Origin of the sequence: Citrobacter sp. JGM124 (genome assembly GCF_018257795.1) — a bacterium.
Classification (GTDB): Bacteria; Pseudomonadota; Gammaproteobacteria; order Enterobacterales; family Enterobacteriaceae; genus JGM124.
This window is the reverse complement of record NZ_JAERJD010000014.1, coordinates 1-46,503: the sequence shown is the minus strand read 5'-3', so window position 1 is coordinate 46,503 and position 46,503 is coordinate 1. Positions and strand designations below refer to the sequence as shown.

Annotated in this window: 43 protein-coding genes, 1 tRNA gene and 4 pseudogenes; 15 read left to right on the top strand and 33 right to left on the bottom strand. The window is 37.9% G+C overall.

The window, feature by feature from the left end:
- Window positions 1–138: 138 nt before the first annotated feature.
- The 7 genes from JK154_RS16710 to JK154_RS16680 all read right to left on the bottom strand — a co-directional run bounded on the left by JK154_RS16710 (window position 139) and on the right by JK154_RS16680 (window position 6,782).
- Window positions 139–384, bottom strand: a complete 246-nt coding sequence (locus tag JK154_RS16710) for a hypothetical protein (protein WP_211993806.1) — start codon at window positions 382–384, stop codon at window positions 139–141.
- Between the two features lie 345 nt (window positions 385–729).
- Window positions 730–1,623, bottom strand: a complete 894-nt coding sequence (locus tag JK154_RS16705) for a DUF6387 family protein (RefSeq protein WP_211993804.1) — start codon at window positions 1,621–1,623, stop codon at window positions 730–732.
- Between the two features lie 232 nt (window positions 1,624–1,855).
- The gene (locus JK154_RS16700; protein ID WP_211993802.1) at window positions 1,856–2,152 is read right to left on the bottom strand and encodes a helix-turn-helix transcriptional regulator; all 297 of its coding nucleotides are present in this window, start codon (window positions 2,150–2,152) and stop codon (window positions 1,856–1,858) included.
- Window positions 2,153–2,162: 10 nt separating this feature from the next.
- Window positions 2,163–2,489, bottom strand: coding sequence for a hypothetical protein (locus JK154_RS16695; RefSeq protein ID WP_211993800.1), 327 nt, complete (start codon window positions 2,487–2,489; stop codon window positions 2,163–2,165).
- A 373-nt stretch (window positions 2,490–2,862) separates the two neighbouring features.
- Window positions 2,863–3,126 (bottom strand): hypothetical protein, encoded by a 264-nt coding sequence (locus JK154_RS16690; protein ID WP_211993798.1) that lies wholly within the window; start codon window positions 3,124–3,126, stop codon window positions 2,863–2,865.
- A gap of 810 nt (window positions 3,127–3,936) precedes the next feature.
- Complete coding sequence (locus tag JK154_RS16685) at window positions 3,937–5,391, bottom strand: DASS family sodium-coupled anion symporter (protein WP_211993794.1); 1,455 nt, start codon at window positions 5,389–5,391, stop codon at window positions 3,937–3,939.
- 605 nt (window positions 5,392–5,996) lie between these two features.
- Window positions 5,997–6,782, bottom strand: a complete 786-nt coding sequence (locus JK154_RS16680; protein WP_211993792.1) for a helix-turn-helix transcriptional regulator — start codon at window positions 6,780–6,782, stop codon at window positions 5,997–5,999.
- Between the two features lie 118 nt (window positions 6,783–6,900).
- Here JK154_RS16680 and JK154_RS16675 point away from each other — a divergent pair, with 118 nt between their 5' ends.
- Genes JK154_RS16675 through JK154_RS16665 form a run of 3 tightly spaced genes read left to right on the top strand, consistent with a single transcriptional unit; the run spans window position 6,901 to window position 9,988 of the window.
- Window positions 6,901–8,898 carry an FUSC family protein gene (locus tag JK154_RS16675; protein ID WP_211993790.1) on the top strand — a complete coding sequence of 666 codons (1,998 nt, stop codon included), beginning with the start codon at window positions 6,901–6,903 and terminating at the stop codon, window positions 8,896–8,898.
- Entirely contained in the window at window positions 8,895–9,110 is a 216-nt protein-coding gene (locus tag JK154_RS16670; RefSeq protein ID WP_211993789.1) for a DUF1656 domain-containing protein, read from the top strand. Before JK154_RS16675 ends, JK154_RS16670 begins: the two co-directional genes overlap by 4 nt.
- On the top strand, window positions 9,107–9,988 hold the full coding sequence (locus tag JK154_RS16665; protein WP_211993788.1) for an HlyD family secretion protein: 882 nt from the start codon (window positions 9,107–9,109) through the stop codon (window positions 9,986–9,988). Before JK154_RS16670 ends, JK154_RS16665 begins: the two co-directional genes overlap by 4 nt.
- Before the next feature lie 229 nt (window positions 9,989–10,217).
- Here JK154_RS16665 and JK154_RS16660 read toward each other — a convergent pair whose 3' ends face one another.
- From JK154_RS16660 to nac, 6 genes are all read right to left on the bottom strand, one after another.
- Entirely contained in the window at window positions 10,218–11,141 is a 924-nt protein-coding gene (locus JK154_RS16660) for a LysR family transcriptional regulator (protein ID WP_211993787.1), read from the bottom strand.
- A gap of 255 nt (window positions 11,142–11,396) precedes the next feature.
- The gene (locus tag JK154_RS16655; protein WP_211993786.1) at window positions 11,397–12,542 is read right to left on the bottom strand and encodes an aminotransferase class I/II-fold pyridoxal phosphate-dependent enzyme; all 1,146 of its coding nucleotides are present in this window, start codon (window positions 12,540–12,542) and stop codon (window positions 11,397–11,399) included.
- A gap of 22 nt (window positions 12,543–12,564) precedes the next feature.
- Window positions 12,565–13,209, bottom strand: coding sequence for an HD domain-containing protein (locus tag JK154_RS16650; protein ID WP_211993785.1), 645 nt, complete (start codon window positions 13,207–13,209; stop codon window positions 12,565–12,567).
- Window positions 13,209–14,216: a carbon starvation induced protein CsiD gene (locus tag JK154_RS16645; RefSeq protein WP_211993783.1), complete on the bottom strand. Its 1,008-nt coding sequence runs from the start codon at window positions 14,214–14,216 to the stop codon at window positions 13,209–13,211. The genes JK154_RS16650 and JK154_RS16645 overlap by 1 nt, the downstream gene beginning before the upstream one ends.
- A gap of 709 nt (window positions 14,217–14,925) precedes the next feature.
- Window positions 14,926–15,870 carry an HTH-type transcriptional regulator Cbl gene (gene cbl / locus JK154_RS16640; RefSeq protein WP_211993781.1) on the bottom strand — a complete coding sequence of 315 codons (945 nt, stop codon included), beginning with the start codon at window positions 15,868–15,870 and terminating at the stop codon, window positions 14,926–14,928.
- Between the two features lie 107 nt (window positions 15,871–15,977).
- Window positions 15,978–16,895 (bottom strand): nitrogen assimilation transcriptional regulator NAC, encoded by a 918-nt coding sequence (gene nac, locus JK154_RS16635; protein WP_211993777.1) that lies wholly within the window; start codon window positions 16,893–16,895, stop codon window positions 15,978–15,980.
- Window positions 16,896–17,434: 539 nt separating this feature from the next.
- On the opposite strand from nac, the gene JK154_RS16630 reads away from it, so the two are divergent.
- Together JK154_RS16630 and JK154_RS16625 are read left to right on the top strand one after the other, a co-directional pair.
- Window positions 17,435–17,510, top strand: a tRNA-Asn gene (locus tag JK154_RS16630).
- A gap of 179 nt (window positions 17,511–17,689) precedes the next feature.
- Window positions 17,690–18,964 (top strand): integrase arm-type DNA-binding domain-containing protein, encoded by a 1,275-nt coding sequence (locus tag JK154_RS16625; RefSeq protein ID WP_211993765.1) that lies wholly within the window; start codon window positions 17,690–17,692, stop codon window positions 18,962–18,964.
- Window positions 18,965–19,016: 52 nt separating this feature from the next.
- Here the strand turns inward: JK154_RS16625 and pilV are convergent, their stop codons facing one another.
- The 3 genes from pilV to JK154_RS16610 all read right to left on the bottom strand — a co-directional run bounded on the left by pilV (window position 19,017) and on the right by JK154_RS16610 (window position 21,169).
- On the bottom strand, window positions 19,017–20,459 hold the full coding sequence (gene pilV, locus JK154_RS16620; RefSeq protein ID WP_211993764.1) for a shufflon system plasmid conjugative transfer pilus tip adhesin PilV: 1,443 nt from the start codon (window positions 20,457–20,459) through the stop codon (window positions 19,017–19,019).
- 180 nt (window positions 20,460–20,639) lie between these two features.
- Entirely contained in the window at window positions 20,640–20,915 is a 276-nt protein-coding gene (locus JK154_RS16615) for a conjugal transfer protein TraD (RefSeq protein ID WP_211993762.1), read from the bottom strand.
- Between the two features lie 2 nt (window positions 20,916–20,917).
- Window positions 20,918–21,169, bottom strand: coding sequence for a hypothetical protein (locus JK154_RS16610; protein ID WP_211993760.1), 252 nt, complete (start codon window positions 21,167–21,169; stop codon window positions 20,918–20,920).
- Window positions 21,170–21,380: 211 nt separating this feature from the next.
- Between JK154_RS16610 and JK154_RS16605 the strand changes: the two genes are divergently transcribed.
- The 3 genes from JK154_RS16605 to JK154_RS16595 are packed head-to-tail and all read left to right on the top strand — an operon-like array spanning window position 21,381 to window position 26,472.
- Window positions 21,381–21,662 carry a hypothetical protein gene (locus JK154_RS16605; RefSeq protein ID WP_249215978.1) on the top strand — a complete coding sequence of 94 codons (282 nt, stop codon included), beginning with the start codon at window positions 21,381–21,383 and terminating at the stop codon, window positions 21,660–21,662.
- An 11-nt stretch (window positions 21,663–21,673) separates the two neighbouring features.
- Window positions 21,674–23,557 carry a site-specific DNA-methyltransferase gene (locus tag JK154_RS16600; protein WP_249215977.1) on the top strand — a complete coding sequence of 628 codons (1,884 nt, stop codon included), beginning with the start codon at window positions 21,674–21,676 and terminating at the stop codon, window positions 23,555–23,557.
- 2 nt (window positions 23,558–23,559) lie between these two features.
- Window positions 23,560–26,472 carry a type III restriction-modification system endonuclease gene (locus JK154_RS16595; protein ID WP_211993758.1) on the top strand — a complete coding sequence of 971 codons (2,913 nt, stop codon included), beginning with the start codon at window positions 23,560–23,562 and terminating at the stop codon, window positions 26,470–26,472.
- A gap of 68 nt (window positions 26,473–26,540) precedes the next feature.
- Here JK154_RS16595 and JK154_RS16590 read toward each other — a convergent pair whose 3' ends face one another.
- The 3 genes from JK154_RS16590 to JK154_RS16580 all read right to left on the bottom strand — a co-directional run bounded on the left by JK154_RS16590 (window position 26,541) and on the right by JK154_RS16580 (window position 28,500).
- Complete coding sequence (locus JK154_RS16590; RefSeq protein ID WP_211993756.1) at window positions 26,541–27,110, bottom strand: type 4 pilus major pilin; 570 nt, start codon at window positions 27,108–27,110, stop codon at window positions 26,541–26,543.
- Between the two features lie 290 nt (window positions 27,111–27,400).
- A complete protein-coding gene (locus JK154_RS16585) occupies window positions 27,401–27,907 on the bottom strand; it encodes a hypothetical protein (protein WP_211993754.1) in 507 nt (168 codons plus the stop codon).
- A 26-nt stretch (window positions 27,908–27,933) separates the two neighbouring features.
- On the bottom strand, window positions 27,934–28,500 hold the full coding sequence (locus tag JK154_RS16580) for a hypothetical protein (RefSeq protein ID WP_211993752.1): 567 nt from the start codon (window positions 28,498–28,500) through the stop codon (window positions 27,934–27,936).
- Between the two features lie 1,461 nt (window positions 28,501–29,961).
- Between JK154_RS16580 and JK154_RS16575 the strand changes: the two genes are divergently transcribed.
- Window positions 29,962–30,186: a hypothetical protein gene (locus JK154_RS16575; protein WP_211993751.1), complete on the top strand. Its 225-nt coding sequence runs from the start codon at window positions 29,962–29,964 to the stop codon at window positions 30,184–30,186.
- A gap of 32 nt (window positions 30,187–30,218) precedes the next feature.
- On the opposite strand, the gene JK154_RS16570 is transcribed toward JK154_RS16575, so the two are convergent.
- On the bottom strand, window positions 30,219–30,884 hold the full coding sequence (locus tag JK154_RS16570; protein ID WP_211993750.1) for a hypothetical protein: 666 nt from the start codon (window positions 30,882–30,884) through the stop codon (window positions 30,219–30,221).
- A gap of 920 nt (window positions 30,885–31,804) precedes the next feature.
- Here JK154_RS16570 and mobQ point away from each other — a divergent pair.
- On the top strand, window positions 31,805–33,211 hold the full coding sequence (gene mobQ / locus JK154_RS16565) for a MobQ family relaxase (RefSeq protein WP_211993749.1): 1,407 nt from the start codon (window positions 31,805–31,807) through the stop codon (window positions 33,209–33,211).
- A 67-nt stretch (window positions 33,212–33,278) separates the two neighbouring features.
- Here the strand turns inward: mobQ and JK154_RS16560 are convergent, their stop codons facing one another.
- Together JK154_RS16560 and JK154_RS16555 are read right to left on the bottom strand one after the other, a co-directional pair.
- Window positions 33,279–34,655: an FRG domain-containing protein gene (locus JK154_RS16560; RefSeq protein WP_211993744.1), complete on the bottom strand. Its 1,377-nt coding sequence runs from the start codon at window positions 34,653–34,655 to the stop codon at window positions 33,279–33,281.
- Window positions 34,656–34,902: 247 nt separating this feature from the next.
- Window positions 34,903–35,457 carry a membrane lipoprotein lipid attachment site-containing protein gene (locus JK154_RS16555; protein ID WP_211993742.1) on the bottom strand — a complete coding sequence of 185 codons (555 nt, stop codon included), beginning with the start codon at window positions 35,455–35,457 and terminating at the stop codon, window positions 34,903–34,905.
- Window positions 35,458–35,925: 468 nt separating this feature from the next.
- Between JK154_RS16555 and JK154_RS16550 the strand changes: the two genes are divergently transcribed.
- The gene (locus tag JK154_RS16550; protein WP_211993740.1) at window positions 35,926–36,303 is read left to right on the top strand and encodes a hypothetical protein; all 378 of its coding nucleotides are present in this window, start codon (window positions 35,926–35,928) and stop codon (window positions 36,301–36,303) included.
- A gap of 549 nt (window positions 36,304–36,852) precedes the next feature.
- Here the strand turns inward: JK154_RS16550 and JK154_RS16545 are convergent.
- Entirely contained in the window at window positions 36,853–37,305 is a 453-nt protein-coding gene (locus JK154_RS16545) for a hypothetical protein (protein WP_211993738.1), read from the bottom strand.
- Window positions 37,306–37,556: 251 nt separating this feature from the next.
- Window positions 37,557–37,823, bottom strand: a complete 267-nt coding sequence (locus JK154_RS16540) for a hypothetical protein (protein ID WP_211993732.1) — start codon at window positions 37,821–37,823, stop codon at window positions 37,557–37,559.
- Between the two features lie 1,566 nt (window positions 37,824–39,389).
- Here JK154_RS16540 and JK154_RS16535 point away from each other — a divergent pair.
- Both JK154_RS16535 and JK154_RS16530 read left to right on the top strand, forming a co-directional pair.
- Entirely contained in the window at window positions 39,390–40,124 is a 735-nt protein-coding gene (locus JK154_RS16535) for a replication/maintenance protein RepL (RefSeq protein WP_211993729.1), read from the top strand.
- A gap of 22 nt (window positions 40,125–40,146) precedes the next feature.
- A complete protein-coding gene (locus JK154_RS16530) occupies window positions 40,147–40,947 on the top strand; it encodes a hypothetical protein (RefSeq protein WP_211993727.1) in 801 nt (266 codons plus the stop codon).
- A 97-nt stretch (window positions 40,948–41,044) separates the two neighbouring features.
- Here the strand turns inward: JK154_RS16530 and JK154_RS16525 are convergent, their stop codons facing one another.
- A complete protein-coding gene (locus JK154_RS16525; protein ID WP_211993726.1) occupies window positions 41,045–41,449 on the bottom strand; it encodes a hypothetical protein in 405 nt (134 codons plus the stop codon).
- 203 nt (window positions 41,450–41,652) lie between these two features.
- Between JK154_RS16525 and JK154_RS16520 the strand changes: the two genes are divergently transcribed.
- Window positions 41,653–42,135, top strand: a complete 483-nt coding sequence (locus JK154_RS16520) for a DUF4756 family protein (RefSeq protein WP_211993725.1) — start codon at window positions 41,653–41,655, stop codon at window positions 42,133–42,135.
- 147 nt (window positions 42,136–42,282) lie between these two features.
- Here the strand turns inward: JK154_RS16520 and JK154_RS16515 are convergent.
- The 3 genes and pseudogenes from JK154_RS16515 to JK154_RS16505 form a co-directional block, all read right to left on the bottom strand.
- Window positions 42,283–42,487: pseudogene (locus tag JK154_RS16515) on the bottom strand (bacteriocin immunity protein).
- 89 nt (window positions 42,488–42,576) lie between these two features.
- Window positions 42,577–42,774 carry a CPCC family cysteine-rich protein gene (locus JK154_RS16510; RefSeq protein WP_211993724.1) on the bottom strand — a complete coding sequence of 66 codons (198 nt, stop codon included), beginning with the start codon at window positions 42,772–42,774 and terminating at the stop codon, window positions 42,577–42,579.
- Window positions 42,771–43,283 (bottom strand): annotated as a pseudogene (locus JK154_RS16505) (S-type pyocin domain-containing protein); the annotation flags it as partial. The gene JK154_RS16510 and the pseudogene JK154_RS16505, both read right to left, overlap by 4 nt.
- Before the next feature lie 36 nt (window positions 43,284–43,319).
- On the opposite strand from JK154_RS16505, the pseudogene JK154_RS16500 reads away from it, so the two are divergent.
- A pseudogene (locus tag JK154_RS16500) lies at window positions 43,320–43,696 on the top strand (transposase); the annotation flags it as partial.
- 16 nt (window positions 43,697–43,712) lie between these two features.
- On the opposite strand, the gene JK154_RS16495 reads toward JK154_RS16500, so the two are convergent.
- The 5 genes and pseudogenes from JK154_RS16495 to JK154_RS16475 form a co-directional block, all read right to left on the bottom strand.
- Window positions 43,713–43,958, bottom strand: a complete 246-nt coding sequence (locus tag JK154_RS16495) for a colicin E3-like toxin immunity protein (protein ID WP_211993723.1) — start codon at window positions 43,956–43,958, stop codon at window positions 43,713–43,715.
- Window positions 43,959–43,965: 7 nt separating this feature from the next.
- Window positions 43,966–44,412, bottom strand: a pseudogene (locus JK154_RS16490) (colicin E3/pyocin S6 family cytotoxin); the annotation flags it as partial.
- A gap of 36 nt (window positions 44,413–44,448) precedes the next feature.
- A protein-coding gene (locus JK154_RS16485; protein WP_211993721.1) for an IS3 family transposase occupies window positions 44,449–45,536 on the bottom strand; the annotation gives its coding sequence in 2 pieces (ribosomal slippage) (window positions 44,449–45,284 and window positions 45,284–45,536; 1,089 coding nt in all).
- Between the two features lie 177 nt (window positions 45,537–45,713).
- A complete protein-coding gene (locus JK154_RS16480) occupies window positions 45,714–45,968 on the bottom strand; it encodes a hypothetical protein (protein ID WP_211993720.1) in 255 nt (84 codons plus the stop codon).
- The coding region (locus JK154_RS16475; RefSeq protein ID WP_211993719.1) for a colicin E3/pyocin S6 family cytotoxin at window positions 45,965–46,503 on the bottom strand (539 nt) is incomplete at its 5' end. The genes JK154_RS16475 and JK154_RS16480, both read right to left, overlap by 4 nt.

The following is a 46,503-nucleotide window of genomic DNA, read 5'->3' as shown; positions in this document are numbered from 1 at the left end:
GGACAGGTGGTGGTGTGATCCCCCTTACGCACTATCCCCAGACCAAAATTAGAGGTACCCTGCCCCAGTGAACTGATGCAACTGGCACCCGTGGTTGTTTTATCTCCATGCAGGGCAAGTCCCCGCCCGTAACAGTTCTCACGATATCCCATCATTTACCTCTCCATTGACAAGACCACTGCCAGTCAGTATCCCCGACACAGCCTTACGCCAGAGCACTGTCACAGGATGCAGCCTGATGTATTCATCCTGCTCTTCGCTCAGTACTCGTCCTTCATCATCCATCTCTGCCAGTTGTTCCGCCGTAAATGATGATTGATCCATTGCTGCCAACAGTTCCGGGGTCACTTTATTGTTATATTGACGATCCATTTCCTTTTCCATGTCATGCCTGTCACTGCGTGGCGGCAATACTAACTGATTTGTGATTTAACTTAAATATCATATTTATCATGTGATTATTGACATAAAGGCGACATGGAAGTAACGATGGAGCGGTCTTGACGTATGGATCACTTTAATTACGTATCTATTAATTCGGCTGCATTCGGGAATAGATCCGCTATTATATTCAGCTTCAGTAAATAGGATCTTCAGCGTCATTCTAATTTATACGTTTCAACGCCTATTCGAATAGTTTTTTATTTACTACGATTTTAAAATATTTATTACTGTGCGTTAGATTGAATAATTTTATGGAGATCGTTTGTGAAAAACGAAATTAGTCCATCAGCCCAAGTGAATATCGGAGATGTTCAGACTTAGTGACTGTTGCTTCTTGTCTTTAGATTTGCCACTCATGATAATAGGTATATCTGAACTCTTCACATGCATGTTTTTTATGAAAAAATCATTTAACGATTTGAAATAATTATCATTGTTCAAAAACTCATAGGCCAGAGGGTAATCCGTATCTTTGATTTGTTCGCTGCCTCTGGCATAGCGCATATCGGTATGGAGGATACCAGCCAACACAGGATAAGGGATTTTCTGATTGTTGAGTTGTTCCCAACCAATGAGATCCATAAGAGGGATGATTTTGTAATCGAGTATCTTCTGGAAGGTTTTATGACCAAAGCGGAAATCTTTTTCTGGGAGCTTAGATACCTTGAGGTGCTTCTGCCACTGATTGATAAGCACTTTTAGGTGTTCAGCCAGATCATCACTGCTAGCTTCATCTAAATCAATCTCAATCAACATCTTGTTAGCAGGATTCAATCCACCCTGCTTCAAGTATTCAGAGATGTATTCTGAACTCACTGAAACATTATCTTTAGGCGTGTTGTTTTCCAGACGATACATCGCCCTTCCATAGTTGAACAGTGAAGTCCTTGTCATTGGCCTGACGGCATAACTGTGTGCCAGCATATGGCTATCAGAAAGCCATTTAGTCTCACGTATAACCTGACCAGAACGGATCAAGGCATCATGATGTATCGCCAGCAATTGGTTCTCTTGGCCTGCTGTTTCCCACTGCTGCCGAGCTTTATAGGCAAAGATCCGTCTTTCTAGCTCAGCATAAATTTTTTCTAGCGTTAAATCTTTCAGCACATCATATCGGCTTACATCAAACCATTCGCTTAGTGCTTCTACAATCTCCGCTTTAGACATCTTTTTGGTCATAATTTTCTTTGTCAGTGTTTTTATTATAAATAATAATTAATTGATTACATTCTGTATGAAAAATAAAACCCGATAATTATTTCATTTTTAAAAAGACAAATCAGTATCATAGTCCATTAAAATAAAAATCATTGATTATAATGAATGATAAGAAAATAAGTTCATATTGTTTACTTCTAGTAAATTAATAGACATACTCAAAAGTATATATTTCACCATGTCATTTAATATATCATTCTTTCTTTGATAATATTTCAAATGCAACGATTAAGTCAGAAAGATCAATTTCATCCGCTACTTTTGCCAAGTCTTGTAAAAAAGATGAACTTTCAACCAATGAGTTTTCAGGAACTGAAAAATAATGTGCGGCTTTATATATAATTTTTTTTGAAGGTTTCTTTTTACCATTCTCAATTAATGAAAGATATGTTTTTGTAATGCCTAATCCTTCTGATACTTCTTGCAGATTTTTATTCTCCTTAAGTCGTAATGCTTTTATTTTAAATCCAGAAAAATACGATAAATTCATAAGAACCTCATTATATTTGATAGTATGATTTATTAATTAACTTCTTCCTCCCTCTTGAATTATAATGAGTCATCTCCAACCAAATTAGAGCAAAACTGAAAGTTTCTACTGACAGATCCTTTAAGTATAATGTATAAAAATCACAAACGGGGTAAAAACATATTCGGGCATAGCTCTTTTTCGCCACCATTGACATAGTTGTCAATGGCTCAGTAATTGAAAGAACTGATAAATGTTCATCAATAATAGTACGAAGCACTTCCTCCAAATAGCGCTTATCAGATGCCATCTGGTTACATCTTTTTACCACAACAGCATTACCATTAAAGAAAGACATATATTCCACCTTCATTTATTGACTTCTATGATATTTTGTCATTTAAATCTAATTCAGGCAAAGGTCAGTCGACGCACTGAATGAAACCAAAAAAGTGACTGTCTGCACTTTTTTGTTTTACTGTCAATGAGATCAGAAATAACTTAAATTTGTTATATTCATATCTCGCACCTTAAATAAATAACATATTCAATATAAAAATCAATCTATAATTTTAACTTACACTCAATACCTCAATATGAATGTAGAAAAGGTTTCAGATAAGACTTCAGTTATTAGCAGCGACTGACCGCGTGTTTTATTGTATCACCTCACATGTATTGCAGATTAGTAGGCTGCATTTACGAAGATATTAAGTGTTTACTGACAAAGCTCACTTAGAGGAACCATCAAAAAAATGAGTATAAATATCTTGAATCAATTTAAGAAAAGCAAGCACTCGTGCCCAATTGGCTATCATAGCACCCGAACTCTTAATTTTTTGATCATGATCTTCATTAAGAATTGTCTTTAATTCTTCTTTGATAGAAGACAATTCCGCTGAAATTATATGCTCATTATTTTTTTTACAAACCTCCATTAATATCTCAAGACTGATTATGGTTTTTTCAATTGTGTGAACAATCTGTTTTTTCATGTGAATAATCTCCGTGAAAAACAGACAGCCACATCATTGACTGTAGATACAAATAACAAGACCCGTTGCGTCTGCAAAACATATTACCCGCAATAATTTTTGGGTCAACACTTTTTTAAAAAAGTTTAACTAATAAAAAAAACAAAAACAAATTCAATTAGTTATATTTTTTATCGTTTTTCACACTCAAGTACCGTCGATGCTTCTACTTCAGCCGCTAACTCGCTGAGAATTGAAATCAGCGTCTTACTTAAAACAATACCATGCATAGTAGATAAACATCGTAACGTCAGGATATGGCCCAATAGAATGGTTTCTTTATTGGGTATCCATATACCAAAAGATGTGCTTTAAACTGAAAATCCTCAAGAGTGGACAAAGTGAAAAATCGAGTTATAACTTCACAATGACATGTTTTTATTGCATTAAAATCATAGTAATAGTGACAATATGGCATTGAAATCGATAATACCATCAGATAGAAAATGACAATAATATGTTGTTATAACCAATTGTTTTTAATTGATATTTTATATAGGTGCATTAAATAATGTTGGTAGAAGTGTTGGTATAAAAAACACCAAAACAAACAAACCCAATATTAATAGGAGTCATAGATGAGGTTCGAGTCCAGTCAGAGGAGCCATATTAAAGAAAGCAGACGCTTAATAACGTCTGCTTTTTTGCTTTCTGGCAGTAAAGTAAATAGCCTTCCCTTTTCTCTCCCCTTCCTGCCATATGATATGTTGACTGTCACAGCTGGAGTCCGGCAGAGCACCATTAAATGACACACTGCCGGGAGGACTCTCATTACCAAAAACCAATGAGTTTCATCCAGGCTCCACCCAGTATCAGCCAAATCAGGATCGAGACAATAGAGACAATGAAACTGACGCCCCACCATTGTCCTGTGGTGTTATAACCAGAACCAAATAGCGCAGGTCCAGGGCCTCCTGAGTATTGTGTTAACCCCATAGAGAGATTGGAGGTATAGCCAAGTACTAATGCTGCAAATAATGGTGGTGTTCCTACCGATATAGCTACTGCCAGAAAAGCGAGGTACATAGCGGAGATGTGGGCCATCGCTGAGGCAAAGAAATAACGGGTATAAAAATAAACTAACACTAAAATAAGAAAAACAGTCAGCCAGTCAAAATGCCCCACGTAAATGACAATATTTTTGGAAATCCAGTTAATCATTCCGTATTTATTAAGGGCATTGGCCATCATGACTAATACCGCAAACCAGAACATGGTATCCCAGGCTGTTTTCTCTTCCGTAATGTTTTTCCATGACATGATGTTTGATATCAGCAAAATACCTAAACCGATAAATGCTGATAATGTGGCAGGAATAGAGAAAAAGATATCCCCCACCGTCCATAACAGGATTAGCAAAATAAAATCAAAGGCCAGTATTTTTTCTGCTAATGACATAGGGCCTAATTTTTTAAGCTCTTCAACGGCAATATGGGGGATTTCCGGTGTTTTCTTCAATTCAGGGGGATAGATCCAGTATAAAACAACCGGCAGGATAATCAGTGATGCGATACCAGGAACGACAGCCCCCAGAAACCACGTGGTCCAGCTGATCTCAACCCCCTGGCTAAAGGCTAATTCCGCGATTAATGGATTGCCTGCCATCGCGGTTAAAAACATAGTACAAACAATGGCATCAATCTGTGACACGCTGAGCATTAAAAATGCCCCGGCCTTTCTGGCCGTTTTTCCTGGGCTGGATTGATACGATGTCGCAATGGATTGTGTTATAGGGTACATGATTCCACCCCCCCTGGCTGAGGCAGAGGGAATACCAGGCCCCAGTACTAAATCAGCCAGTGCCAGCCCATACGCAACACCTAACATACTGGAACCACACTTAGAGATAAACCACAGCGCGACTCGTTTGCCTAAACCCGTTTTGATGACAGCACGGGAAATAAACATAGCAATACCGATTAGCCAAATAGTGCCATTGGCAAACCCCGACAATGCGGAAACCTGATCCCCTTTACCGTTAATTGGGGTGACACCTGTCAATGCAGAGACAATTAAGGCAATCATTGTCACTGCACCCATCGGCATTAATTTAATTATTATTGCAAATATTGTTGTCGCAAAGATGGCAAACATGTGCCATGCATTTATAGCCAAAGCATCCGGAGGTGGAATAAACCATAAAATAGCGCCAAAAAGGAAAGTAAGGATACCTTTCCATAATGAAAATGATAATTTCACTTCTACTTCATTATTCAATGCACTCATATATCCTCGTCCCTAAGCAATTGTGTGCTACTAAAATTATAATACACTCAACTGCTTTATGAATATGAATCATTTTACACAACGATGATTAACCTCAATCACCTTCATAAACAACAAAGCCCTGGCAATTTAATGTCAGGGCTTCTCAGGTACCATATTTTTTTACATTTAACATAAATAGTTACTTATGAAATATTTAATTAAATAACGATTAAAACACAGGAGGTTACCATTGTCAGGTTTTATCACACCCTCTCTTTCACTGGAAAATAAGCTCACAAGTGCATTCCCCCGTACGGCATCGATTCCGGATATGCTGCTTTATTTCTGTTATTAACAATATCATAAAGGTAAGTATTACTTACCTGCCTTTATTTCACCAGGAAATAATTACTGCCGATAACAATATATACCTGTCAATTAGAATCTATCAAAAATAAAAACCATGTCAACAGTGTTCTTACTCAGATGACAAATAAAATAGCGAATGAAAATAAAATGTAAAAATTACGTTAATTAAATTAGATCCATGCAATGGAAAAAAAATAGTCAGTTTACACTCCCGCCAGATGCACTTCAGGCATTGTCCGGCAGGCTACAGGGAACTATTTTCGCTGACTGAAGTAGAGTGCCGGGGTACAACCAACAGACTTCTTAAACATGGTAATGAATGCATTAACAGACTCATAGCCCAGTTCCGTTGCCACATTTTGTACTGACATACCGCTGGCCAGCCCGCGTAACGCAATAATGAGATGTAACTGTTGACGCCAGCGACCAAAAGAAAGACCAGTCTCTTTTACCATGAGCCGGGCCAGGGATCGTTCACTTAGTGCCAGGCGTTTAGCCCAGTCTTTTAGTGTTCCACGATCTTCCGGATGGCTGACCAGTGACTCGGCCATTTGCCGAATTTTAACGTGTGAGGAAACCGGCAAGTTAAAGTTCTGCTGCGGCATCGTAGCCAATTCATCCAGCGTCACTTGGGCAAGCCTGCCAGCATGGCTCCCTGGCAGGTAATCAGTATTCTCATTCACTAAACGACCGATCAATTCTCGTATTAGTGGTGAAATCGCAAAAGTACAGCAGTGGTCTGGCAAAGTCACCGCCCCCGGCTCAATGAAAAGATAATTAAGATGCGCATTCCAGGTGGCTTTAGCACTATGAGGCGTTCCGCCAGGGATCCAGACACCGCAGTGTGGCGGAACAATCCATAGATCATTTTCAGCCTGGCAAGTCACCGCCCCGAAAAGCGCCAGGATAAGCTGCCCCTTACGATGGCTGTGCACGGGGACTTCTTCCTGGTATTCCGTAAAATCAAGTTGACGGGCAACCACCGCACAGGCGGTCAGGTCTGGGTCAAAAACTGAAACAGCATCACGAGAATGTAGCATATTGGCATGATTTAGATATTTTTTGGCAGTATATAGCATTTAAACAACTCTGTGTTCCAACAATAATGATCTTCGTCGTCAGTGACGCTACTGCTTATTGCCAGGAACCTGTACAACCATGCTCAACTCGTGTCGCAACATCTTTGCCTCAGCGCCTTTGGTGGCAGATATGAATGCCCTGATCTATTCTGCCAAAAGTTTTACTGCGGCGATGCTGGCCTATTACTTCGCGCTATCCCTTGGGCTCAATAACCCTTCCTGGTCAATTATCACTGTTTATATTGTTTCCCAAAGTTCAGCAGGTGCCTCCCTCAGTCGCTGTGTCTATCGCCTGGCGGGAACACTGGCGGGGGCGGCAATGACCGTCGCTATTGTGCCGAACTTTGTTAATGACCCTGTTATTTGCAGCCTGGTACTGACTGGGTGGATAACCGGGTGTCTCTATTTATCCCAGCTGGACAGAACACCCCGTGCTTATGCTTTTGTGCTCGCAGGTTATACCGCCAGTCTGATCGGTTTTCCCGCCGTGTTCGAGCCCGGCACCATTTTTGATACCGCCATCATCCGGGTACAGGAAATAACCATCGGGGTGGTCTGCGCCAGTTTGATTCATCGCTATATCATGCCTGAACGCCTGTCGGGCCTGTTTAATAGCAAGCTCGACGCCACCCTGAAGTTAGCCCGACACATGGTAACCTCACTGCTAACAGATGCCCCCCTTGAACGGGGGGAATACCTGAAACTGGCCGAAGCACTACAGGCTTTGGAGGGGGTCGGGCATCACCTCCCCTATGATGCATCCCTTATAAAATCATCACGCCGGGCACGGTGGCTCATTCATGACAGGCTGGCCAGGCTACTGGTCGTGTGTAGCCAGTTGCACGATAGCCTGCGGGAGGCTGAAACGTTCGCCGGGCAGAATACCTGGCTGGTGGAGGGGATCACGCAATGGCTTTCTGGGGAGCACACATCAGGGGGACAGACACCCCAATGCCTGTTTGAACGCTATTTCGCCTTGTCCCCTTCTTCGACGCGTCCTCTAAGTATGAAAGACGTCATGCAAGCCAAATCTATCAAGGAATTACAAGAGGCAGTCAGGTTATTGCAACAATGTGACCTGCTGGCTGAGACACTCCGTTCAGGTAAGCCGTTACCGCCACTGGATGAAGGTAAAACGCCGCAGGGCTATGTGTATCATAAGGATCACTTGGCCGCCGCACGCGCCGCACTGGGTGCTTTTGTCATCATATTCACCGGCTGCCTGATTTGGATCTATTCCGCCTGGTCTGATGGGGCCGTTGCCGTGTCTATTCTCGGAGTCTGTTGCACGCTCTTTGGGAATTTCGATACTCCAGCGCCACATATTGTTAAGTATATTGTGGGCTCAGTTTATGGGGTGGCCATCAGCCTGGGCTACAGCTTTGTCATCCTGCCTCAGGTAACTGAATTTACGGTACTGGTTGCGGTTCTCGCCCCGATCTATCTGCTGGCAGGCTCGCTACAAGTACGGCCTGCGACAACATTTATGGCGATGGGCATCACACTGACACTCCCCATTCTTTCAGAGCTGGGTGCTCACTATTCAGGCCATTTTTCCGTGGCCATCAATACAGCTATCGCTTTATTTGCAGCAACAGGTTTTGCGGTGATCGGCATGACTTTTCTCCAGACTGTGGAGGCCGGCAGAGCGATTAATCGCCTGTTATATCGCTGCCGCCGGGATATCAGACACCGGGCAATGGGGCTCCCCTGGCATGACGTGCGCTGGACAAATGTGATGATAGATCGCACCGCTTTACTGCTTCCTCGACTGCATCGGAGTCATCACTCCCGCGAGCAAGTGCTTAATCGCGTTATTAACTATTTACGCATCGGGCTCGCCATTAGCCAGCTACAACGCTCACAAAAGAAACTGCCCCGTGAAATGGCATTACCAATTAAAGCGCTGCTATCGCGGTTCACTGGAAATACGGAACCTGATGTACTTTTACCGCACATTGAGGCTTTGCTGTTCGCCCAAATGCGCATCACAAATTCCCATACCGCTGCCCTTATTGCGTCACTGATTGACTTGCGGACAGTATTGAACATAACAGACAGGAAAGCAGATATATGATTGCTGATATTAACCTTGGTGGCGTATTGCTACCGGGCCTATTGGTCATTGCGCTGGTGGCATTTTTCTGCACGCTGGTCGTGATAAAAATAGTGAGCTCCACCTCGTTTTACGCCGCACTGCCTTGTGGGGCGCTCATTGAGTTTGCCACTTTCATCGCTATTTTTACCCTGTTAATACCGGGCATGAATCTGCTGGGGTGGTATCTATGAAGCCATTTTTGGTTCTGTCAGGTCGCTATGCTCTGACACTGATCGCTGTCACTGTCGCCATTATTTTTGCTTTTATCGCCTGGAAACACTATGCCGGGGTGCCCTGGACTCGGGATGGCCGAGTCCGTGCTGATGTAGTACAAATAGCGCCAGATGTTTCCGGGCCAGTCAGCCATGTCATGGTAAAGGATAATCAGTGGGTTAATCGTGGTGATATTCTCTATGCTATCGACCCTCATTGGTTGCAACTGGCGGTAACCCAGGCCCAAACAGCAGTGGATGCTAAACGTCATGAAATGGTCATGCGCCAGGACTCAGCAAAGCGGCGAAATCAAATCAGGGAGGTTATCTCAGGCGAAGATTTACAGCAGACATCCCGTGTTGCCAGTATTGCGATAGCGAATTACCAGAGTGCTCTGGCAGCCCTGGAACTGGCCAAGTTAAATCTCGCTCGTGCCACGGTTCGTTCCCCTGTCGACGGCTATGTGACACATCTGCGACTTCGTCCAGGGGATTATGCCAGTGCTGGAGTGACAAAGGTTGCCGTTATTGATGCTCATAGCTTCTGGGTAGTGGGTTATTTTGAAGAGACCAAGATTGGTCATATTCACCCCGGTGACGCAGCCCTGGTGACCCTGATGGGGTATGCTCCTCAAATAACCGGACATGTTGAGAGTATTGGGCGAGGAATAGATGACAGTAATGACATGACTGGCAGTCTGGGTTTGCCTGACATAGAAGCCACTTTCAGCTGGGTCAGGCTAGCGCAGCGCATTCCGGTACATATTCATATTGATGACTTGCCAAAAGAGATCGCGCTGGTGGCAGGGATGACGGCCAGTGTCGCCATTACCCCGTCGCAGGCAGCGAGACAATAGTGTGTATTAGCCGGATAGTGCAGGTGAAAGACAATAAACGACTGTCAGCCAGAATCACCTGGGGGACAGAAACAAAGATCATACTCAAAATAAAAAAGGGGCAATACCCAGAGCAGACTATTATTTCATTAAAAAGACAATAATACTCTGCGCTGGCAATATCATGTTCAGATCATTAACTTTGCAGATAACTAATTCATTTTACTATATTAGTTACCTTGATTATTAGCTATAAACTGTGCCGAACCTGAAGTACATTAATGGTGTCTTTTATTTCATCCATCAGGTTTCTGACATGCTCATCAACATAACATTTTGAATGAAAAATAATATAAACGGGTATCGGGTATGTCCACTCGTTCAGGATAGACTGTAAGGTATTATTCTTGAGTTTTTCATGACAAAGAAAACTTAATCCAGAACCAATACCCATGCCTTTCTCAGCAAAAGAAATTACAGTACGTTCACTGGATACCTTTAGAGTGGGGCCCAATGCATAAGACTCTAATACACCTTTAGTCTTATTACGGAAGAGCCATTTATTACCAGTAAGACAATGCTCAAAGTTAATACATTTATAATCAACCAGGTTTTGTGGGTGCATGGGTTCGCCATACGTACGTAGATATTCCGGGGATGCCAGAATATGTGATTTAAAATTAGTGATCATTTTTGAGTAGTAACTACAATTTGGTAACTCACCGATATGTACCGCAAAATCGACTTCTTCTTCTATAAGATTACCCAAACGATCATCGTATCTCGTATGAACAACCACTTCCGGGTTTTTATTCATAAAAGAGGACAGAGCATAATGCACATCAGGAATGTCAAAAATGACCGGGAGTTTAATTGATACCTCCTTTCTTGAAAAAGACGATACATTTTCTAGCGACTTAACTGTTTCTTCCAGTAACGCATCTATCTTAAGGCTCTGCTCATACAAGTATTTCCCTTCAAAAGTTAATGAGAAAAAACGCGTATTACGATTGATAAAACGGATATTAAATCGTTCCTCAAGATTCTTGATATTTGACATCACTGATGAACGTGAAACATTCATTTTTTTAGCTGCGGTAGAGAAACTTCGATGTTTCGCAACATGGAAGAAAAATAAAAAGTGCGACAAATCCTGTTTCTTTTTCATTTTCATGAAAATCAGTCCCTATACATACATACCAAATGATTCAGTGGTACATGATAGCAAAATGAATAAAAACATCACAAACACTTCATTTATTATCACAGATGAAAACTGTAATAATAAATTAATATATTACGTTATTACCTGACGTCATAAATCATGGCGATAAGTATAAATGAGATACAGTACACTTACCTTTAGTATAAAGCAGGATTAGTAATGTTTTTTGGTATTATTCTAAAATAAACATGTAGCAAATAAAATTCAGGCATCCTGAATGAACTGCATGATGCTTTGCGAAGCCTTATGAATAGCTTCAACGCTGACCCGTTCATGACAAGGTAAGACGAGCATTTTCTTCACCATTTCTGTTGCATTAGGAAAATCAATATTGTTATCCCTGGTATATTTCGGGTGCTTGTAATACTCTTTATAGTAAGGATAATTACTCACTATAGTATTTTTATAGCGAAATGTGTCCGTGTTCACGCCTACATTGTATAATTTTCTGGCCAGCTCGATACCTGATTGTTTAGCGTTATCATTTAATAAACAAACTAAAGAATAACAATTATGCCGACTCATAACATCTGAGTTAAGAAAACTGATCCCTTCAGCGGACTGTAATAAACTCTTCCACTTTACCTTACGCTTTTCACGCCCCTGTATTTTGGCATCAAGGCTGGTGAGCTGCACAATACCTACAGCAGCCTGAAATGCCGATAATTTATAATTCAGACCATCTGCATAGCCAAACCCACCGTGCCGTTCACTAAAGCCAATATGTGTAAATGACCGAATTTTTTCCGCATACGTGTCCGAATTAGTCAATATAAATCCCCCCTCCCCAGTACTGATTAATTTGAACTCATGAGTACTGAAACAGCCAATATCCCCTATCGTGCCTTCATATCCCAGCAATGAATCTGTCCCTGCCGACTGTGCTGCATCTTCGATAATCATAATGTTACGCTGACGACAGAAAGTCACCGTATCGTTGTCAATCGCACGGTATCCCCACATCGAAACGGTGACTAATACACGCGTTGCTGGTGTTATTTTTTTGTCCAGATCGTTGAGTTCTGGTTTAAAGGAATTAACACTGCAATCATAAAAAACTGGTACGCCTCCTGCCTGTAAAATGGCGGATATCGTCATTGGAACACAAATAGCAGGTACCAGTACCTCATCGCCAGGTCTGATAACTGTCAGTAAACTGGCATGCAAAGCTGCCGTTCCTGATGATACGGCAATCGCATGTTTGGTATTAAAATAATAACTCAGTTTTTGCTCATACAACTGGATGACGGATGAGTCTCCCGACAGCATATCTGCCTCAGTCAATATTTCTAAGGTTTGTTGTGTTTCTTTTGGGGTTCTTAATGCTTTATATACACAATCAATAAACATTATTTTCTCTCTATAATTTCTATTAGTGTACTAGTATAATTTCTTCTTTAAGCTTTTCGATATACTCAGATAAATAAGCGACTCTTTCTTCAGCCATAATCCTCCCTTCATTCGTATTTATTGTTTCAGGCAGCCTGAGTAATTTGGTATAAAAATGATCCAGAGCATACATTTTGTCATTTAACGGACGTTCAGATGCAAAGGGATCATCATGGTTATATAATTTCTGTCCCAATTTACCCGCAATATAAAAAACTCTGGCTAAACCTATAGCACCCAAAGCATCAAGGCGATCTGCATCCTGAATAATTTTAGCCTCAATAGTATTAGGTTTAATATTCGCACTGTAACTATGAGAACGGATAACATCCGCAATATGTCCATATAAACTCGTAGGTATCTCTTTAAAATGATCCTTGAGGATTTTTATTGTTTTCTGTGCCGCAAAATTAGAAGAGTGATGACGAATAAGTGAATCTTTTGGCAAAGAGACAATATCATGAAAATAACTGGCTATGATTATTACATCTAAGTTACCCCCTTCATGTTTATGTATATGTTTACTTTTTTCAGCCACACGTTTTAAATGACCTAAATCATGTGCAGCATCTTTATTTTCACTAATTTGTTTTTTTAAAAAATTAAAGATCTTAGTTTCTAACGCCATTAAATATCCACCATAATGACATGCTTTTTTTCTGGCAATGTTTTCAGCATGGGTAATGTAGCGAATTTATATCCATAAATTCTTATTAGCCATCTATCCATGCCATCAAATTTTTGTGTTCCGGTAATACTTCCGCGCCCATGAACACAAGTACGATTATTTAGAATAAGCGCATCACCCGGATTCAATACTACCTGCTCAATATGTTCCGAATGATTTATTGCATCAGTCAGCTGGTGTAACGCTTCTGACGCTTCAGTATTGTTTGCCATTACTTTACTACGGCTATAACGCAACCCCATACCTCCCCCGTGTAGCTTTTTCAGTACAGGAACATCTTTAATAATGATCTCTCTGTCAAAGGATGACTGACTAATTGCACAAAAATTTGGTTTCATGAGAGCACTGATGACATCAGGTGTCAGACTTTTTAGTACCCGCTCTAATGGAATTAACGTTGTGGCAATACCATCAGGATTGCGTAGTCCTAACAGGCCAAAAACCTCTGGTGATACAGGCTTACCGATACAGGGGCTCTCCTCATAAAAATAGCCATTTACCACCTCAGTGTGAAACCCCAATTTTTTAGTCGATCGTAAAAAACTTTTTTCATTATTCCTGGCCGGCATCACCATGTGGCAAAGGCGACCATTCATTTCATCCATAAATGAACGAGCTGAATGCCCCGTCAGCCTGAGTAACCCTAATAATGCCGAAGCTGGTGTTCGCCAGCTAACGCTGTCAGGCGAACAGTCATCGGTTGGAGTATAGGGTAACGACTGTATCGCAAGAAAATTCCTGATGATAATATGTGACGACATCTCGTTATTGGCTATTTCCTGAATTTTTTTTAACATCGAATCATCGATTATTTTTTTTAATAGATCATGTGCGATATTTTCCAATTCAATCGGGTTTTTCTCCTGATCATAGTTATGGGCTATACTATCAAGTGTATTCCACACTTTGCGTCCCTGGCTGGATGAAAAAATAATTTCATTCTGCATAGTTTTATCCCAATAATGTTCAAACACGAGTCTGGTTATTAACATTCAGTGACATACTCTAGCAAAACAACATTGAGTATAACTAAACATCACATGTCAAAAACATGCACATCACTTCATGGCAAACAGTTTGATATCATTGATAAAATGGATATTTCAGTGTATGAAATAGCATGAATATATTAAAATCCATTAATCTATTCCTCTGCGCCCGGTTGATATATGATGCATTGAATAAAAAAATGACTTCAGTATTATTCTTATCACTCGACGGGATTTTTTTCATGTATAATAAAAATAACCTATTGATATAACGATGAGATAATGAAAAAACTCAGGCAGTAAACCTTCAGGATAATAGAAAAATATTAAAATAATTAATACATCAATAGTTACAATGACAATGCTCTGTCTGTAAACAGAGAATTCCAACCCCAGAATAATATTTCTCCATCAATTTTCACCCAAGTAAAAAAAATGAACCATTATGGGTATAAATTATTACATTTCTTCATTGTACCAGTTACTTATGAAGAGAATTATTATTCGGATAAAGGCAGGCGAAAAACAGGCGGGATCAATAACGACAAAAACGATCAAGATCGCAGTTTGTTTGAAATGCGACCAACAGTGAATTAAATATCCGGGTTCAGGATATCAGCCTGAATCCGGATATTTTTACAGCAAAATGATTATCAATTCTTAAGCATCAGATTTGATAATCAATAGCAGCCTCTTCCGGTTCCAGCGCCAGGCGTTTAATTTCCTCTACTGAGAGTGCCGAATTACAGAGTTCAATAAAACGCCAGACATAATTACGTTGTAGCTGCCCACGGCGGATCCCCAACCATACGGTATTGGTATCGAATAAGTGTTGAGTATTCAGGCGAACCAGCTCTCCTTCATCACCACAGGCCTGATCAGCAACCAGACCTATCCCGAGCCCTAATTCCACATAGGTTTTTACTACGTCAGAGTCTTGAGCACTGAGGACGATATCCGGTGTCAGCCCTCGGCGCGCAAATGCCTCATCAATACGCGAGCGCCCAGTGATCCCCTGGCGGTAAGTAATCAGCGGCCAGCGGCTAATATCATCGAGCGTGAGTGGATTACTTTGAATCAGCGGGTGATCTTGCGGCACCAGCAGGCTATGGTGCCAGCGGAACCAAGGATAGGCCACCAGAGAGGGGTCAGTACTTAAACGTTCACTCGCAATACCAATATCTGCCGCCCCGCTGTGTAGTAAGGATTCAATCTCCTGAGGTGTCCCCTGGATCAGCTCAAGGCGGACTTCCGGAAATAAATCACGAAACTCTTTAATCACCACAGGAAGGCTATAGCGAGCCTGAGTATGTGTGGTAGCAATGGTCAGCACGCCACTGTCTTCATTGGTAAACAAGTCGGCCAGGCGCCGCACACTGCTGGCCTCATTTAAAATTCTTTCCGCTATGACCAGTAATGCTTTCCCTGGTTCGGTCATCCCTAATAATCGCTTACCGCGACGGATAAAAATTTCAATCCCCAGCTCTTCTTCCAGCTCGCGGATATGGCGGCTCACACCAGACTGGGAAGTAAACAACATATTGGCTACTTCAGTCAGATTATAATCCTGGCGTGCAGCCTCGCGAATAATTTTAAGTTGCTGGAAATTCATAGTGCCTCCGGGGTCATGCTTTTTCTTTACACTATTGTTAAAGTCATAACCCCGTAAGAACAAATAACAAATACCCTCATCTTATGTCTTTTTGTACTAAAGAAAGTTTAGCCTGCCATCATCCATAATGAATTTTCTGGCAAAGGACGAGAAACCAGTGACAGCAAAGAATCCTTTACTGCTTCAGATTGCGCCGTGAGAGGCTGCCGGGAGGAAAGATTCAGTGTCAGGGGTAAACTTAACGAAGGTTGAGTAATATGGGCCATCCATCCATGTGTTGCCGCGACTAAAGAACAGGCTGCTGACTCGGGTAAAATAGTCACCCCCATACCACTCGCCACAACGGCGGTGAGCGTCGCTGTTGATTCAATTTCGCCCATCACTTCAGTATGTAAACTCCGCAGGGCAAAAGCGTTATCAATACGTTTGCGTAATGCACTGTAGCCACAGGGCAAAAAGAGATTCATCTCCGCAATGGTATTTAAATCAACAGTTTTTCCTGGGCATGATCCACTCCCCACAAGAAATAGATTTTCTTTTAATAGCGGCTCACTGACTAACCCTTCCTGGGCTGAACTATCATAGACAATGGCCATATCCAGCTCACCATTTAATAGTTTATCGTTAAGTACCGCATTGCTATTTTCATGCAGATGAATCATCACATCCGGCAGACCGGCACGCATCGATTTCAGCATCGGGAGGATAACCACCGAAGAGGCTGCACCGGGTGCAAGCCCGATTGACACCGCCCCTTTGAGTGCCTTTCCGACACTGTTTACCGCGATTTGGGCCTGTTCACACTGGCGCAGAATGGCTTTGGCATGAACATACAGCACTTTTCCTGCTTCTGTCGGTGTAACACCCCGTTTAGTACGAATAAGTAACTTCTGATCCAGTTCAGCTTCAAGATTTGCAACCTGCTGGCTTAATGCCGGCTGGGCTATATAGAGCACTTCCGCGGCTTGGGTGAGACTACCGATATCAACGATTTTTACGAAATACTTCAGTCGTTTTAAGTTCATACATTCCCCTTTACGCAACCGCGTCAACCCAAAATAGTGATGTCGCATAAGAGGATGCAAGATGCTTGCCAAGTTATGGCAAACACATAAAAAATACTAATAATATGAATTATAAGAAAATACTATAGATAGAAAGGTGGCAACATACCTGGAATTTTACTAGCGGACCCACTGTATCGGTGCAGTTGCACAACATTGGTGCAATTCGGGTGGGTAAAGCGGGAAAAATAACAGACAGCATGGCACTGTTATCAGGCAATATCTGCCCGATACCTGCGCAATAGTATCGCGAACCTTCGGCCTCACCATTCATCAGACTCCCTGTCCCATAGTCAGGGCTATAAAAAACGAGAATCGCAGTTTTTTTAATACATCCCACCCTGTAACCCGCCTGTTGACATAGTTAACCTGTTGTAATTTCGCTCTATCAGATGAAAATTGCTCTTTTTGTCTGTTTTATCAGCAAACAAACCATTAAATACAACGGAGCCTTTGACAAGCCTCCCCGCCCTCGGTACTATGCGCCCCGTTCAAACGATTCCTCTGTAGTTCAGTCGGTAGAACGGCGGACTGTTAATCCGTATGTCACTGGTTCGAGTCCAGTCAGAGGAGCCATATTAAAGAAAGCAGACGTTCATTGACGTCTGCTTTTTTTCTTTTTATCAATTGCTTACCCTCTGTTTTACGTTCACCCTCTTCCACCAAAAAACACTACTACCCACTACTTTTGTTGGTAGAATCGTTGGTATCTCTGGTTCGATTTAGCTTATACCAACAACTCAAGGGGGTGAATCATGTCACTCACTGATTCCAAAGTAAAAAATGCCAAGTCTCTTGAGAAAGAATATAAGCTGACTGATGGCTTTGGTATGCATCTGTTGGTGCATCCTAATGGGTCTAAATACTGGCGCTTGTCTTACCGTTTTGAAAAGAAGCAAAGAATACTCGCTCTTGGTGTCTACCCTTCTGTTTCACTTTCTAAAGCAAGAGAACGCCGGGATGAAGCCCGTAAGCTGATTGCTGAAGGTATCGACCCTAACGCCAAGAAAAAATCTGAAGCTACAGAGCTAAAAGCAAAACGTGATAACACTCGTGCTTTTAAGGTCGTTGCCAATTCATGGTTTTCCACCAAAAAGAAATGGTCTGAGGATTACCAGAACACGGTAAAAACTCGGCTGGAAACCTATGTCTTTCCCGCTATTGGGGATAAAGACGTAACTGAGCTTTCAACAGGTGATCTGTTAGTCCCACTTAAAAAAGTGGAGGCGCTTGGTTATCTGGAAGTGGCGACAAGGCTTAAACAATACATTACGTCTATTCTCCGCTACGCCGTTCAGCAACAGCTTATTCGTTATAACCCGGCCTACGACCTTCAAGATTCTGTACAGAAGCCTGAAACCGAACACCGCCCTGCACTTGAGCTGGAAGAAATTCCCTTACTGCTTGAACGTGTGGATAGTTATAAAGGCCGCAGACTCACTACCCTTGCCATAAAACTTAACTTACTGGTATTTGTTCGATCCAGTGAGCTGCGTTTTGCCAGATGGTCAGAAATCGACTTCAACAGCAAGCTCTGGGTCATTCCAGAACAGCGTGAAGTTATTGAAGGTGTGAAGTATTCAAGCCGTGGTACCAAGATGAAACGCCAACATATTGTTCCCTTGTGCCGTCAGGCCATAGAAATTTTAAGTGAGATAAAACACCTCACCTATGAAGATGGTAATGATGACGGGTTAATTTTCACTGGCAGCTATGACAGCTTTAAACCCATGAGTGAGAACACCATCAATAAAGCCCTTCGCAATATGGGCTATGACACCAAACAGGATATTTGTGGGCATGGTTTCCGCACATTAGCTTGTAGTGCTCTCATTGAGTCTGGTCTGTGGTCAGAAGACGCTGTAGAGCTACAGATGAGCCATAAGGAAAGCAACAGTGTTCGCGCTGCCTATACCCATAAGGCTAAGCATTTAGACCAGAGGCGTTTGATGCTGCAATGGTGGGGTGACTTTCTGGATGCCAACACTAACAATATGGTCAGACCGTTTGAGTTTGCTCAACAAATATGAAAAATAAAGACCACGGATGGTCTTTACATAAATAATATTAATAAAGATATCTTTAATATCCAACTGCATACACATAAGGTGTGATACAGGAACCATATGTATTACCATTAGGCACAATAGTTGCAGAGATTTTATTGACATTATAAATCTGGAAGAAAAAATCACCTGCTTGTTTATCACCTATAATAGGAGATACTTGGACATTAAAAATCCCATTAGGAAACGCCATTGGGAATTTTACAACTTTATTCTGATTTTCACTACAGACCTGTTCTCCTTTTAACCATTGATAGATAATTCCTGTATTATCATCTTTCCACCAACCATTTTGAGCTAATAAAGCAGAGCTATTGCCTTCTGATGATTTCCAGAAGCCTGACTGACAGGTCAATATTTTCCCATTGATATCCCTGCTAATATCACCCACCCCGGAACAGGGACTTCCATTAACATTAACTTTACTTAAATGTAAAACACCACCTACTGAAATATTCCCGGATGAAGTTATATTACCAATCGAATTAATATTACCTGAACTAATGGCTCCCGCTACCTTAAGCAACGTATTCGATTTATTCGTATCAGTAGCAGTGCCACCTGTTGGAGATGACCATAACGATAACGGCTTGTTGGCGCTTAGATAGAGTTCATAGTCATTACCAGCCGCATCACCACCTAACTTAATAGTATCCCCATAACCGTTATGCGCTATGACTTCTTTTTTAGCGGTAATATTACCATCTGAGGAAATATCTCCGCCAAAATCACCTATACCACTTGCTGTGATGTTTTTCGCATTACCAATATTTTTACCACCCATATTCAAATCGCCCGTCATAGGCAATGTTCCATCGCGACGAAGATAAACTGTATACATCGCACTGTTAAACCCTGTTCGGTAAGCTAATAAACCCTCACTCGTGATATTACGGAAGTCAGAGGTTTTTTCAGACCATTGCCCTTCATAGCCAGAAGCAACGGTTGCACTCTTAGTCATACCACTGTCAACACCTGCCGATACCATTGCTTTACCTAACAAGTCATAGCGAATTTTTGATCCTTCAGACCAAGGGAGTGTTGTCGTAATGAGTCCATTAACCACATAGTTAGGGCTGATGCCATCACGTTTTAACAGTATCTTATAGGCAGATTTTTGCGCATTGATGCCTGAAAAGGTGGAAGGCAATAAGCCTTCATTAATTAAAGTGATATATGTAATTTCACATACACTACCACTACAGGCTCTTGGACCCGGATCAGATCCATTCCCGGCAGCATTCGATAATGTTGAAAGTTTATCGTAGCGAATATTAATATATCCATTCACTGCCTCACCCATCTGTTTCATTTGCTGACCTACAGCAGAAGCCAGAATATTTTCTTGCTCTGCTTTCATATCCTGAAACTTGATCAACCCCATCGTTGCCCCGACACCCAGTACTAATACAAGCTCTAACAGTGAGAACCCCTTTTTAAATTGTTTTTTCATTTTCATCGTCCTTTTTTATTTACATATATTTTAATTAGCAAAAATAAAAAAGTGGTCAATAGAGACAGGATATATAGTGAGAGAAATGATGAATTAAATTAACTACCGCGCCCTCTGGGGCTTGCTCCACAGTTCACCGACCTAAAAGCGAGTTTTAAGTCGGTTCACCGTTCGGACGTGAAAGAGTTATTTATTGATGTAGGTATTAATGTAGGCATTACCATTTTTTCTGTATTTTTCAATATCACTATCATCAAGACTAGGGATCTCAAGCAAAATACCATACACCAATTCCTTATCTACATAACCAATATCACATCCCAAGACTTTGGCAACCTCTGCACCAAAAATTATTTTCTGACGTGTATTCTCTTTTTTTGTTTGCTGTTTCTTTTTAGCTTCCAAGAAAAATAAACGTTCCTGAGCTGCTGCTATTTGTTGCTTTATCGTTTTTGTTGTCATACTTAATCCTCCCAATATTTTTTATTTTTAGCATAAGGGATATGAGCATAATCTTTACCACTGTTAATTTTGTGTTTGATTGTTCTTATTTTCAATTTAAACTGATGTTTAATCTGACGCTGTTTTGCTTGTTCCCTTATATGGATAACTATCTTTTCTGCTTCTAAATAGGCTTGTTCTGTATCAGTATAGATACCTTCATCAAGAAGTTTTTTCGTTTCCCAAGCGATGACTTCATCATTGTTCTTATACATAAAACCTCCTTGTATTAACTGCCTATTATTCCTTAACATATTTTGGATAATAATCAATATGAAAACTAAATTTATTAAACAGAAATATACATAAGAAATAATATTTCCACGTATTTATTCTTGATAACAGGTTATAGTTAACGTTTTGATTTGGATTTTTGTTTCAATATTTGATATTGTTTCGCTATCACATAATGAGGTCATAACGATAATGTCAGGTCTTGATGGTGGATATTTCATCCTTAGCTCAATGGCTAAGGAAAGAGTCAAATCAGGTCTACTTGATAGAGCAACAATAGAAGGCTCTAAAGGCGAGTATACTGTGATTTTTGATGGTTCTGAGTGGGAAGGTAAGCCATTAGTCTTATGCAGCTCCAGACAGCCTTACGAAGCACGAGTCTTCAAAAGCATAGACGGTGCTGCTGCAGAACTACTACGCATAGGTCTAAGTGAAGCTTCAATCAAAAACACTACTAAATCGAACAATAAATAATCAGGTTTAAAATGGATATGCAAAAAGAAACGATTTTTTCAGAAGTTGAAACTGCTAACAGTAAGCAGATTGCTGTTTTGAAGGCTAACTTCCCACAGTGTTTTGATAAAAACGGTGCTTTCATTCAAGAAAAGTTGCTTGAGATCGTCAAATCATCGGATGTTGAACTCTCTAAAGAATCATACAGCTTAAACTGGCTGGGTAAGTCCTATGCCCGGCTGTTGGCTAACCTACCACCTAAAACGTTGCTGACAGAAGATAAAGACCATAACCAACGTGAAGAGAACAAAAACAGTCAGAATCTGTTGATCAAAGGGGATAACCTCGAAGTATTAAAGCACATGGTTAATGCTTATTCTGAAAAGGTGAAAATGATTTATATTGATCCACCATATAATACGGGTTCTGATGGGTTCGCCTATAACGATGATCGCAAGTTTACACCTGAACAACTTTCTGATCTGGCTGGTATCGATCTTGATGAGGCTATACGCATTCTTGAATTTACTACAAAAGGTTCAAGTAGCCATAGTGCATGGCTGACTTTTATGTATCCCCGCTTATATGTAGCTAAAGAATTGATGCTTGATGAAGGTGTTATATGCATTTCGATTGACGAAAGTGAACATTCCCAATTAAAAATATTGTGTGATGAAGTTTTTGGTGAGCATAATTTTATCACTGACTTCGTGTGGAAGAAAAAGAAAGGTGGTGGAAATGATTCGGTTCATGTAGCAATTGAACATGAGTACATATTAATGTACTCAAAGAATAAAAATAGTCTTGAACACTTATTTGAAACATATAAACCTGAGTATTTGTCAAGATACAATCAAGAGGATAGCGAATCAAAATATTATTGGGACACATTTAAAAGAAAATCAGGAAAACAGTATTATCCAATAACTTGTCCTGATGGTACAGTGCTTGAATATGATGATAACGGTAATAAGATTAGCTGGCTTCGTTCAAGAAATAGATTTGAAAGCGATTTAGAAAAAGGAGACGTCAGATTAATCCAAAAGGAAGATGGAGGTTGGTCTGTACAATTTAAACAACGATTACCAAAAGGGAAAAAACCGAGATCAATTCTAATAAATGAAACTTTACTTGATAAATCTGGTACAACTAGTGATGGAAGTAGTGATTTATTAGATTTGTTTGATTTTCATCCGTTCGAAAATCCAAAACCTTTAAATCTACTATCTGATTTAATTAATATAGTGGTTTCTGATAATGACTATGTTCTTGACTTTTTCGGTGGTTCAGGTTCAACAGCTCATGCAATTTTAGAATTGAACAAAAATGACAATGCTAATAGAAAGTTTATGTTGGTACAAATTGATGAAAAATTGAAAAATGATAATTTTGCTTACGTCAAAGGATATAAATCAATCTTCGATATTACAAAAGATAGAATCATCAAGGCAGGAGAAAAGTTAAAAAATACAAATCCAGATTACAGAGGAGATGTTGGTTTCAAAATCTTTGAAACATCCAATGATTTCCGAGCAAAAGATGAATCTGAACTGACACTTTCTAACCATACATTTTTTGATGATGCTGTATTGACACCTGAACAGTATGACACTCTGCTGACTACATGGTGTATATATGATGGTAGCTTGTTAACAACGCCAATTATAGATGTTGATCTTGATGGTTATAAAGCACACTTGTGTGATGGTCGTCTTTATCTGATTGCGCCTAATTTCACCAGTGAAGCCCTGAAAGCTTTACTTCAAAAGCTGGATTCAGACAAAGACTTTGCCCCTAACAAAGTAGTGTTTTATGGCAGCAACTTCGAAAGTGCCAAACAGATGGAACTTAATGAAGCATTAAAAAGTTATGCCAATAAAAAATCAATTGATTTGGATTTGGTGGTGAGGAACTAATCATGTCTAAAGGGTTCACATTCGAAAAGAACTTACCTCATCAAAAAGCTGGCGTTGATGCGGTCATGAATGTTTTTGTTTCCGCCATACCTCACCAGACGGATCATGTTGCTATTCGCCTATTAGCTAATCCAGAACTGAATCTATCTGAACAACAATACTACAACAACATAAAAAATGTTCAGGAGTTCAATGGTATTGATCACTCGAAAGATAATTACGATGCTAAAAGCAATGTAATTGATGTTTCTATGGAGACAGGTACAGGTAAAACTTATACTTACACCAAAACAATTTTTGACCTGAACAAATCCTTTGGAGTTAATAAATTCATTATTATTGTTCCTACTCTTTCAATCAAAGCTGGAACAGTTAACTTTTTAAAAAGCGATGCGTTAAAAGAACACTTTAGAGATGATTACGAGCGTGAACTAAAGACTTACGTTGTTGAAAGTCAGAAAAGTTCGGGTAAAAATACAAAATCGTATATGCCTCAAGCCATTCATGATTTTGTTGAAGCAAGTAATTTCAATAAGAAATATATACACGTCCTTGTGATTAACTCAGGGATGATTAACTCTAAGTCTTTAACTGACACTTATGATGTTGGTTTGCTTGATAATCAGTTTGATACACCATTTTCTGCCCTGAGTGCGGTTAATCCATTCATTATTATTGATGAACCTCATAAGTTCCCTACAGGTAAAAAAACATGGGAAAATATTGAGAAATTTAATGCTCAATATATTATTCGATATGGCGCAACCTTTAGTGAAGGCTATAAAAACTTAGTTTATCGTCTGACAGCCGTAGATGCATTCAATGAAGACCTTGTTAAAGGTATTGATGCATATATTGAAGATATTATTGGTGATGGCAATGCTAATCTCAAATTTGTTAAATCTGACGGAAAAGAAGCCACTTTTGAACTGCATGAACATGGCAACACAAAAACATTCAAATTAGCGAAAGATGAATCATTATCGAAAACACATAGTGCAATTCATGATTTAACACTTGATGCTTTAAACAAAAGTACAGCGGTGTTGAGTAATGGTATTGAGCTAAAAATTGGTAGTTCAATCAATCCTTACTCTTACGATCAGACGCTTGCTGATAATATGATGCTTAAAGCTGTCAAAGAGCACTTTAAGTTAGAAAAAGAGTATCTGACACAAAGGCCACGCATAAAGCCTCTTACTCTTTTCTTTATTGATGATATTGAAGGCTATCGTGATGGCAATGATATTGCCGGAAGCCTTAAAACTAAGTTCGAAGAATACGTTTTAGCAGAAGCTAATGAACTGTTAAAAACAGAGAAAGACGAGTTTTATAGAAACTACCTTGAAAAAACTGTTAAAGATATATCTTCTGTTCATGGTGGATATTTTTCAAAAGATAACAGTGATAAAGATGATAAAATTGAGCAGGAAATCAATGAAATCCTTCATGATAAAGAGCTTCTATTATCTTTAGATAATCCTCGCCGTTTCATTTTCTCTAAATGGACGTTACGTGAGGGGTGGGATAACCCAAATGTCTTTCAGATTTGTAAGCTCCGTTCAAGCGGTAGCACCACATCTAAACTTCAAGAGGTAGGACGTGGTTTACGTCTTCCCGTGAATGAATACATGTGCCGGGTGAAAGACCGCAATTTCACTCTCAACTACTATGTTGATTTTACAGAAAAAGATTTTGTCGATTCTCTTGTCAAAGAGGTCAATGATAGCTCTTTCAAAGAAACTGTTCCGAGCAAGTTTACTCAAGAACTTAAGGATAAAATCCTATCTCAGTATCCTGAGCTTTCATCCAGAACACTCATGAATGAAGTTTTTGATGATGAAATCATTGATGACAATGACAACTTCAAAGATTCTGATGCCTATAGTCGCTTAAAAGCCAAATATCCAGCTGCATTCCCTACCGGGTTAAAACCAAGCAAAATCAAAAAAGCCACTGATGGTAAAAAACGTACTAAAATGCGTGTTGGCAAGTTTAGTGAACTGAAAGAGCTTTGGGATCTGATCAATCAAAAAGCAGTAATTGAGTATAAGATAAATAGCGAGAATGAATTCTTATCTATATTCAAGTCATTTATGCTCGAAGAATCAGATAGATTTACTAAATCAGGCGTTCATACTCGTATTGATAGAATTTATATCCATAATGATACGGCTATGTCAAAAAGTATCATTTCTGCCGATGATAACTTTGTAAAGCTAAATACCATGAGCTATCGTGAATTCCTCGATAACCTGTCACAAACTATTTTCGCTAAACACGATACCTTACATAAGGTTTTTTGTGATATAAAAGACAATATCAATATCACTGACTACTTGAATATTCAGACAATCAGAAAAATTAAATCTGGGTTTAGTAAATATCTGCTTAACAATTCGTTTAACAAATTCAGTCTTGGATATAATATTATTTCAGGATCGATTCATCCCACAAAGTTCACTAATGAAGAAGGAAATCCTCTAAACGAGGTTTTGTCGAGTGATCTTGGCGTGTTGCAGGATAATACAAAGCCACCATTGGATTCTTATCTTTTTGAAGAGGTTTTTTACGACTCAGAGCTTGAAAGACTCAACATAACAGATGGAGAGATCCAGTCCGTAGCCGTTTTTACAAAAATTCCGAAAAACTCCATTAAAATCCCGGTAGCAGGCGGTTATACGTATTCTCCTGACTTTGCTTATGTTGTTAAAACGACAAGCGGTGATTACTTAAATTTTATCATTGAAACAAAAAATGTAGATGGTAAGGATAGTTTGCGGCTTGAAGAACAACGCAAAATTGAACATGCTCAAGCATTGTTCAATCAAATAAGTAAAAAAATCAAAGTTGAATTTAAAACACAATTTTCAGATGACAGTATTATTAATTTAATAAAAAGTAGCATTCATTAAATTAATCCCCTCACTCTTACTTAACGAGTGAGGGGATTTACATGGACCTAAAAGCAAATCGTATTTTCTTAAATAGATGTAAAGATAAGAGTATTGCTATTCCCACCTGCTGAACACTGTGTCGCTGTTTTAGAAACATCCAATACATCACCTGCGGCTTTCACATTCGCTTCTGTTCCTACGCCAACCTCATAGAAATTACCCGCTGCTGCGGTAATGATTTTGGTGCATTCCGCTGCCGGGACGTTAGAGTAAGTAATCGTAAAAGAAGACGCTGGGGCTTTCGATGGCCCTGTTGCCGCTACAGCCAATGTCACATCACCTTTGAAAACATTGACAGGTTTAGCCGCTGTTCCTGAGCCATTCAGCATGTTATCAGGGAAAATCTTAGCCTGAACAGCCACTGTATTGGTAAGCCCCGTAAAACTTGAAGCTGATGTGTATAGTGCTTTAACTCCTGCCTGAATAGTTGCTATATTATTACTCTCAGCCTGCGAACGTTGCGAAGCCTGTACTTTAGGATAAACGATAAATGCTGCAACCACCAATGCTGCGATAATACCGAGAACTAACAAAAGCTCTAAGAGTGAGAAACCTTTCTTACTTTTTCTGTTTTTAATTAATACTGTTTTCTTCATTTCCTTATATCTCCTTAGTTAACTGGAAAGATATAAAAGGAATAAATCATATAAAACATAAAACAACTCTTCTTTGTTTCTTTATATTCTGTTATCTGATAGACGGGCTACCTAATATCAAACAAAAAAAGACCAGAATAATCTGGCCTTTTTTTTGCTGCGAGCTTATTTGACTTTATTAAAACCATCACAGAACACAAGATTGAATATGGAGGTATTCATCTGCGATGATGACTAAAGAGTATAATTATATTTTTTACCTGTCAATTTTAATTAAGAAATAAATAGAATTATTTTTTATATGATGGGAGTTGTGCTTTAAGAGAATTAAAACAATTAACAACATTTTTATGTTCTACTGAAAAAGAATCTATACTCCTTTTTAGAAGATCATTAGCAACATCAACAACAACCTTACTTCCTTCGCTATGATTATAGTGAGTAAATACATCAGCGATCCAATGATAGCAGCAAAGCGTTAACAGGATATAATAGTCCTGATGCTCTTTGACACCTGATAAGAAGGTATATCCATTATAATCAACCTGCCTTGTTCTTTTATAAAAAGGCTTAAGTGTAGGCTTCATGACAATCAAATTATTTTTAGCGATATCGTAATGAATATCATCCATAACATAGTCGTTTTTAAGAAAGAATTTATTACTGTTAACATATAAGGCATAAGCAATCGTTTCAGTAGAGATCCCATGCTTTTCGCATAGAGCCGTTGAGACAACAGGATTATTTTCTATATATCTTATAACCTCACTTTCTTTCAAGTTTTTTGTTTTATTCATATATTTCTCACTATTATTATATCCGATTAACGACGGAAGGTTTCTGGTCTTTTCCACTCAAACACTTCAGAATTTTTTTCTTTAGTTCTTACACTGTTAATTTGATTAGCTTTACGCTGAGAACGAATTTGCTCACGCGCCACACACAACACTTTTCTTCGTTCTTCGACAGTTAAGTTCGACCCTTTTACTTTCTTTGCTTCTGATAATGCATCATTTAAAAAAGACCTTTCTGATAATGAAATTTTTCTCAATCGACCATAGTTATCTATATTTCTAACTCTTGGTCTTCTTTCTTTTTTGACTTTAATAACATCAGATGCAGCAACATCCACTTCACTAACTATTTTTTGTTCTGATACAACATTGTCGTTATTGTCGTTATTGTCGTTAATCCTATTTGCTTCTCTTAGCGCATTGACAATTTCACGAAATCTATTTGTGACCTCAAGTCTCTCTTTTTTTGTCACCCATCTTCTTTTCTTCATTGCAGCTTCATTTAGCATATTAACGAAAATGGACTTTTCATACTCAGTAAGATATTTTATCCATCCTTTTTTTTGTTTTGTCTTTTTCTCAATTTTGTTTTTCACTTTTTTATCCTTTTTATTTATACTTCTTACTTAATACAATTAAAAACCAAAAAACTCAAATTAATCCATGCACTATATTTAAGTTATAAGTCTACTTACTTTCCATTAGCTCCTTAATAAAACGTTACCTACCTACTAATTTTTTAAAATTATTTTTTGTACTAGTAGTACTAGAATTTTATCAGCTTAGGTACTGGGGGTTTAGATGGCGACTTTCAGTCGTAGTAGTTTTCCGTCAGGAAAACTTAGTTTTTCTTTAAGCATTCCCCCCTACCCCCCATGCTAAAATGGAAAGATAGAAGATGCTCATTGCGTCTTGAAAATATTCAGAACGTTTCCATTCTGATACTTCCCCCACGACCCACGCAAACAATACCATTATTATTTTAAAACACTTCTCGTTTTACTAAAGAAGTTATACTAATGTTCTAAAAAACTTTAGGTATTGCGATTCAGGTTGGCAGCTACGTATCACCCGGCACTGCCGCAATAACATAAGAACCGCCATCACTTTAGGGACCTTCATTCTTATACCTGATACAATCAGGTTTAACGTTATTGCTTTTGAGGACTAAAATGTTTTTGGAAATGGTATTTGAAAGACTTATAAAAAGTTGAGATTTAGATTTGACAAATATGAAAAGATTATTTAATACTTTATTATATTTGTAATCACGTTGTCTCTTAACTGATTACAAGGCTTCAAAAGTCGGCAAAACTTTTTTAGTCCTTAAAAAGTCAACTTCTATAAGTTGGCTTTTTTTGTATCTTCATTTTATTTACAATACCAGATTTAGTTTGTCAAATAAAACAACCTTATTTAATTAAAAATGAGAAGGCCAGATAATAATCCAGTTCTTTTATTTTCTTTGTTATATTTCATTATAGCCCTTAAAACGCACTGTATGCGATTTTAAGACACTTATATTGCGTCTGTGGTTTATGCTATATATGTTAGAGAAATGCCGTTAACACTTGCCACAGTCTTATTTCAACATTTAGTATGTATTACTTTATAATATGGCATTCAGAAACAGAGTTATTGGCTATTTACTGAATTATATTTTTCAATATATCTTTTCATCAGCAGTGAGTGGCGTAGGTGCGGCATACATATTATTAGAAAAAAATAAAATGGCAGCAAAAAATATTTTTATTCATATTGTAATATCCTCTATTGATTATTCATTAAGTAATATCAAATACTCATAGAACATTAATAGAGGAAATAAAAATAATTTCAAAGGTTTTATGGCATGATTATAAACAGTTAATATATCATAGCATTAAATTTAATTAAAATTAATGTGGTTTTATCCAGTTCACCAAGCATCATGTTATCCTCCTTTTATTTCACGTATTTTATTGTTTACTTTATTTTTATTGAAATGACAAATTGAAAAAACAGAGTTAAAGTAGTATGTTTTTCATGCTATCATCATTCATCTAGAAGGATATTCTATGACAACGAGCAAGCGTTATGAACCCGTCAAAAAAATCACCGTTAATCAAGAAGGGAAAACTCTCAAAGAAACTTATGAGATTTTTGATCATGATGCAGGTCATTTTGTTCTTGGCGAAGACCATGATGAGTTTACTGAAGCCAAGTCGAGAGCAAGCGCCCTTGAAAATGCGCACTTAGAAAATCTAAAATTGAAGTCTACACCTAAAAGGCCGAGACCTTAGAAAGTATTCCCCTGATGACTCAGGGGAAATAATTACATACTTTCAATGAGTTCACGAAAGTCTCTATAGCTAAACAGCTTCACTTTATCATTGCCATATACTCTACAAATGAAATCCTGATGAAGCTGATGGAAAGTAGATAAATAGCAGTATTCTTTTAATGCATCCAAAACAGCAATATATCTTGCTTTATATTGAATAAAATTATCTGGCTTTTCTTTTTCAGGGTCATGTTCAATCTCAACAAATCTACACAGTGTTATCCTAAATCCATTATCATGCAATGATTTTAATGCCGATGGTATATTTTCCAGTTGATTACAGTATAGAGAATCAATGATAATATGCTTTTCTTCAAATCTATCCGCATATCTCATAAAAATATCGTGACATTTAAAGAATCCATAAGTCGCTAAAACATGACGACCTTCATTGTCTTTTCTGTCTACATCTATTCCATGTTCAACTAAGGCATTAATCACATCTTCTGAACTGACATGAAATAGCGCAGTATGCCCAAGTTTATCCTGATGATTAATATCAACACCAAGATCTATTAATTGTTCTACATCGTCTTGTGTTCTTGCATAGAACAGTAATGTTCGGTCGAGCGAGTCTCTTATTTCATATGCCGATACATTATGCTTTTTGAGAACATTCATTAAAGATCTAAAAATATCATTGGTAAATGGCATCATGTTGTTATCTCCTTTTTATTTTATATATTAAATTCTATTATTCTATAAATTTGTTTTTGTCAAAGCTGGAGATCACAAAAGAATTAATGATATTTAATCACTCATCTCATTTTCAATCTTTATCATGTAATCATGAATATTCTGAATTATATTCATTCATTGCGCATCTCATTATTTTAATAAATAATTTTGGATATTTTATATCTTGTCAAAAGCAGCACTTCGTGATTATCGGAAATAATCACCGGGCTGATAACAGGTATCCCCTGTTATAGATTGGATTTATCCAAAAATAGTGTTTACAAGAGTCTGCACAAAAATGCAACAAGCCCTATATGTAATCATGCAACATATGTAAAAGTAATCACTAACATAAAACATCTAATATTCCCCACGTTACTTAATTCTTTTTCATTGTGATTTATTTTTCATCTATTGCTTTCTCACTCTCATTTTAAGCCTTAACCTACTTCATACACTTTTAAACGAAACCTCTGTCATACATCTGTTTTCATGAATTTTGTCTTTCCCGCCTTACGGCGGGAGGGTAATTAACTCTTTTTGCCCTTACGGGCGCTCTCTAAAACCAAAAAAAACAATATTATTACTCTACCTCAGCCGTTCATCCGATTTAAAGCCCATTAATTTCACAGTCAGTAAAACTCGTGTTATTAATTAATACATGGAAAACTTTTACATTGTCTTTATTTTTTAGCTCCGAGAGGAGATATAAAAATAAAACAATGCCCACTTATACACTCTTCGAGTGTGTGGGGTCTACCGACGGTTGCCTGCCGCAGGCTAAAAGCAAAACCAAGTTCAACGTCAACCCCTGAGTTTTTCTTACGAAAAACTAAAACCAGCATAGTGGGCTTTGATGTTTATTTGTTAGTTTTATTATATTTAAGGTTATTTATTATATGGCAATATTTCATCTGGAGTTTAAAATTGTGAAACGCTCGGAGGGCATGTCTTCCTGTAGGAAGGCTGCTTATCACGCGCGTTGCAAAATAACAGATGATCGCACTGGTAATACCTATGATTTCAGCCATCGTTCTGATTTATTCCATCATCAGATATTAGCGCCTGCTTCTGCTCCTTCTCATATTATCGAAAGCTCAACAGCCCTATGGAATGAAGTTGAAAGGGTTGAGCGCCAAAAAGATGGTCAAACAGCCCGTTATTTTGACGTAGCTATCCCCTGTGAACTTAGCAATGAAGACAAGATAAAATTAGTAGTCGATTACTGTCAGAAGAACTTTGTGGATGAAGGTATGATTGCTGATATCGCCTTCCATGATCTGGATAGTCAAAATCCCCATGCACATGTGATGTTGACATTAAAACCTATCACTGCTGAAGGCTTTGGTAAAAAAGACCGTAGCTGGAATGATAAGAAAAATGTGATTAAGTGGCGTGAATCATGGGCAACATTTTCAAATCGCTATCTGGCTGCCGCTGGCAGTGATGCGCGTATTGACCATCGTTCTATTGAGATCCAGCATGATGAAGCAATTGAGAATGCCACCATAACATTGGACACTGAAGAGAAAGCACTATGGATTGCCAAAGCAGCATTAACCAGCCGCCCGGCAATGCAGCGTATTCCGCGTGCTAAATGGAACAGCCAGACAGCTCAACAACAACGTGCTGCTGAACAGGCTGTTCGTGATGAAATGAAGCAGGAAGCTGTTGCCACATATGGTGTCTTTAAAGATTTAGATCTGCAGATTGTAGTAGATCTTAATAGTTTCACTGTCTCACATCTGCCTGAGCCAGTAGAAATCATCCTGACCGATACGGGTTCACAATCATCATCAGAGGCACAAAAACCTATTCTGGTTGCTCCTGTGCCTCATACACGCACTAAACTGAAAACCACCTCAGCTTCAACACCCGGAGCAATTAAACGCGCTCCTGTTAAATCTAAGAGGGAACAGGTTCCGCTTAAGAAGGAAAGCATCTTTAAGCGCTTTACCGTGCTGGTAGCTGAATTCTTCAAGGAAAGGTTTATTTGGGCCAAGAAGAAGAAACCTGCACCTGTTTCCGTGGATGCTGAACATGATAAGCATATTGCTGAAAACTATGTCTTTGACGAGGTTCAGGGTATCTATGTTTCACGTTCTGAACATGAAAAACGTGTCAGGTTTAACAGTGATAATTACAAACCTTCACCTGCTGAGATAAGACGCTTCCCTAGCCGTCCTAAAGAAGAACAGCACAAGGCCGATAAAGCTCTGGATTACACTCCTGCTCCACCACCAGTATCAAGGAGAAACAGGAATCATCCATCAACCAAACCATCTGGATTTAATAAAAACAGATAGATTAAAATATATACAAAGAGATATATAAATAGATAATGAGTACAATCCCTACACATTTAGTTATAACTCATTCTGATACGGAGAATCTACTAGCAATTAGCTTCATTGTTCTTTCCATTCCTTGATAAACTGTAGCTTCCGTAATATTTAGCTTCGCCAAGTCATTAAGGATTTGTTTTTTATTCTTAATTATTAATTTTTCCACTTTAAAATCTTGAGCAATCTCTGGAATTTCATTCGAAACCAAATCAGGAAAAACAGCATTATTCCCAAATAATAAAAAGGCACCTGACTGTGATGATATACGTTCGTTACTAACTCTTCCCTTTACAAAGAGAATTCGTTCCAAATCCGATGGGATAATTATATTTTCAAAATATGGCTTTTCATCTTTAATATAGTGAATGAGCTTTCCACATGCATTAGTTTCATTAAATTCTTTTTTTTCTTTTTTAGAATCCAAAGCTTCTTTAAAAGAATGACTTAGCATAGATAAGTTTGCAATACAGCTCACTGTATCCGAATCAAAAAACTTAATCTTATATCTGTCTATTTTAAAAATAATTACATGCCCATCAACTTCATTGTTATCTTGATCATATTTGATACTGCTACATGCGAAATACAATGCTATTAGCGGATTAGATGTAATATCGAGTAGTCGAGTTGGCAAACCGTAATGCTGCATTCTAACGAGTTTGTCCAGCATAGTTCTATCATCAATAAATTCTAATGGCCTTGCTGTTAATGCCTCACGAACTAGACTAGATTCATTTTGTAAATATTTATAATTACCTTGTTTGTTTCGTCTAAATAATGAAGGGGCTAGTTCATACGATGCATCCGAATGTCCACGATAAAAAACCTCTTCATTTTCATTACAATCCTTATCAAGGACATGAGCTAAAAAATCTTTTATATCAACAACCTCAATATATTTATTTTGCTCGATCGGAGGCAACACATTAACAACTTGAGGTTTCTTATGAAAAACAAACCCCAGAGAGGTCAATGTATGCTGCAAATCCTTATCTTTTACTCCCCAATGAGTTCTATTTAAACCAAAACTACCTAACTCAAGAACTGTTTCATATAATTTTTTATTAGTAACAAGTACTCTTTCAAATTTTTGAGATATTATAAACCGAAAATAAATATATTTACCATCAATTCTAAGATTAGAGACTTTTCCAATTCTTATCTCAATATAATCAGGATAACTTTCATCTTCCAAATCAGTATATCTTTCGGTCATAAAAAGAGCAGGGATATCTTCAAGAATTGAAAGTGTTTTTTCATTCAATGGTGTCAGTTTATGCCGAATTTCATCTGAGGTACTTTCTAGCATCCTTGAAACAGGAAAATCACAAACACCTGTATCTTCAATAAACATTGGCCAATGCTCAAAAGCATCTGGATTTCCCCCCATAATCAAACTAAACATACATAATTACCCTTCTAATATGACACAACTGAACTGTTTAAAAGGATAACGCAAATAACTTACTTCCGCTATAATTGATGACATACCAATCAGGGACTAAAGGCTGGAAAGATAATCGCTAGACCAATATTGTTCCGAATAGATTTTATAGAATACTTATGCTTGGCTGTCAGTACAGGCGTGAATCCCCTTCTAACTTTTTCAGACAGAAAGGGGAGCGAAGGATTTGGTTTTTTATAATAGCTTCTTAGTTAGCTTTCCAGCCATCACTAGTCTTAACCAGAACAATTTTCGTTTCAACAGGTTCATCCATTCCCTTCACACCAGAGAAAGCTTTTTTATCGACCCAGCTTGGAACACCTGCCAGTTTCCATGTAAAAGTCACTTGCGTCATTTTAACGCCATTACCTTCACTTGGCTCAGTCCAGCTTTTAATTTCAGCAACCGCACGATGACCAACACATGCACCCTTCTCACGGTTCCAAAAATCAACATCTTGGCCTTTGTCCGTGACTTCTAAAACAGTCATGCTGCCAAAGCCATTAGGCTGCTGTGAAACAGTGAGCAGACCCTGTTCAGCTAACCCATTTAAAATCTCATCGCTGGCGTTGTAGCCAGAAGAACGATACCCGTTGTTGACCTTGATCGGGAAACCTTTATTAAAAGCAAAGTCATTATCCTGTAGTGAGTAGCAGAGTTCTGATGTTGAGAGCTTTGCATTAATCGCTTTCTCAAAATCGCCCTTCTCACCACATCCAGCCAGAACAAAAGCCGTACCAGCAACCAGTAAAATTTTCTTCATATACATCCATCCTAATAATATAAATACTGTTTTTTTGTTTGGTTGGTCAGCGTATGTGGCTGTTTTATCTTGTATAGGAACAGGTATCACATAGCTAAACCTTCAGATTAACTAATTGATAGCATTCAATTATTTTTGACTTTCGTCATATCGTTTGTACCGATCAAAAACCCAATAACAATAGATTAAAGCTATCAATAATGATTTATCGATCGATTAAAGTAATTAAACACCGATCAAAAACGCATTATTAATAGATGAATCCTATCAAATATAGGATATTGATCTATTTTGTCGATCAATTGATTGATGCATGAAGTGTTAATCGATAGAGTAAACAGCAAAATCGTATGAGCTTGAGCGCGGGTTTCTTACCACTGATTAGCAGCATTTATTGGTAGTGAGAAGCAAAGCTGGTTTAAGTCCCCGCTCACTTTTCTGATGTTTATCACCTTCTATGGAGTTAGCATGAAAAAGCTGTTTATCGTGGCGCTGGTTATCCTTCCTCTTACTGCCTGCACTACCTATGGCAACAAATCCCTGAAAGACGAATCCCAACAAACCGTCAAAAGCAAAATCGTTAAAGGGAAAACAACCCAGCAGGAAGTATTAGCTGCATTCGGTGAGCCACAGACACGAGCAAGTAATGATGGTCAAGAGATGTGGTCTTATTCCAGTATGTCAGGGGAAACACAGCTATCTAACTACATTCCCGGTCTGGCGCTGTTAAAGAACAGCAGCACAGCCCATATGAATTCTCTTGAGATTTGGTTTAAAGGGGATGTTGTAGATCGTTATAATTTCAGTCAGACAGCAAGTAAGGTTTCTAAAGGGCTGTTGGATTGAATCGTGTATTACTGACATCTAATCCTTTCATCTACGCTTAAATAACAATGCCAACAATGAGCCTCAACACTGTTGGGGTTCAGTTCAGTGATACTGTAGGCACATTCCGTTCTTTATTATTCCCCTGCTTGTGATAGCTCTGATTGTTTCTAAATGCTATGGTAAATACATCATATACAATACTGAAGGTTGATAATCCCCATGTCTCGATATCGTGCTGTTATTGTTAAACTTGAAGAGCTGGACGGGGTACTGTTATCGAAAATAAATGGGCTGTATATGACTCCGAAAGCGGTGTAATACTCGCCAAACGTTATGATCTACCTGTTGATGCAGAAAAAGAAGCTATAGCATTGAATAAAGAGATTAAAGCCGCTGATGAAGAACTCCTTGAGAATCTCAAGGGATTTACCGATGAACCTGAGCATCCGGGCTGTAAGCCGTAAATTACATCATACCTGCTACAGATTAATGTCTGTTATGAAAATCTTTGCATTAGTTTTGCCAAAAATGTGAAGTCTTATTCTTGCCGACAAACTCACTACCGGATTAGCACGGAATATTGATTTTCGTGTTAAATATTTCCATTATTTTAAACGAAAGGGATTTCAAGTCCGATTCGGTTTTACTCTTATCTATTCGCCCTATATAGGTGATAACAGCATTACACCAATCTCTTTTTTCTTTATCATCCCAACATGCTACTTCTGTGATAAAACACATTTCATGAGTATTTCTTAAAATATCTAAACTTACAGATTCAGGAAGAGAAGAGAACATTTTAATAAAGTTAAACTGCGCATGTCTTTTTCTCCAGTTCATAGACATAGCAAAGGAAATAACATGTTGCATGTATATATCATCTCGAATCTCTTCTAGGGTTAAACCATGCCCATGATGAATAAATATCAATACTTTTTTCAGTATTTCATTAAAATCATAGATATTATTATTTTCATAACTAAATTTAGATTCAAACTCTTCACTATAATTCATTTTCATACTCACCTCTCCCTTTTACTTAAATATTAATAATCGAGTTTAAATCCTTCGTCAATTGACAGTTTATGATTTGTACTATTAGGATAAAAATATTAATCTATCTTTACTGTGATTTAATAGTCTGTATTCAGGTCAAGTATGTTTGCTCGTAAATTTGTTTTGATGTGTTATTTTTTAGCTTTACTACAGTAATCAGTATCCAAAAGACTAACAGACAAGTTAATATGATGACTATTGTAAGTTTAGGTTTATTACATCAGTGATCTTACTGTTTCCTCACTAACTTGACTAAGTTTAGATATTAACCTCCTATATACATTAATCATTCTTTCCTTATCGCAATCATCTATTGATTCTGACAAGAAATAGGAATCATAATCTTTAACATAGATGTTATTACCATTCTCTAGGGTAAGCTTCATCCCCTGTTTATTTTCTTCAACATTTTTAACTATACAAGTCATAAATGGAATATTTTGGCTGTGCTGAAATAGTGTTATTGTTTTAATGTTATTCATCTTTTTATTTTCCTTTTTGCTTTTTGCTTTTTGCTTTTTGCTTTTTGCTTTTTTTTAATACCATATTTATTTCAGCCAAATCAAATTTATATCTTATACAATTACGTTTAACTTATATTTTTAATCATCTTTTTGAAAAAATATTTATCTCATGTGCTATCGAAAACAATAAACCTGTTTTCATAAGCACGGCTACGCCTTAACTCTGAAATGTGTATGTTGTCTTAATGAGATGATCGATTAATACTGATAACAAAAGGATAAGTGATCTTATTCAGATCGTTTTATAAAAGATAACAAATTTTATCCTTTTTTGAATATAGTATTACCGTGATAACATATAGCATTTACTCTTAAACATATAGAAAAACTATATTTAAAGAAGCAGCACTTCGTGATTGCTCAAGACAATCACATTGCTGAAACAGGGTTCACCCCTGTTAGTGATGAATTCATACAAAAAATCGGCAAAAGCCGATAAAGCAAAAAGGGCATGATTCATCTTATCACTGCATATGCGGTTTAGTTTTTAAGGTTTTTTATACACTAGCTTTACCTTAAACTTAATTAAAATTTCATATTGAAAACAAATCTTTTCTTATGAGCTTTCGCTCATGGCTCCGCCCCTCATCTATATATTAACGAGGAATTCATCAAGGCTATAGCATTTGCTCTTAAACACATAGTAAAACTATATCCCCCATAGCAGCACTGAGTGATTGTCCAAAACAATCACATTGCTGAAACAGGGCTTGCCCCTGTTAATGATGGATTTATCCATAAAGAATTGCGGCAGTAGCCGCCAGTAAATAGGAGGAAAACAATAACAAGATTTCCGTGTCATCGGCAGCACTTCGTGATTGTATGAAACAATCACTTTGCTGCATATAAAACACAAAGAAAACGCTGCTAAATAACAAGGTGCTATTTATTTGGCACAAGTATCCCTTTTACTATATTAGTACTAGATATTACGAACTGTTTTTAACTTTATTATCATATAGTTATAAGGTGAAAGGTTATTAAAAATAAGAACTATTGAATATCAAAGGTTATTGATTTTACAAACTAGAGTTATCAAATCTAATAACCTTACTTTCACCTAGAAATAGTAACGTACTAAATCAATATAGCATTCTCTCTTAAACACATAGTAAAACTATATTCCCAATAGCAGCACTGAGTGATTGCTCAAAACAATCACTTCGCCGAAATAAGTATCAAGGAAAATACATACTCCTATGAAAAACACCTCATATATAACACAAAAGAAAAACTGGACTCTCTTAACTTCTTACTAATTATTTAATTATAAGCACCCTCCCAGCCCAATAAAATCAAGGCTTCACACCTTTTTTTGCTATGTTTAAACATAGCATATACCTATGTTTAAACATAGATCCGTCCTATGTTTAAACATAGCAAGACTTATGTTTAAACATAGTTTTTTTAACATATAACAATATCATAATAATAAAATACTTATTTTATTTATAGTTTTACTATTGACTTTTGATTTTGTGCATAGTATTTAAAACATATAATAAAAACTATAAGAGAGAAAATATGAATACTAATGATACTGAACTACTTCGCTTATTTGATACATTAACCACAGAACAAAAGATTGATATCGCCAGACACTTACTGCAAAACAAAGATATAAAATCAACTACAGTTATCGCCAAAGAAGAAGATAAAGCGATCTCATTTTCCCAGCCTTATGTTTTTGCTTTCACATCTAACTTTCGTGTTTTTTCTGATCTGGACATATCTAAGAATGAATTCCGTGTATTAACTTACATCTTAGAATACATGGAGTTTGGAAACCTAATTAATCTTTCTCAGGCATCATTGTGTAAAGCGTTAAACATCGCATCTAGTAATATGTCAACCATATTCAAAAAACTAAAACAGAAAGGCATTCTCGTTGATCATCATGGACATCTTTATATTAACTCAAACATCTTTGCCAAAGGTATGAGTCATCAACTTGATGAAAAGCGTAAAGAGCATTTAAGTAATGCAAGAAATGTTCAGGCTGAGATTGAACAATACCCTGATGGGTATGAAAATCTTTCTCAACAGGAAAGACGAGGATTAGCCCTAGAAACAGTAAATCAAAATATTTATACAGATGCTTTTATTTTTAGTAAGAAGAAAAAGAACAATGCAGTTCCTAATGCTAAAAACAGTATCAAGATCGATAAACCACGCAAGGTATATAAACGGACAAAAGAAAATGAAGCAGTCAGACAAGATTTAGTTAATATCACTAAACTTTTGAAAGCTGCTTCCTAAAGAATAATAATAAGGAATGAAAATGAAAAAACTACCCGGTTCACTTGAAATAAAACTGTATGAAAGACTATCAAAAAACGATATTCTTAATGTATTAGCTGAACAAATGACTATGCTTGAAGAAACATTCGGTATAGAAGAGTTTAAACTCTATTCATATCTGGAGTGCTATATTGATAGTAAAAAGCAATCTTTATACTATGAGCAGAACAATACTGTTATAAGTTCATTTAACTTTCAACACCATGAGAGGCTTGAGAATACGGCTAAATCAATATCAAAAGAAGGTAATAAACGTATCATCTCTTTTGATCGTAAGCTTGATGCAGACAAAATACTTGCCTCTGTTGAAAACATACAGATAAATAACCCATACATATATTGGTCTAATGATATTCAAGTCATCCCCGCATCACTAGTTAAGAATATCATTCAAGACGAGGATAATCGTCAACAATCTGAAAGAGACAGGCTTTACCTTATTAGCCAACAACATAAGAAGGAAGAAAAAGAACGTAAGGCCAGAGAGAAAGAAGCGTATGAACGGCCTCTAAATGACTTTATAGCCACCAAGATAAAAGAAAGTGGTTTGTCTGAAAAAGAGTTTAAAAGACAAATTTGTTCCAGTTATAACTATTTAACAAATAAAACTATAAAATCAAAATACTTTATTAACCACCCAGAACTAATAGAAAAATACTCTGGCGCTAGATTAATTCGTTATTCAATAAAAGGAAATGATGGTAAGGTTATAAAAATAGAAATTTACACCGATACCGGAGAACTAATTTTCGAGTTATATAAAACACTACATCTTGTTTAAATTGAAATTTTCAATTATTAAAAAATAGAAGCCTTTCATAGCTTCTATTGGAATGTATATATAAACTCTGCAGAATAGACTACTAATGATCTCCCCTTCATTTCAAGGTCATTTTCCCTTTGATATTTTTAGTGTCTGGTAATGATGCTGATAGATGCTTTTTAACTTGGCTTATTTTATTTTTAAATGAACCTTTTTGATTAACGATATCTTCCTTCTGAATAACAGAGATGATTTTTTTACAATCGTCATTGTCATTCAGATAATTATTGTCTGCACAGTTTTTTTGACTGGTTTCTTTTGTAATTATATTGGGTTCTTTTTTGTTCATTATTTTTCCTTTGTTATATATTTTTTCTGTTTCTTGTCGTCTTATTTCAAAAGAATGATTGTTATTTTTTTGTTCAACAAGTTCTTCACGCAGGCGTGTTAAGAAATCATTATTAACTTCTGTTTTTGTGGATGACATTGTATCTAACTTTTCTTTTCTGCTTTTTCCCATATTTCTCTCCCCAGCATAATTACATTAATATAAATATTATATTCCATATTTAAAACTAGTAAACATATTAAACTAATATTTATTACTTCCTCAATAAAAATAAAATACATAGTAGATATTATTTTATTTTGCCACGCCGAATTTGACACTTTGCTTATATTTAATAAAATAGATTATGACAAGTATTATTAATGAGGTGATGTATGAGAAAAATAAAATTAGATAACAGCGATTTATTAACCTATTTTGAAACTGTAGAAAAGCTAAAAAAACAACCATCAATGGATGAATATTTAGAAGGTTATCGTAAAGTGCGTGAGGCCACTCCTTTTGACACTGAAGTAGATAAATATAGATCTGCTCATAGTGAACTGCGTAGACTGGATAAGAAGAGACAATCACTCATAGATAGCTTTATTGATGAGCTTAATCCTATAAGCAGCTCAACGGCACGAACAGCCGCTAAATCAGGTAATATTAACATATTGCATGAGCGCATGATCTACCAGAAAGCTATCTCAGAAAAGACAGATGCTGAGATTGTTGCTCTGATAGTAAAACAACGCACAGAAGCAGCTCTGGCGTTTCAGCGTTCTGTTGAACAAAGTCTTGAGCAGCTTTTGGTTCTTTCATCAGATAGTGAAAAATCAAACAAGATACGTAATAAGATATCTACTTTAAAATAATAAAAAATCAATAAATTAGTTTAGACTAAAAAACAGGTCTATATTTCATATCAATATAGATAATGTAAATATTATAGTAATTAATAATATTTAGAAAAACATTTATTAAAATGCCGCGCTGATGTACGACAATGTATCTAATTTTTATCAGCATTGATTTTTAAAACCCGACTTACCATTAGCATGACGCCATTCTTTGCCCCCCTTCAGGGCTATCATCGCGGCCTTCTCTTGGATAATAAATAAGGTCGTAACCATCAGGATGCTCATATAAACGTTCAAATTCCAGAAGATTATATCGATCTTTTATATCAATTGATTGATGGTGGTGGTCAGCAATGGAACGACACAGTTGGGAGCTTTGGCTGGATGTTCGAAGGGATAAGGAACGAAGCAGCACTCATGATATGTTGTGCTGCCTAATTAAATCAGCGTAAATTGTTATTTGACTTTACGTCCTTCAGCATAGGCTTTACGGGCTTCGTTCAAACTCATGACGTTAGCCCCACCACCATAACTTGGTTCTTCTTCTTGAGCAGGATCATCTTCCCAATTGCAAACCGGACAAATTTCATAGCTCCCAATTTCCGAAAATTCATATTTATGGCAACAAGGGCATAAATGCAGTGAACTACTCATTTTTGTTTCTCCCAATAACCTATTCCATCTTTAGGTTTAAACATAGTTTTCGGAACACCATCTTTCGTTTTTACAGAAAAAGTATTTGTCGCTGGGTCATAAAAAAGAACATCACCATTCGAATGTGTTTTTGTTAAGATTCCATTTGCTGGTGTCCGAACAAAATAATGAGTAGCATCTACATAATCCTTCGCATTCTTAAATGATTTATCACTAAACTCCCGTCCATGTTTTACCCAATGCTCATATGCATTTTTAACTGGCTCTAATGTTTTAGTCTTGGTCCAAATAGGATCTTCAGGTCTTTTACTTAAATAAACATAAATCGGTGGAATATTCAGTAATGGCAAAACAAGAATATAATCCGCAAACGTCTTCTCTTCCGGAAGCGGAGTGGTCGTTGCCTCAATACGGGTATCTTCCGGCAACGGATCAACAACTACCGGGTTCTGGTTGCCTGTATTTGAAGACGCATTGACACCTGAACTGTCGGGTATCCAGATAATCGTTATACGTGGATCTTACTCTGTAGTAAACGTATCAGGGACGATAAATACCCGCAGATCATTAAAAATTGGCGTGCGCATTGAGAAAACCTCAACACCTTTTTCGGTTACCCGCCCGATATCCGTAAGGCCATTTATACGACAAATGCCATCGAGTCACTAAACAGCGTGATCCGACAGGCGATAAAAAAGCGGAAAGTATTCCCAACAGATGACTCAGTGCGGAAAGTGATTTATCTGGCGATTAAAGGTGCTTAAAAAAATGGAGTATACCGATCCAGAACTGGTGGCTGGCGATAAGTCGTTTTATTATCGAGTTCGGTGACCACCTGAGCGATCGCCTTTACTACGGTGGCAGTTACGCAGAATTATTTATGGGATCAGTCAACGTCAATAATATGCTCTACCATAAATGATAGAGCAATAATTTAATTAAACAGGTCGAAACGCTAGCTGATAATCATATCGCTGCAAATTTATTTGATGCTGAAAATATGGTTGTATATATGGCAACCATTCGACTACCACATCATATGCACCATCATAGATTTGAGGATCATCAGATAAACCAATCTTATCCAAAAAATAAATACTGCTATCTAAAACACCTGAGAATTCCTTTCCTTCACCCTCAGATGTTTGTTTGTTAAACCACTGTAATCGTATTTTATAAGACATATCGACCTCACAAATAACGTTTGATATTTCTATCTTTAACGGCAGATTTTAATCTAGAGCCAGTTAAATGATCCAAGGATCCAAGATGCTCTCCATCACTCACCCGGTATTCTTCCAATTCACCATGTTGCGAATCCCATTCGTACACCCTTCGGCCTTTAGCATCAACCCAGCGCTCTCTAAGCCCACCACCACCTTGTTTAGGTGTTTTTTTCTTAGCCTGCTTGAGACCTGAAATACCAATTTCATTCGTTTCCGGGGCTGGGTGATAATCATGATCCTTATCAGGAATACCTGAACGTCCCTGACTAAGATATGCATAAATCGGTGGAATATTCAGTAAAGGCAGAACAAGAATATAATCCACAAACGTCTTCTCTTCCGGGGGCTGAGTGGTCGTTGCCTCAATACGGGTATCTTCCGGCAACGGATCAACAACTACCGGGTTCAGTGGTAATCCCCCCATTTTTAACGGAGGCGATAAGTAGAATCAATTCATACGATGAATATGCTGCATCGGTGTAAAACCATTCAGTGCCATATTCGGTCGTTCGTGATTATAAAACCACTGCCATTTTGTCGCATATTCCTGCAAAGCATTCAATGATGAAAACAGTGTCTGACTCAGCCAGTCATAACGTACTGTCCGGTTATAACGCTCAATATAAGTATTCTGCTGAGGTTTTCCGGGCTGAATAAAATTGAGTATAATATTTTGCTTTTTAGCCCATTCTGTCAGTGTATTACCTGTATATTCCGGACCGTTATCACAACGAATTGATACCGGCTTCCCTTTCCATTCAATGATCTGCTCCAGTGTTCTGACGACCCGTATTGCCGGAAGTGAAAAATCAACCTCAATTGCCAGTGTTTCGCGATTAAAGTCATCAATCACATTGAGTAAACGGACAGAACGACCATCTGACAGCTGATCGTGCATAAAATCCATAGACCAGCTCACGTTGTGGCTGGCGGGTACAGCCAGTGGTTCAGGTTTTTCACGTTTTAACCGTTTATTAGGTTTTATGCGCATGTTAAGTGATAATTCACAGTAGATACGATAAATCCGTTTGTGGTTCCATTTAAATCCTTTCACATTGCGTAAATACAGGTAACACAAGCCAACCCCCCAGTTTTTCTGACTGTCGGTTACTCGAATAAGCCAGTCAGCAATCAGTTGATTTTCAATATGAAGGGTGGGTCTGTAGCGATAACAGCACTCGCTGATGACAAAAATCTGACACGCCTGACGAACACTGATCCCCTGAATGGTGACTGCATGCTGTGCCATCTGCTTCCGTTCTGACGGCTTCACCACTTTTTTGCCATCGCTTCCTGAATGATTTCAGACTTCAGTCGCTCTTCGGCATACATCTTTTTAAGGCGACGGTTTTCCTCTTCCAGCTCTTTCAGTCGGGACATAAGGGCAGCATCCATACCCCCAAATTTTGAACGCCACTTATAAAAACTGGCGCTGCTGATACCGTGCTCACGGCAAAGCTCAGGGACAGGTGTTCCGGCTTCAGTTTGCTTAAGAATGGCGATGATCTGACTGTCAGTAAAACGTGATCTTTTCATAGAAATCCCGCTGAATTCAGGTTAGTAGAAAATTCTACTTATGAACACACCGATTTTTCGGGGGGATTACCAATGCCTCAATATTTATTGTCATTTATATAATCCCATTGATGAGATGGATAAAAATGAAGCAGCACCCAAGATATTTCGTGCTGCTTCAGAGACATTTGTCATGTATTAGACACTGCCGCCTGAAATTTGTAGAGAGTTATCAGAAGAATAGAATTTTTTACATAGTAAGCTCTCTAATTTAATCGCTTGGCTTTCATTAATATTATAAACACCAATACCTAATGAAAATTCCTTTTTATCTTCCTCGCTCCATTCCATAATTTCAGCTACATCTGACAGTTTATTTTCTGGAATTTCAATTTCAAGAAGTAACGACTCATCCACTTTACTATATACATCAATAGTATATATTATCATCATTTTTCCACCTTTCTTGTTGGATCTGCGGGTTTTGTTTGCTCACCAGTAATATGATTAAATTCACCTAAATGATTACGACCTGAACGATCATAAACTTCTACCGTGCCATGTTGAGAATCCCACTCATAGATTTTTCCTTTTGAATCTTTCCAACGATTACGTAGTTTACCCCCTCCCTTAACAGGTGTTTTAGCTTGCGCTTTTTTAGCATCAGGAAACGCAGGTAATGGAGGATTTTCTTTCGGCGGAGTGTAGTATTTATGATCCGTGTTTAGATAAACATAAATCGGTGGAATATTCAGTAAAGGCAGAACAAGAATATAATCCGCAAAATTCTTCTCTTCCGGTGCAGGGCTGGTCGTAGCCTCGATACGGGTATCTTCCGGCAACGGATCAACAACTACCGGGTTCGGTATCCTTACCGGGTTCTGGTTGCCTGTATTTGAAGGCGCACTGATACCTGAACTGTCGGGTGTCCAGATAATCGTTATACGCGGATCTTCCTCTGTGAGGAACGTATAGGCTTTTCGGCTAT

Coding starts and splice junctions, on each gene's coding strand:
- JK154_RS16710 (WP_211993806.1), bottom strand. CDS start 384: ATGGAAAAGGAAATGGATCGTCAATATAACAATAAAGTGACCCCGGAA.
- JK154_RS16705 (WP_211993804.1), bottom strand. CDS start 1,623: ATGACCAAAAAGATGTCTAAAGCGGAGATTGTAGAAGCACTAAGCGAA.
- JK154_RS16700 (WP_211993802.1), bottom strand. CDS start 2,152: ATGAATTTATCGTATTTTTCTGGATTTAAAATAAAAGCATTACGACTT.
- JK154_RS16695 (WP_211993800.1), bottom strand. CDS start 2,489: ATGTCTTTCTTTAATGGTAATGCTGTTGTGGTAAAAAGATGTAACCAG.
- JK154_RS16690 (WP_211993798.1), bottom strand. CDS start 3,126: ATGAAAAAACAGATTGTTCACACAATTGAAAAAACCATAATCAGTCTT.
- JK154_RS16685 (WP_211993794.1), bottom strand. CDS start 5,391: ATGAGTGCATTGAATAATGAAGTAGAAGTGAAATTATCATTTTCATTA.
- JK154_RS16680 (WP_211993792.1), bottom strand. CDS start 6,782: ATGCTACATTCTCGTGATGCTGTTTCAGTTTTTGACCCAGACCTGACC.
- JK154_RS16675 (WP_211993790.1), top strand. CDS start 6,901: ATGCTCAACTCGTGTCGCAACATCTTTGCCTCAGCGCCTTTGGTGGCA.
- JK154_RS16670 (WP_211993789.1), top strand. CDS start 8,895: ATGATTGCTGATATTAACCTTGGTGGCGTATTGCTACCGGGCCTATTG.
- JK154_RS16665 (WP_211993788.1), top strand. CDS start 9,107: ATGAAGCCATTTTTGGTTCTGTCAGGTCGCTATGCTCTGACACTGATC.
- JK154_RS16660 (WP_211993787.1), bottom strand. CDS start 11,141: ATGAAAATGAAAAAGAAACAGGATTTGTCGCACTTTTTATTTTTCTTC.
- JK154_RS16655 (WP_211993786.1), bottom strand. CDS start 12,542: ATGTTTATTGATTGTGTATATAAAGCATTAAGAACCCCAAAAGAAACA.
- JK154_RS16650 (WP_211993785.1), bottom strand. CDS start 13,209: ATGGCGTTAGAAACTAAGATCTTTAATTTTTTAAAAAAACAAATTAGT.
- JK154_RS16645 (WP_211993783.1), bottom strand. CDS start 14,216: ATGCAGAATGAAATTATTTTTTCATCCAGCCAGGGACGCAAAGTGTGG.
- cbl (WP_211993781.1), bottom strand. CDS start 15,870: ATGAATTTCCAGCAACTTAAAATTATTCGCGAGGCTGCACGCCAGGAT.
- nac (WP_211993777.1), bottom strand. CDS start 16,895: ATGAACTTAAAACGACTGAAGTATTTCGTAAAAATCGTTGATATCGGT.
- JK154_RS16625 (WP_211993765.1), top strand. CDS start 17,690: ATGTCACTCACTGATTCCAAAGTAAAAAATGCCAAGTCTCTTGAGAAA.
- pilV (WP_211993764.1), bottom strand. CDS start 20,459: ATGAAAATGAAAAAACAATTTAAAAAGGGGTTCTCACTGTTAGAGCTT.
- JK154_RS16615 (WP_211993762.1), bottom strand. CDS start 20,915: ATGACAACAAAAACGATAAAGCAACAAATAGCAGCAGCTCAGGAACGT.
- JK154_RS16610 (WP_211993760.1), bottom strand. CDS start 21,169: ATGTATAAGAACAATGATGAAGTCATCGCTTGGGAAACGAAAAAACTT.
- JK154_RS16605 (WP_249215978.1), top strand. CDS start 21,381: ATGTCAGGTCTTGATGGTGGATATTTCATCCTTAGCTCAATGGCTAAG.
- JK154_RS16600 (WP_249215977.1), top strand. CDS start 21,674: ATGGATATGCAAAAAGAAACGATTTTTTCAGAAGTTGAAACTGCTAAC.
- JK154_RS16595 (WP_211993758.1), top strand. CDS start 23,560: ATGTCTAAAGGGTTCACATTCGAAAAGAACTTACCTCATCAAAAAGCT.
- JK154_RS16590 (WP_211993756.1), bottom strand. CDS start 27,110: ATGAAGAAAACAGTATTAATTAAAAACAGAAAAAGTAAGAAAGGTTTC.
- JK154_RS16585 (WP_211993754.1), bottom strand. CDS start 27,907: ATGAATAAAACAAAAAACTTGAAAGAAAGTGAGGTTATAAGATATATA.
- JK154_RS16575 (WP_211993751.1), top strand. CDS start 29,962: ATGACAACGAGCAAGCGTTATGAACCCGTCAAAAAAATCACCGTTAAT.
- JK154_RS16570 (WP_211993750.1), bottom strand. CDS start 30,884: ATGATGCCATTTACCAATGATATTTTTAGATCTTTAATGAATGTTCTC.
- mobQ (WP_211993749.1), top strand. CDS start 31,805: ATGGCAATATTTCATCTGGAGTTTAAAATTGTGAAACGCTCGGAGGGC.
- JK154_RS16560 (WP_211993744.1), bottom strand. CDS start 34,655: ATGTTTAGTTTGATTATGGGGGGAAATCCAGATGCTTTTGAGCATTGG.
- JK154_RS16555 (WP_211993742.1), bottom strand. CDS start 35,457: ATGAAGAAAATTTTACTGGTTGCTGGTACGGCTTTTGTTCTGGCTGGA.
- JK154_RS16550 (WP_211993740.1), top strand. CDS start 35,926: ATGAAAAAGCTGTTTATCGTGGCGCTGGTTATCCTTCCTCTTACTGCC.
- JK154_RS16545 (WP_211993738.1), bottom strand. CDS start 37,305: ATGAAAATGAATTATAGTGAAGAGTTTGAATCTAAATTTAGTTATGAA.
- JK154_RS16540 (WP_211993732.1), bottom strand. CDS start 37,823: ATGAATAACATTAAAACAATAACACTATTTCAGCACAGCCAAAATATT.
- JK154_RS16535 (WP_211993729.1), top strand. CDS start 39,390: ATGAATACTAATGATACTGAACTACTTCGCTTATTTGATACATTAACC.
- JK154_RS16530 (WP_211993727.1), top strand. CDS start 40,147: ATGAAAAAACTACCCGGTTCACTTGAAATAAAACTGTATGAAAGACTA.
- JK154_RS16525 (WP_211993726.1), bottom strand. CDS start 41,449: ATGGGAAAAAGCAGAAAAGAAAAGTTAGATACAATGTCATCCACAAAA.
- JK154_RS16520 (WP_211993725.1), top strand. CDS start 41,653: ATGAGAAAAATAAAATTAGATAACAGCGATTTATTAACCTATTTTGAA.
- JK154_RS16510 (WP_211993724.1), bottom strand. CDS start 42,774: ATGAGTAGTTCACTGCATTTATGCCCTTGTTGCCATAAATATGAATTT.
- JK154_RS16495 (WP_211993723.1), bottom strand. CDS start 43,958: ATGTCTTATAAAATACGATTACAGTGGTTTAACAAACAAACATCTGAG.
- JK154_RS16480 (WP_211993720.1), bottom strand. CDS start 45,968: ATGATGATAATATATACTATTGATGTATATAGTAAAGTGGATGAGTCG.